This window comes from Pseudomonas sp. yb_2, assembly GCF_043103905.1.
GTDB classification, from domain to species: Bacteria; Pseudomonadota; Gammaproteobacteria; order Pseudomonadales; family Pseudomonadaceae; genus Aquipseudomonas; species Aquipseudomonas alloputida.
This window is the reverse complement of sequence record NZ_JBICKH010000073.1, coordinates 1-57,671: the sequence shown is the minus strand read 5'-3', so window position 1 is coordinate 57,671 and position 57,671 is coordinate 1. Positions and strand designations below refer to the sequence as shown.

The 57,671-nt window shown below is 59.7% G+C and carries 46 protein-coding genes and 3 pseudogenes (1 of these 49 running past the window's edge); 14 read left to right on the top strand and 35 right to left on the bottom strand.

The window, feature by feature from the left end; genetic code table 11:
- From ACF8FB_RS18585 to ACF8FB_RS18545, 9 genes are all read right to left on the bottom strand, one after another.
- A protein-coding gene (locus ACF8FB_RS18585) for a PAAR domain-containing protein (RefSeq protein WP_392509717.1) crosses the window boundary here: on the bottom strand, positions 1-764 show its 5' portion. 643 nt of this gene lie to the left of the window's left edge; only the first 764 of its 1,407 coding nucleotides appear in the window; it begins with the start codon at positions 762-764; its stop codon lies off the left edge, out of view.
- Positions 765-973: 209 nt separating this feature from the next.
- On the bottom strand, positions 974-3,235 hold the full coding sequence (locus tag ACF8FB_RS18580; protein ID WP_392509716.1) for an ATP-dependent DNA helicase: 2,262 nt from the start codon (positions 3,233-3,235) through the stop codon (positions 974-976).
- Positions 3,232-4,881: a VRR-NUC domain-containing protein gene (locus ACF8FB_RS18575; protein ID WP_392509715.1), complete on the bottom strand. Its 1,650-nt coding sequence runs from the start codon at positions 4,879-4,881 to the stop codon at positions 3,232-3,234. Before ACF8FB_RS18575 ends, ACF8FB_RS18580 begins: the two co-directional genes overlap by 4 nt.
- Before the next feature lie 125 nt (positions 4,882-5,006).
- A complete protein-coding gene (locus ACF8FB_RS18570; protein ID WP_350298821.1) occupies positions 5,007-6,314 on the bottom strand; it encodes an MFS transporter in 1,308 nt (435 codons plus the stop codon).
- 99 nt (positions 6,315-6,413) lie between these two features.
- Positions 6,414-7,631, bottom strand: coding sequence for a fumarylacetoacetate hydrolase family protein (locus ACF8FB_RS18565; RefSeq protein WP_392509714.1), 1,218 nt, complete (start codon positions 7,629-7,631; stop codon positions 6,414-6,416).
- Positions 7,632-7,651: 20 nt separating this feature from the next.
- A complete protein-coding gene (locus ACF8FB_RS18560; protein WP_392509713.1) occupies positions 7,652-8,710 on the bottom strand; it encodes an Ldh family oxidoreductase in 1,059 nt (352 codons plus the stop codon).
- Positions 8,711-8,745: 35 nt separating this feature from the next.
- The gene (locus ACF8FB_RS18555) at positions 8,746-10,287 is read right to left on the bottom strand and encodes a UxaA family hydrolase (RefSeq protein ID WP_060488914.1); all 1,542 of its coding nucleotides are present in this window, start codon (positions 10,285-10,287) and stop codon (positions 8,746-8,748) included.
- 146 nt (positions 10,288-10,433) lie between these two features.
- Positions 10,434-11,405, bottom strand: coding sequence for a LysR family transcriptional regulator (locus tag ACF8FB_RS18550; RefSeq protein WP_010953742.1), 972 nt, complete (start codon positions 11,403-11,405; stop codon positions 10,434-10,436).
- Between the two features lie 27 nt (positions 11,406-11,432).
- Positions 11,433-12,380 carry a LysR family transcriptional regulator gene (locus ACF8FB_RS18545; RefSeq protein WP_010953741.1) on the bottom strand — a complete coding sequence of 316 codons (948 nt, stop codon included), beginning with the start codon at positions 12,378-12,380 and terminating at the stop codon, positions 11,433-11,435.
- Positions 12,381-12,481: 101 nt separating this feature from the next.
- Between ACF8FB_RS18545 and ACF8FB_RS18540 the strand changes: the two genes are divergently transcribed.
- Together ACF8FB_RS18540 and ACF8FB_RS18535 are read left to right on the top strand one after the other, a co-directional pair.
- Entirely contained in the window at positions 12,482-13,795 is a 1,314-nt protein-coding gene (locus ACF8FB_RS18540; RefSeq protein WP_049586184.1) for an L-fuconate dehydratase, read from the top strand.
- Positions 13,796-13,861: 66 nt separating this feature from the next.
- Positions 13,862-15,163, top strand: coding sequence for an MFS transporter (locus tag ACF8FB_RS18535; protein ID WP_392511658.1), 1,302 nt, complete (start codon positions 13,862-13,864; stop codon positions 15,161-15,163).
- Between the two features lie 127 nt (positions 15,164-15,290).
- On the opposite strand, the gene ACF8FB_RS18530 is transcribed toward ACF8FB_RS18535, so the two are convergent.
- From ACF8FB_RS18530 to ACF8FB_RS18520, 3 genes are all read right to left on the bottom strand, one after another.
- Positions 15,291-16,646, bottom strand: a complete 1,356-nt coding sequence (locus ACF8FB_RS18530; protein ID WP_392511657.1) for a GntR family transcriptional regulator — start codon at positions 16,644-16,646, stop codon at positions 15,291-15,293.
- Complete coding sequence (locus ACF8FB_RS18525; RefSeq protein ID WP_010953737.1) at positions 16,646-18,031, bottom strand: hypothetical protein; 1,386 nt, start codon at positions 18,029-18,031, stop codon at positions 16,646-16,648. The genes ACF8FB_RS18530 and ACF8FB_RS18525 overlap by 1 nt, the downstream gene beginning before the upstream one ends.
- Positions 18,032-18,545: 514 nt before the next feature.
- On the bottom strand, positions 18,546-19,568 hold the full coding sequence (locus ACF8FB_RS18520) for a zinc-dependent alcohol dehydrogenase family protein (RefSeq protein ID WP_010953736.1): 1,023 nt from the start codon (positions 19,566-19,568) through the stop codon (positions 18,546-18,548).
- A gap of 206 nt (positions 19,569-19,774) precedes the next feature.
- Between ACF8FB_RS18520 and ACF8FB_RS18515 the strand changes: the two genes are divergently transcribed.
- The 9 genes and pseudogenes from ACF8FB_RS18515 to ACF8FB_RS18475 all read left to right on the top strand — a co-directional run bounded on the left by ACF8FB_RS18515 (position 19,775) and on the right by ACF8FB_RS18475 (position 29,138).
- Positions 19,775-20,689 (top strand): LysR family transcriptional regulator, encoded by a 915-nt coding sequence (locus tag ACF8FB_RS18515; protein WP_003253946.1) that lies wholly within the window; start codon positions 19,775-19,777, stop codon positions 20,687-20,689.
- Positions 20,690-20,842: 153 nt separating this feature from the next.
- The gene (locus tag ACF8FB_RS18510) at positions 20,843-22,111 is read left to right on the top strand and encodes a tyrosine-type recombinase/integrase (protein ID WP_392511656.1); all 1,269 of its coding nucleotides are present in this window, start codon (positions 20,843-20,845) and stop codon (positions 22,109-22,111) included.
- 363 nt (positions 22,112-22,474) lie between these two features.
- Positions 22,475-23,722, top strand: coding sequence for a tyrosine-type recombinase/integrase (locus ACF8FB_RS18505; protein WP_367250778.1), 1,248 nt, complete (start codon positions 22,475-22,477; stop codon positions 23,720-23,722).
- A 227-nt stretch (positions 23,723-23,949) separates the two neighbouring features.
- A pseudogene (locus ACF8FB_RS18500) lies at positions 23,950-24,114 on the top strand (AAA family ATPase); the annotation flags it as partial.
- Positions 24,115-24,755: 641 nt separating this feature from the next.
- On the top strand, positions 24,756-25,211 hold the full coding sequence (locus tag ACF8FB_RS18495; RefSeq protein WP_392511655.1) for an AAA family ATPase: 456 nt from the start codon (positions 24,756-24,758) through the stop codon (positions 25,209-25,211).
- 149 nt (positions 25,212-25,360) lie between these two features.
- Positions 25,361-26,095, top strand: coding sequence for a hypothetical protein (locus ACF8FB_RS18490; RefSeq protein WP_392511654.1), 735 nt, complete (start codon positions 25,361-25,363; stop codon positions 26,093-26,095).
- 332 nt (positions 26,096-26,427) lie between these two features.
- Positions 26,428-27,129: an Abi-alpha family protein gene (locus ACF8FB_RS18485; RefSeq protein ID WP_367250783.1), complete on the top strand. Its 702-nt coding sequence runs from the start codon at positions 26,428-26,430 to the stop codon at positions 27,127-27,129.
- A 242-nt stretch (positions 27,130-27,371) separates the two neighbouring features.
- Positions 27,372-28,073 (top strand): hypothetical protein, encoded by a 702-nt coding sequence (locus ACF8FB_RS18480; RefSeq protein ID WP_367250785.1) that lies wholly within the window; start codon positions 27,372-27,374, stop codon positions 28,071-28,073.
- Positions 28,074-28,155: 82 nt separating this feature from the next.
- A protein-coding gene (locus ACF8FB_RS18475; RefSeq protein ID WP_392511653.1) for an IS5 family transposase occupies positions 28,156-29,138 on the top strand; the annotation gives its coding sequence in 2 pieces (ribosomal slippage) (positions 28,156-28,396 and positions 28,396-29,138; 984 coding nt in all).
- Positions 29,139-29,314: 176 nt separating this feature from the next.
- Here ACF8FB_RS18475 and ACF8FB_RS18470 read toward each other — a convergent pair.
- From ACF8FB_RS18470 to ACF8FB_RS18460, 3 genes are read right to left on the bottom strand one after another with little or no spacing between them, the layout of a single operon-like run.
- Positions 29,315-29,503 carry an MbcA/ParS/Xre antitoxin family protein gene (locus ACF8FB_RS18470; RefSeq protein ID WP_367250786.1) on the bottom strand — a complete coding sequence of 63 codons (189 nt, stop codon included), beginning with the start codon at positions 29,501-29,503 and terminating at the stop codon, positions 29,315-29,317.
- Positions 29,504-29,553: 50 nt separating this feature from the next.
- A complete protein-coding gene (locus ACF8FB_RS18465; protein ID WP_367250788.1) occupies positions 29,554-30,744 on the bottom strand; it encodes a hypothetical protein in 1,191 nt (396 codons plus the stop codon).
- A 13-nt stretch (positions 30,745-30,757) separates the two neighbouring features.
- Entirely contained in the window at positions 30,758-30,889 is a 132-nt protein-coding gene (locus tag ACF8FB_RS18460) for a hypothetical protein (protein ID WP_392511652.1), read from the bottom strand.
- 247 nt (positions 30,890-31,136) lie between these two features.
- Between ACF8FB_RS18460 and ACF8FB_RS18455 the strand changes: the two genes are divergently transcribed.
- Positions 31,137-32,456, top strand: a complete 1,320-nt coding sequence (locus ACF8FB_RS18455; RefSeq protein WP_392511651.1) for a hypothetical protein — start codon at positions 31,137-31,139, stop codon at positions 32,454-32,456.
- Between the two features lie 340 nt (positions 32,457-32,796).
- On the opposite strand, the gene ACF8FB_RS18450 is transcribed toward ACF8FB_RS18455, so the two are convergent.
- Complete coding sequence (locus ACF8FB_RS18450) at positions 32,797-33,132, bottom strand: hypothetical protein (RefSeq protein ID WP_367250794.1); 336 nt, start codon at positions 33,130-33,132, stop codon at positions 32,797-32,799.
- A 291-nt stretch (positions 33,133-33,423) separates the two neighbouring features.
- Here ACF8FB_RS18450 and ACF8FB_RS18445 point away from each other — a divergent pair.
- Positions 33,424-33,543 (top strand): annotated as a pseudogene (locus ACF8FB_RS18445) (IS5/IS1182 family transposase); the annotation flags it as partial.
- Positions 33,544-34,251: 708 nt separating this feature from the next.
- On the opposite strand, the gene acs reads toward ACF8FB_RS18445, so the two are convergent.
- The 4 genes from acs to gabT form a co-directional block, all read right to left on the bottom strand.
- Positions 34,252-36,204 (bottom strand): acetate--CoA ligase, encoded by a 1,953-nt coding sequence (gene acs, locus ACF8FB_RS18440; RefSeq protein ID WP_392511650.1) that lies wholly within the window; start codon positions 36,202-36,204, stop codon positions 34,252-34,254.
- Between the two features lie 256 nt (positions 36,205-36,460).
- A complete protein-coding gene (locus ACF8FB_RS18435) occupies positions 36,461-36,949 on the bottom strand; it encodes an Lrp/AsnC family transcriptional regulator (protein WP_144172315.1) in 489 nt (162 codons plus the stop codon).
- Positions 36,950-36,990: 41 nt separating this feature from the next.
- Positions 36,991-37,647, bottom strand: a complete 657-nt coding sequence (locus ACF8FB_RS18430; RefSeq protein WP_367250797.1) for a 2-haloalkanoic acid dehalogenase — start codon at positions 37,645-37,647, stop codon at positions 36,991-36,993.
- Between the two features lie 93 nt (positions 37,648-37,740).
- Positions 37,741-39,036: a 4-aminobutyrate--2-oxoglutarate transaminase gene (gene gabT, locus ACF8FB_RS18425; protein WP_367250798.1), complete on the bottom strand. Its 1,296-nt coding sequence runs from the start codon at positions 39,034-39,036 to the stop codon at positions 37,741-37,743.
- Positions 39,037-39,318: 282 nt separating this feature from the next.
- On the opposite strand from gabT, the gene ACF8FB_RS18420 reads away from it, so the two are divergent.
- A complete protein-coding gene (locus tag ACF8FB_RS18420; RefSeq protein ID WP_367250800.1) occupies positions 39,319-40,245 on the top strand; it encodes a 2-hydroxyacid dehydrogenase in 927 nt (308 codons plus the stop codon).
- Positions 40,246-40,270: 25 nt separating this feature from the next.
- Here ACF8FB_RS18420 and ACF8FB_RS18415 read toward each other — a convergent pair whose 3' ends face one another.
- The 15 genes and pseudogenes from ACF8FB_RS18415 to ACF8FB_RS18345 all read right to left on the bottom strand — a co-directional run.
- A complete protein-coding gene (locus ACF8FB_RS18415) occupies positions 40,271-41,116 on the bottom strand; it encodes a substrate-binding periplasmic protein (protein WP_367250802.1) in 846 nt (281 codons plus the stop codon).
- A 76-nt stretch (positions 41,117-41,192) separates the two neighbouring features.
- Positions 41,193-42,272, bottom strand: a complete 1,080-nt coding sequence (locus ACF8FB_RS18410) for a tartrate dehydrogenase (RefSeq protein WP_367250804.1) — start codon at positions 42,270-42,272, stop codon at positions 41,193-41,195.
- A gap of 51 nt (positions 42,273-42,323) precedes the next feature.
- On the bottom strand, positions 42,324-43,781 hold the full coding sequence (locus tag ACF8FB_RS18405) for an NAD-dependent succinate-semialdehyde dehydrogenase (protein WP_367250806.1): 1,458 nt from the start codon (positions 43,779-43,781) through the stop codon (positions 42,324-42,326).
- Positions 43,782-43,984: 203 nt separating this feature from the next.
- Positions 43,985-44,848, bottom strand: a complete 864-nt coding sequence (locus ACF8FB_RS18400) for a methyl-accepting chemotaxis protein (protein WP_392511698.1) — start codon at positions 44,846-44,848, stop codon at positions 43,985-43,987.
- Positions 44,843-45,214: pseudogene (locus ACF8FB_RS18395) on the bottom strand (HAMP domain-containing protein); the annotation flags it as partial. The gene ACF8FB_RS18400 and the pseudogene ACF8FB_RS18395, both read right to left, overlap by 6 nt.
- Before the next feature lie 1,014 nt (positions 45,215-46,228).
- The gene (gene argE / locus ACF8FB_RS18390; RefSeq protein WP_392511649.1) at positions 46,229-47,386 is read right to left on the bottom strand and encodes an acetylornithine deacetylase; all 1,158 of its coding nucleotides are present in this window, start codon (positions 47,384-47,386) and stop codon (positions 46,229-46,231) included.
- Entirely contained in the window at positions 47,383-48,537 is a 1,155-nt protein-coding gene (locus ACF8FB_RS18385; protein WP_392511648.1) for an NAD(P)/FAD-dependent oxidoreductase, read from the bottom strand. The genes argE and ACF8FB_RS18385 overlap by 4 nt, the downstream gene beginning before the upstream one ends.
- Positions 48,534-49,958, bottom strand: a complete 1,425-nt coding sequence (locus ACF8FB_RS18380) for an FAD-dependent oxidoreductase (RefSeq protein ID WP_367250814.1) — start codon at positions 49,956-49,958, stop codon at positions 48,534-48,536. Before ACF8FB_RS18380 ends, ACF8FB_RS18385 begins: the two co-directional genes overlap by 4 nt.
- Complete coding sequence (locus tag ACF8FB_RS18375; RefSeq protein ID WP_392511647.1) at positions 49,940-50,248, bottom strand: (2Fe-2S)-binding protein; 309 nt, start codon at positions 50,246-50,248, stop codon at positions 49,940-49,942. The genes ACF8FB_RS18380 and ACF8FB_RS18375 overlap by 19 nt, the downstream gene beginning before the upstream one ends.
- Positions 50,245-52,077 (bottom strand): ABC transporter ATP-binding protein, encoded by a 1,833-nt coding sequence (locus tag ACF8FB_RS18370; protein WP_392511646.1) that lies wholly within the window; start codon positions 52,075-52,077, stop codon positions 50,245-50,247. The genes ACF8FB_RS18375 and ACF8FB_RS18370 overlap by 4 nt, the downstream gene beginning before the upstream one ends.
- 1 nt (position 52,078) lies before the next feature.
- Positions 52,079-52,984, bottom strand: a complete 906-nt coding sequence (locus ACF8FB_RS18365) for an ABC transporter permease (RefSeq protein WP_367250819.1) — start codon at positions 52,982-52,984, stop codon at positions 52,079-52,081.
- Positions 52,981-53,934, bottom strand: coding sequence for an ABC transporter permease (locus tag ACF8FB_RS18360; protein WP_367250821.1), 954 nt, complete (start codon positions 53,932-53,934; stop codon positions 52,981-52,983). Before ACF8FB_RS18360 ends, ACF8FB_RS18365 begins: the two co-directional genes overlap by 4 nt.
- Positions 53,935-54,016: 82 nt before the next feature.
- The gene (locus ACF8FB_RS18355; protein ID WP_367250822.1) at positions 54,017-55,672 is read right to left on the bottom strand and encodes an ABC transporter substrate-binding protein; all 1,656 of its coding nucleotides are present in this window, start codon (positions 55,670-55,672) and stop codon (positions 54,017-54,019) included.
- A 145-nt stretch (positions 55,673-55,817) separates the two neighbouring features.
- Positions 55,818-57,092, bottom strand: coding sequence for an NAD(P)/FAD-dependent oxidoreductase (locus ACF8FB_RS18350; RefSeq protein WP_367250824.1), 1,275 nt, complete (start codon positions 57,090-57,092; stop codon positions 55,818-55,820).
- Between the two features lie 36 nt (positions 57,093-57,128).
- Positions 57,129-57,671 (bottom strand): haloacid dehalogenase type II (locus ACF8FB_RS18345; RefSeq protein WP_392511645.1); only part of this gene is annotated, 543 nt, incomplete at its 5' end.

Sequence of the window (57,671 nt, the reverse complement as noted above, 5' to 3'; positions counted from 1 at the left end):
ACCTGCTTCAAACCTTGATCCAGCATATCCTTGCCCACGCCCATGGACAGGCTGGCGTTGCTGAGCAAGCCGGCGATTTCGGCCTGGTGCTGCATCATGAAATCCGCTTCGGCGTAGTCGAGCACCTCCAGTGCACGCCGCGCATGCTGCGCTGCTGCCATCAACTGACCTTCCTCGCGGGTGCAGGCATCTCCATTATCAGGATCACCGATCACAAAGACTTCCCCTGCCTTGAAACCTTGCGCAAATGTCGGGTTAAGCCGCTGTAACCGGGAGATCGGTAACATGGCATCGTGCTCGGCCAATTGCAGCAGCACCTGTGGAAACGACATGTGTCGAGGAATTATGTAGAAGCCGGGCTCCAGGGTACCGGGCAATGCACTTGCTACAGGTTGGGAAAAACGTTCGGGGTAGTCAGCGTTTGACGGCCCAGCAAAGTGGTTTTGGGCACGCCCTGCAATGGGCTTCCTGGCCGGTGGTGCTGCGGACAACGGCGCAACCACCCGGTTGCTGCCTGGCGAACAGCCACATACAACCAGCGCCCCGTCCATGGCCACCCGCTGGCCATCGGAAATAAAGTGATCCACACCTTCGACTACCGTTCCCTCTTGCCCACAAAGAGGACAAGCTGTGGTGTGGTCACCTTCTCGAAGTACCATTCGGCCTTCGTCGAGATACCCGGCCCCCGTTGCAATACAAACAGCACCCGTTGTGGTCACATCGCCATCGACTGCCTGGCCTTTTCCCTCTAGATTGACGCGCATCTGCAAGTCCCCTAAGCATAGTTCAGGTTGGAAAACCTAACACCAGCAAGGGGAACTCAATCGTTATCAGTCGAAATTTAGATAATTCCTACAAATTATTCCAAACGTATGTTTATTAAATGATGTTTCCAAATGGCAATACTTAGTATCCCGGCAGCATAAGTAATTTTATGCCTGATGACGGCTGATCACCCAAGACCAAAGTACCGCTAGACAATAGCCGCCGCCCACCACCCTGGAAACATCTGCTGCACCCGGGGCTCGGCGAAGCGTTCGTCAATCAGCACCAGTACGCCACGGTCCTGGTCACCCCGAATAACCCGGCCCGCCGCCTGGATCACCTTGCGCACGCCCGGGTAGAGATATGCGTAATCGAAACCCGCGCCAAATTGCCGCCCCAGGCGCTGTTTGAACTGCTCGTTGACCGGGTTGACCTGAGGCAGCCCCAGGGTGGCGACAAACGCGCCAATCAGCCGCGTGCCGGGCAAATCCACCCCTTCGCCGAAAGCGCCGCCCAATACTGCAAAGCCCACACCTCGGCCATCGGCGACAAAGCGATCGAGAAATGCCTGGCGGGCCGCCTCGTCCATGCCCGGCTCCTGTGACCACAGCGGAATCTGCCCATGCTGCTCGGCCAACAGCCCTGCCACCTGTTGCAGGTATTCGAAGCTGCTGAAGAACGCCAAGTAGTTACCCGGCATGCGCTCATACTGCCGGGCAATCAGGTCAACGATCGGCGCCAGGGAGGCTTGGCGCTGCTGGTAACGGGTGGACACCTGGCTGGCAATGCGCACTTCCAGCTGTTCGGCACGGAACGGCGCGGCCACGTCCAGCCAGGCGGTATCGGCTGGCATGCCCAGCAGGTCGCTGTAGAAGTGCCGCGGGCTCAACGTGGCGGAAAACAGCGTCACACTGCGCGCCGCCTGCATGCGTGGTGCCAGCAGCCGCGCCGGGGTGACATTGCGCAGGCACAGCGTGGCCAGCCGCCGCTTGCGCGGGCCCTGGCGCTGGCTGATGTCGAACAGAAAATGCTCGTCGAACAGCTCGGCAACCCGGCAGAACTGCAAGGCCTGATAGTAGAACTGCAACACCTGGGGGTCGATGTGCGTGGGTGCCTGGTTCATCTGTTCCTGAATCACCCCGACGCACTGCTGCAGGGCGCGCAGCAGGCCTTCGGGCAGCGACTCGCTGGCCTGGTACGGCGCACGCTGCTCTTTATACAGCGCGTTCCACTGCCTGTTCAGGCGGTCCAGCGCGCTGTCCAGTCCAGGCGGTTTGCTCTGGCGCAACGCCAGCAGCTGGCCCTGGTCAAGGCTGGCGCTGTACATGCCGCGCCCCCGCTCGACCAGGTTATGCGCTTCGTCCACCAGTACTGCCACTCGCCACTGGTTGAGCTGGGTCAGGCCGAACAGCAAAGCATGCGCATCGAAGTAGTAGTTGTAGTCAGCGACCAGCACGTCGGCCCAGCGCGCCATCTCCTGGCCCAGGTAGTACGGGCACACCTGGTGCGCCAAAGCCACTTCACGCAGGTTGGCGCGGTCGAGCAACGGCAGTGCTGCCGCAGCCTCGCGCGCAGCCGGCAAACGGTCGTAGAAGCCTGCAGCCAATGGGCAGGACTCACCATGACAGGCCTTGTCCGGGTATTCACAGGCTTTGTCGCGAGCGATCAGCTCCAGTGTGCGCAGGGCAGGTTGCGGCGTGGCATCGGTGATCTGGCGCAGGGCATCCAGGGCGAGTGCCCGGCCTGGTGTCTTGGCGGTGAGAAAAAACAGCTTGTCCAGCTGCTGCGGCACCATGGCCTTGAGCAGCGGGAACAAGGTACCAAGGGTTTTGCCAATGCCGGTGCTGGCCTGGGCCATCAGGCAACGACCGGTGCTCACCGCCTTGTACAAGGTTTCAGCCAACTGCCGCTGGCCCTTTCGGAACTGTGGGTAGGGGAAACTCAGCGCCAGCAGGCCTTGGTCACGTTCGGCCAAGCGTCGTTGCTGCCATCGGGCCCAGCCCAGAAAGCGCTGGCACTGGGTTTCGAAGAAGGCCTGCAACTCGGCAGCCGAACAGTGCTCCGTGAATAGCGTCTGGCCGTCGCTGTCCACGTCGAGGTACACCAGCGCCACCTCGATGGCCGGCAGTTGTCGTGCCTGGCACATCAACCAGCCATAGACCTTGGCCTGTGCCCAGTGCAACTGACGGTGATTGGCCGGTTGACGCGCCAGATCGCCACGGTGCGTCTTGATCTCTTCCAGACGATTGCTGGCAGGGTCATATCCGTCGGCACGGCCCCGCACCCTGAGGGTTTCGAACTGGCCTTCAAGGGCGATTTCCGACTCGTAGCCAGCAGCCCGCCGTGCCACCACCCGCTGATGCCCTTCGATACCCTCCTGGGCGGTGGGCGATGGCGTGAAGCGCAGGTCCAGGTCGCCGACCTTGGCGCTGAACTCACACAAGGCGCGCACCGCTACGCTGTAGCTCAAGGTGTTTCGCTCCAGCGCACGTGGCACACCGCGACCGGCAGGCCGTGTTGCCTGCAGAACTCCAGCCAGCGCAGTTGGTTGTCCTGCAGGCGGTCACCGGGCCCCTTGACCTCGACCATGCGATAACGGCCCTGCTCGGGCCAGAACTGAATCAGGTCGGGCATGCCGGCACGGTTGCTGCGAATGTCCTGCAACAGGCGCAGGAAACATTGCTTGAGCGCTGCGGCCGGCAGGCACGCCAAGGCCTGCTCCAGCAGTTCCTCGCTGAGCATGGACCAGGACACGAACGGCGACTGCAATCCCTGTTTGGCCACGTAGCAGTCGAGAATCGCCTGGCGATGGCTACCCTCGTCGAGCCGCCCGAGGCAGCGTTCGAACAGCGCACTGCGCCGCTGCTGGAAGTCGCTGTCGTGCAGGTCCTGTGGCGCGGCCTGGAACGGGTTGAAAAATGCGCCGGGCACCGGGGCGAAGATGGCCTCCCAGCACAACAGGCCAAACAGGCTGTTGAACAGCGTGTTCTCCACGTAATGCGCCTGCCCCCCCTCTTGCATCAGGTGCTGACGCACGGCTTCTTCAACGCCCAGCGCAGCGTCCCCGCGGGGCAGTTCGAGCTCTATCAGTTCCAGCGGCGTGGTGCGCTGGCGCCGCTGTGGCGGGCCGCCGAGCTTGCGCGCCAGGCGTGGCAGCATGCGTTGCAGCGCCTGCTCCTCCAGCGCATTGGCAGGTGCCGCTGCCAGTTGCAACGCCCGTGCATGGGCCTGGTGCCACTGTTCGCTGCGCTCCAGCACCCTCACCTGGCGAATGCGCGCCTGGGGATGGTTGCATTGCGCATACACCGCCGTGGCCAGGTCCCATTCACCCAGCCGCTCGCATTGTTGGCCCACGGCGAATTGCAGCCGCGCATGGCGCCGGGCCAGCCAGGGGTTGCTGCTGTGCAGGCCCTGCAGGGTGGCAAGGATCGGCAGGGGGTCGCCGCCCTGCTCCAGGCGCTCGGCGCAATGGTGCAGCGCCATGGCCAGGTCGACATCGTCACGTTGCTGCAAGGCACGCGAATCAGGGCTGAACGGCACCTGCTCGTAACGCAGCAAGCCCAGGTCGGCGAGGACGAAGTCTGACCAGTCCTGGTACAGGTTGCCGAAAAACAGCAGGCGTATGCGGTCGCACAAAGGTTGCAGGCACCACTGGAGGATGCGCACATCGCTGTCAGGAAACCATTCGACCAGTGACCGGGCTGCCAGCGCCAGGGGTTGCAGCTGTGCCAACAACTCATGCTTGGCCGCGCGCGGGCGGTTCAGTTGCCGGGCGAAGCAGCGGGCCAGTTCTTCCTTGCGCAGCAACGCGAACAGCTGCTCAAGGTCCAGTTGCTCGGGCTCCCGTACCCAGCCGAGGGCCAGCAACGGCTGCAGCGCCAGCGCAGTATCGCCGATTTCGGCGTAGTCGAGCCGATCGCTGCGAAACAACTCGCCTTTGCGCATCACCATGCGCACCATCAAGGCCTGGGCTGGCGCTTGCAGTTGACTGAAGGCACGGATGAAGGCCAGTTCCTGGTCATCCAGCAGGTCCTGGTAGCGCTGTTCGACCCACAGCACGACCTGGCGGAAGTTATGCAGGTAGTAGAACGGGTCGTCGACGGAATGGGCGATCACGGGCGGAGGTCAGCTTGCGGCAACAGGCACTGTTTATACATACAGATACCCCTCCATGACAAGCGCCGCGGGTCGCCTCACGATCAACCAAGGGTTCAGGGGCTGCACTGCAGCCCCCGTAGCGTTCACGCCTGTTCAGTTGCGCCAGCCATCCCGCCCGCCTCGACCTTGGCACTGCCAATGGGTGCCTGTAGCAGCAGGAAGTACGCCACCGCCGAGCACAGCGCCACCACCGCGCTGATCATGAACGCTGTGGTGAACGAGCCCGAGTACTGGATGCTGAAGCCCGTCACGATCGGTGCCACCGAGCCTGCGATGTAACCGCCGAAGTTCTGGATCGAGCCAAACGAGGCCACGCGCTGGCTGTCGACAATGGTGTTGACGATCATCCAGGCGGTGGCACTGGCCATATTGATGCTGAACAGCGCCAGGCAAAGCAGCATGATGCACCCCGTCAGGCCGGTGACGAACGACAGTGGCAAGGTGAACAGCGCTGCCAGCACCAGGCCAGTGATGACACTGAACTTGCGGCTGCCCAGCACGCTCATGCCACGCCTTACCAGCCAGTCACAGAAGCGCCCGGCAACGATGGTACCCGCCGCACCGAAGCCATACGCCAGCGACACCACCCAGGCGGTCTTGTACAGGTCCAGGCCATGCTCGCGCTCGAAGTAGCCCGGCAGCCAGGTCAGGTGCAGCCAGAGCATGTAGATCACCCCCATGAAACCCAACACCGCGCCCCAGGTACTGCGGTGCTTGAACAGATCAAGCCAGCCGGCAAAGTACGAAGCCTTCGGCGCGGTTGCAGCGGCGGCCGCAGCCTGGCGCTCACTCGGCAGCGGTTTGCCTTCGGCGGCAAGCTCTGCCAGAAAACGGGCCTTGCTCTTGTAGAAGGTCAGCCAGCACAGCGCCAGTACCACGCCGATCACGCCGGTAATGATGAACATGCCGCGCCAGCCAAAGTTGACCATGAACAGCGTCAGCAACGGCGGCGCCAGGCAGGGGCCAAGACAGGTCGACGACCAGACCACACCGGTCGGGGTGCCGCGCTCGTTGGCGTCGAACCACTCTGACAATGCTTTGGCCGCCGATGGGAACATCGGCGCCTCGCCAATCCCCAGCAACACCCGCAGACCCATGAAACCGGCAAAACTGTTGACCATGCCAAACGCCGCCTGGGCAACCGACCAGCCCAGCAACGACGCGCCGAGGGCGATCTTGCTGCCCAGGCGGTCGATGATCATGCCCATTGGCAACTGGGCAAAGGCATAGGCAATGGAAAACGCCGACAACAGGATGCCCATCTGCGACGGGCTGATCATCATGTCTTTCTGGATGGAGGTGTTGGCGATCGACAGCGCACTACGGTCCAGGTAGTTGACGATGCCGATCAGCAGCAGGAACACGACGGTAATGCGCTGGTACTTCTTCATTGGGTTCATGTGATGACCTTTATTATTATTGTTGCCGCGCTGTCAGCGCCTTGACGATCCCTCGATGATGCTGCGCCCCTCCCTGACGCAGCGAGCCGTTCAAAGCTGGCGGGCGGTGGCCGCGACCTCCAGCAGGCCACGCCGGCCGAGGTTGTCGATCAACGCGCGCAGGCCGAAGTCCCACTGCGGTGCCAGATCGCTGGTGGTCACGCGGTTGCACAGGGTACCCAGTTGCGGGTTGCTGATGCTCACCACGTCTCCCGGTTTGTGGGTAAAACCGTTACCCGGCTGATCGCGGTCCTGCTTGGGGGCGAACAGGGTACCGAGGAACAGCACCAGGCCGTCAGGGTACTGGTGGTTTTCGTTGAGGGTTTGCTGCACCAGGTCTTGCGGGTCACGGCTGATCTGGCGCATGGAACTGCGCCCGGAGAGGATAAAGCCGTCCTCGCCTTCCACCCGCAGGTCCACCTCGGCAGCACGCACATCGTCCAGGCCGAAGCTTTCGTCGAACAACCGCAGCAGCGGGCCCAGTGCAGTGGAAGCGTTGTTGTCCTTGGCCTTGGACAGCAGCAACGCGCTACGCCCTTCGAAGTCACGCAGGTTGACGTCGTTGCCGAGCATGGCGCCCTTGATGCTGCCATTGCTCGACACGGCCAGCACCACTTCCGGCTCTGGGTTGTTCCAGCTGGACTTGGGGTGGATGCCGATGTCGGCGCCGTGGCCAACCGCAGACAGCGGTTGGGCCTTGGTGAACACTTCGGCATCCGGGCCTATACCCACCTCCAGGTACTGTGACCACAGGCCCTGCTCTACCAGCACCTTGCGCAGCGCTTCGGCCTGAGCCGAGCCGGGCACAATCTGCGACAGGTCGGCGCCGATGCGGCTGGCCAGGGTGTCACGGATGGCGTCGGCCTTGGCCGGGTCGCCCTTGGCCTGTTCTTCTACCACACGCTCCAGCAGGCTGGTGGCGAAGGTCACACCAGCGGCCTTCACCGCTTGCAGGTCGATCGGCGCCAGCAACCAGGGCTGGTGCGGGGTGCGCCGTGTGGGATCGCTGTTGCCCAGCAATGCCGGCAGTGCAATCAAGGGTTCGGCCAGCGGCAAGGCACGCAGGTAGGCCACCGGATCGTCCACTTCCAGCAGCGCCGAGACGGTCGCCACGTGGGTGCTGATATCGTAGACGGCGCCGGCTTTCACCAGCACCACCGCCGGCCCCTGCTCCGGCAACCAGACGCGCCCTACCCAGCTGCCACGGTCGAAAACGCTGGCATCATGGCTCAGTGGTCGCGGTTGATTGGCGTTCGTTCGATCAGTCATCTGTGTTCCCTTGCTGTGCATCATTGGAAAAGTCCCGGCAGTTGCAACTGCCCAGCCACGCGCTCAAGGTCGGCTATCAACTGCGGCGAAAGGCTCACGCCCTGCTCCACGGCCTGGCGACGCAGGGCAAGGCCTGCTTGCCCGGGCAGGCGTACCGGGCGTTCGGGGTCGAGCGGGCGGCTTGCCAGAACCAATCCCCCCAGGAAGCTGGTTTCGTCGAGGAACGCCTCCAGGCCGCCGAACATGCGCGGGTCAATCACCAGCGCAGTGGCCGAGGCGCCCCACTGATCCGGTGCATCCTTGCGCCCATGGCCGGCCAGCCCCGAGGTGAGGGCTTCGACCAACAGCGCAAGGGCAAAACCTTTGTGGCCAAAGGCCTGGCCGCCGAGCGGCAGGATGCTGCCTTGCGGGCGGGTAAAGAAATCGCCCGGGTCATCGCTGAGCTGCCCGTCATTGCTCACCAGCACAGGGTGCGGCAGACGCCGGCCGGCATCGCGGCATTGGCCGACCAGGCCGAGGGTGACGGTGGACATGCTGACATCCAGCAGGATCGGCTCACCCTGGGTCGGGATACCGGCAGCAATCGGGTTGGGGGTGTACACCGGGTCGATGCCACCATGAGCACAGACCAACCCCACCGACGGATCCGACGAGTAGACCATGGCCAGCAACCCTTGGTCGGTGTATGGCTTGAGGTAGGCGGCCAGGCAGCCGATATGGGCAGCGCGGCGTACTACCGCAATACCGATGCCCTGCTTGATCGCGCCCGCGGCCGCGCAATCCAGTGCCCGGCTGACGCAATAGGGCCCCAACACGTAGTGGCCGTCGAACAGGCTGGAAACACCACTGTCGGCGACCTGTTCCAGCGCCTGCGCGCGGGCCTTGACCTGGCCGCTGAGCATGCCGTCGATGTAGCGGCTGACCAGGTTGAGGCCATGGGTACGGTGGCCGAGCAGCTCGCCTTCTAGCAACACCCGGGTCACTACCTGGGCGACGTCCACGTCGGCTCCGGCTTTCATGAACAGTTGCTCGACAAACGTGGTAAGCGCTTGCACGTTGTACAGTGTGGTTTGAATCATTGCAGTTGCCTCGCAAATGGGACGGGAGCGGTCGATCAGGTCACGGCGCCGATCTGCCACGGGACGAACTCGTTTTGCCCGTAGCCGTGCTGTTCGCTCTTGCTGCGTTCCCCGGAGGCAATGCGCAGCATCTGCTCGAAGATGAATGCGCCGCGCTCCTCGATGCTGGTGGAGCCATCGGCGATGCCGCCGCAATTGACGTCCATGTCCTCTTGCTGGTGCTCGAACACCCGGTTGTTGGTTGCCAGCTTGATCGATGGCGCCGGGGCACAGCCGTAGGCCGAGCCGCGGCCGGTGGTGAAGGCGATCAGGTTGGCCCCGCCGGCCACCTGACCGGTGGCCGAGACCGGGTCGTAGCCGGGGGTGTCCATGAACACCAGGCCCTGGGCACGCACGGCTTGCGCGTACTGATACACATCGACCAGGTTGCTGGAGCCTGCCTTGGCCACTGCGCCCAGGGATTTCTCGAGGATAGTGGTCAGCCCCCCTGCCTTGTTGCCGGCCGAGGGGTTGTTGTTCAATTCGGCGTTCATACGCTGGCAGTAGTCTTCCCACCAGCGAATGCGCGCCACCAGCTTCTCCCCCACCTCACGGCTTACCGCGCGGCGCGTGAGCAAGTGCTCGGCACCATAGATTTCCGGGGTTTCGGAGAGAATGGCGGTACCACCGGCGGCCACCAGGCGGTCAACGGCATTGCCCAGTGCCGGGTTGGCGGTAATCCCCGAATAGCCATCTGAGCCGCCGCACTGCAGGCCGACCACCAGGTGGCGGGCACTGACCGGCTGGCGCCGTACCTGATTGGCCTCGGCCAACAGCGCCTTGACCTGGGCGATACCGGCAGCGATGGTTTTCGAAGTGCCCCCGATCCCTTGGATGGTAAAGGCGCGCAGTTGCGCACTCGCCTGCAGGCCCTGGGTTTCCAGCAGGGTTTCGATCTGGTTGGTTTCGCAGCCCAGGCCGATGATCAGCACGGCAGCGAAGTTGGGGTGGACGGCGTACCCGGCCAGGGTGCGGCGCAACAGGCCCAGGGCTTCACCGCTCGGGTCGACTGCGCAACCGGCACTGTGGGTCAGGGCGACCACACCGTCGACATTCGGGTAGTCGGCCAGCACCTCGGGGTGAATGTCACGGCGGAAATGGTCGGCCACGGCCCGGGCCACGGTCGCCGAACAGTTCACCGAGGTGAGAATGCCGATGTAGTTGCGGGTGGCGACACGGCCATCGGCGCGCACGATGCCCTGGAACTGCGCGGCGCTGCCTGGCAGGCTGCGGGTATCGACACCAAACGCATAGTCGCGGGCAAAATCGCCCATCTGCACGTTGTGCACATGCACATGGTCGCCAGCGTCGATCGCCTGGGACGCAAATCCGATGATCTGCCCGTAACGGCGCAACGGCTGGCCCTGCGCCACAGGCTCGGTGGCGAGCTTGTGGCCTGAAGGGATGGGTTGGCGCACGGTAATCGCCTCGGCATCCAGGCGCACGCCTGGCAGCAGGGCCTGGCGGGCGATGACGACGTTGTCCAAAGGGTTGAGGCGGATGACGGCGGGGTCACCGGATTTGGCAATCAGTTGCATGGGACCTCTCAGGGCGGAGCGGCTGACTTCTTGTTATGGCTGTAGCCACTGTAAGAAGCCTGGTGCCGCATTCCCAATGAGATGATCCGATCGAGCGATAACCTGAAGTTATCGAAAGGGTATTTCGGTACGTGATCTTCAATCGGCTAGGGGCAGAACGCAGTGTCTTCCGAAGATTGCCGCCGGCGTTGCGCGCCCTCCAGCAGAATCTCGACAAACGCCCTGGCGGAGGCGCTGAGCGGTTCATCCTTGCGGGTGACCACACCATACTCCAGCGCGGGCACCTGCAAAGGGCTGCGCAGCTCCTTGAACTGCCCGCTGGCCAACTGCGCGGCCACCATCGAGCGCGGCAGCATGGCAATCATCGGTGCCGATTGCAGCAACTGCAGGAACATGGGCATGGAGATGGTCTCCACGCAGTCGGCAGGCGTGGCGATTCCGGCCACTCGGAACGCCTGCTCCAGGCGGTTGCGGATCGGCGTACCCACCGGGTACAGCACCCACGGCCAATCGCCTAGCGCTTCAAGCGGTGTGTTATCGAGCTGGTTGAGCGGGTGCTCGCTGTTCACCACCAGGCTGAAGGGTTCGGGCTCCAGCGGCTGGAAGTCGAACAGCTGACCGAAGCGTTCCTCGGTGAAGCGGCCAATCATGATGTCCAGCTTGTTCTGCTCGAGCATGGTCAGCAGGTGATCGCTGGAATGCTCCACCACTTCAATCGACAGTAACGGGCTTCGCGCCTTGATGGCGGCGATGGCCTGCGGCAATACCAATGCGGTCGCGGCAAAGATCCCGCCAACGCGGATGAAACCGTGCCCGCCGTTGCGCAGGCGGTTGACCTGGTCGACGAACTGTTGCGACTCGGCCAGGGCACCCTGGGCGTACCGCACCACGTATTCACCCAGCTCGGTGGGCGGCATGCTGCGAGGCAGGCGCTCGAACAGGGCAAAGCCGAACTGCTCCTCAAGGTCACGCAGCATTTTGCTGAGCGCCGGCTGGCTGAGGTTCATGCGCGTGGCGGTGGCGTGCATGTTGCGCGTGCGCGCCAGGGTGTCGATCAACACCAGGTGCTTGTAGCGGATCCAGTTGCAAAAACTGGAATGGGTCATGTCCGGCGGCATAGACGCAGGGCCTCATGCAGGTGAAAGTTATTGTGCCCGCAGGTAGCGCAGCAAAGTATCAAGGGCAACCGAGTTGGGCCGCGAGCGCAGGGTCAGCACACCAAGGTTGGCCATCGCCAATGGCAACTCCACCGGCAGGACGGCGACCATGCCATAGCGGGCATAATGCTGGGCCACGTCATTGGGCACCACCGCAATCATTTCGGACGCTTCGAGCATGGCAGTGGTCGCAAGGATCGACGCGGTTTCGACAATATCCAGCGACTGCACCATGCCGCCGGCCTGCAATGCGCTTTCGACGCGACGGCGCATCGGGCTGCCGATGGGGTGCAAGATCCACGTCAAGCTCACCAGGTCGGCCAACTGCAGCCCTGTGGCTGTCGCCAAGGGATGACCTGCGCGAGCAATTATGCGCATCTGCTCACCGCCGTCGAACAGCTCGATATTCAGTTCCTGGCTGTCACTCTGGTCCGGCAGGCGCCCCACCACCATATCGAAATCACCGCGTAGCAAGGCCGGCAGCAAGGTGTCGCTGGTGCCCACCTCCAGCGAGATACGCACCTTGGGCTGGTCGCGCTTGTAGGCCAGCACCGCCTTGGTCAGCACGCCTGGTACCGGGCCCATGACGCTGCCCACCCGCACCAGGCCCAAGGCTCCGCGCGCCAGTTCGGCGATTTGCGCCTGGGCATGATCGAACTCATGCAATGCGTTTTGCGCATAGCGAATCATCACCTCGCCATACAGCGTCGCTTGCATCCCCCGGGGCAGGCGCTCGAACAGACGTACCCCCAGGCGCTCCTCAAGCTGCTGTAGCAACAGGCTGGCGGCCGGTTGCGTGGTGTGCATCGCGGCGGCGGCGCGGCGCAGGTTGCCGAATTCGCCCAGCGCATTGAGCAACGTGATCTGACGGCTGGAAATCTTCAAGGCACCGAGGCTGGCAGGCGCCTGAGCCTTGTCAGGTGGCAAGCGAGACATATCGAATCCGGTATCACTGATTAAGATTTGGCGATTATGCCTGTATCGCTCGACAACCTACAGTCAGGTCTCCCTGTGCCTGAACAGAACAAGAGTCGACCATGAGCATACGCATTACCCACCTGAGCGTTCGCGATATCCGTTTCCCCACTTCGCTGTCGCTGGATGGCTCCGACGCCATGAACAGTGCCCCCGACTATTCGGCGGCCTACGTGGTGCTGCACACCGACGCTGCCGCCCTCGAAGGCCACGGCCTGACCTTCACCATCGGCCGTGGCAACGAAATATGCGCAGCAGCGGTGCAGTCGCTGGCCCCCTTGATCGTCGGCCTTACGCTCGAAGAAATCAGCGCCGACATGGGCGCTTTCTGGCATCGCTTTACCGTCAGCGACAGCCAGTTGCGCTGGCTGGGCCCGGAAAAGGGCGTGATCCACCTGGCCACCGCCGCCATCATCAACGCAGTGTGGGACCTGTGGGCCAAGCACGAAGGCAAGCCCGTGTGGAAACTGCTGGCCGACATGACGCCGGAGCAGCTGGTGCGCTGCCTGGACTTCAGCTACGTCACCGACGTGCTCACCCCCGAAGAGGCCATCGCCCTGCTGCGCCGCCAGGCGCCGGGCAAAGCCGAGCGCGAGGCACACATGCTGCGTGAAGGCTACCCCGGGTACACCACTGCCCCGGGCTGGCTGGGCTACAGCGAAGAGAAAATGCGCAAACTGGCCCGCGAGGCCGTGGCAGACGGCTGGACCCACATCAAACAGAAGATCGGGGCCGACCTGGAAGAAGACATCCGCCGCGCCAGCATCCTGCGCGACGAAATCGGCTGGGAACGCACCCTGATGATGGATGCCAACCAAGTGTGGGGCGTCGAAGAGTCGGTGGCCAACATGCGCCGCCTGGCCGCATTCGAACCGCTTTGGATCGAAGAACCGACCAGCCCCGATGACATTCTCGGCCACGCCACCATTCGCCAGCGCATTGCGCCAATCGGTGTCGCCACCGGTGAGCATTGCCACAACCGGGTGATGTTCAAGCAGATGTTCCAGGCCGGTGCACTGGACTTCTGCCAGCTGGACGCAGCCCGCCTGGGTGGCCTGAACGAGGTCCTGATCGTGCTGCTGATGGCCGCCAAGTACGACGTGCCGGTCTGCCCGCACGGCGGTGGCGTCGGGCTGTGCGAATATGTGCAGAACATCGCGCTTTTCGACTACATCGCGGTTTCTGCCTCGCTGCACAACCGGGTGCTGGAGTACGTCGACCACCTGCACGAGCACTTCATCGACCCGGTGGTGATCCATCGCGGGCGCTACATGCCGCCACAACGCCCTGGCTACAGCATCGAGATGCACGCTGAGACCCTGGAACGTTACCAGTACCCCAACGGCGCCGTGTGGCTCGACATCAACCGTTCCTGACCCACAGACCTGAGTGTGCCGCTGCTGCGCGGCACACCACCAGCACTTTTCACGGGGAAAAAAACAATGACAACCCTCACCCGCGCAGCGGCTTGCGCCCCTGCCACCACCCATGAGCAGCGCTTGAACGGCCTGCTGCTACGCAAATTGATGCCACTGCTCATCGTCGTCTACGTGATGAGCTTTCTTGACCGCACCAACATCGCCCTGGCGAAAGCCAGCATGGGCATCGACCTGGGCCTTTCGGCAGCAGCCTATGGCCTGGGCGCGGGCTTGTTCTTCCTCACCTATGCCTTGGCCGAAGTGCCCAGCAACCTGATCATGCACCGGGTGGGCGCGCGCTTCTGGATCACCCGTATCATGATTACCTGGGGTTTGCTCTCGGCGGGCATGGCCTTCGTTCAGGGTGAAACCTCGTTCTACATCATGCGCCTGTTGCTGGGGGTAGCCGAAGCTGGCCTGTTCCCCGGGGTAATGCTGTACCTGACCTACTGGTTCGACCGCGAACAACGCGCCCGTGCCACGGGGTACTTCCTGCTGGGTGTGTGCCTGGCCAACATCCTTAGCGGCCCGCTGGGCGGTGCCCTGCTGGAGCTGGACGGTATGCTGGGCTGGCATGGCTGGCAATGGTTGTTCGTGCTCGAAGGCCTGCCCGCCGTAGCCTTGGCCTATGTGGTGTGGAAGAAGCTGCCCGACGGTCCGGCCTCGGCACCTTGGCTGACGGCTGCCGACGCCCAGGACATCGAGCGCCGCCTGGCCGCAGAGCAGGCCGCCGCACCGCAGCAGAGCAAGCTGGGGCAGATGTTCCGCGACCGGCAGATCTGGCTGGCAATCGCGGTCTACTTCGTGCACCAGATCACCATCTACACGGTGATTTTCTTCCTGCCGGGCATTATCGGCACCTACGCTGCGCTTTCGCCCTTCCAGGTCGGCCTGCTGACAGCGGTGCCGTGGATTGCAGCAGCCATTGGCGCAGCTACCTTCCCACGCCTGGCCACCTCGCCGCGCCGCTGCCGCACCCTGCTGTTCCTTGGCCTGCTGACCATGGCGGCCGGATTGCTGCTGGCATCGCTGGCCAACTCGTTCATCGGCCTGCTCGGGTTTTCTCTGACCGCGCTGATGCTGTTCGTGGTGCAGTCGATCATCTTCGTCTTTCCCTCCAGCCGACTGAGCGGCAGTGCGTTGGCGGCGGGCCTGGCCTTCGTCACCACTTGCGGTCTGTTTGGCGGCTTCGTCGGGCCGTCGGTGATGGGCTTGATCGAGCAGACCACCGGCAGCACCCGCAACGGGTTGTGGATCATTGCCGCGTTGCTGGTATGTGCGGCGCTGGTCAGTACCCGTTTGCGTCAGGGGCAAGAGCAACCCTGAGGAGAACTCAATTTACGCCCCCTGCAGGTGGCTCTTTGTGCTGCGAATGAGCCTTGAGGTTTTCAGGCCGTCATTTCACCTGTCGGCCCTCTCGCAGCACTTGGCAGCACCTGCAAGCGTCTTGATTTCAACTTGTGAAGCGGGTGTTTCGCCCGCAGCGCACCTCAAGCGCCTGCGCCAGTCGCCTTACCGCCAGTTGCAGTTCATCCGGGCGCCCACCCAGCCAGATCAGCGCAAGGTGTTGAGGGTAATGCCCCGGCAGGCCGAACTGCTCACCCGGTAGTGCGTGCAGTGCAGAACCTGCCAACGCTGCGGCAATACCGTCCCACGCCAGCGGCTGGCAAAAGCTCACCCACAGCATCTGCCCACCTTGCGGCATGTCGAAGACCACCCGTTGGCCGAATTGCGATTGCAGTACATGCGCCAGGTATTGCGTACGCCTTTGCAAGTCTGTGCGTTGCTGTACCAGTTGCGTTTCGATTTCCCCCTTGCCGAGCATGTGAGCAAGCGCCTGCAAACGTAGCGGCGCAAGCCGATACGCCCGTTCAGCGAATGCCTTGGCCAACACGGTGTCACGGCTCAGTAAATAGGCATACGGCGCCTCTGCCCCCACTGCGGCCTCGAACGTGCCCATCACCAGAAGCCAGCGCGGGTCGATCCAGTCACGCAGGCGTGTGCTCGGCGCCCCGTCGTAACAGAGCTCGCTGTCCAGGTCGTTTTCCAGCAGCCATACAGGATGTTGGCCAAGCAAAAGACCGAGCTGCTGCTGGTAATACGGGGAAACCAGCCGCCCTTGTGGCATGCCCAGGCAAGACGGCATGACCAGCAGGCTTACCGGCTCGCTACCCAGCAGCCTGGCCAACGCGTGCAGCTCGGGGTTGCCACGGGCATCCAGTGGTGCCTCCAGCACGCGCATGCCGGCACGCGCCAGGGCGCGCAACACTTGCCAGCAACAGGGCGAATGCACCAATGCGGTACCACCTTGAAGGGCCAGCGCCGCTAGCAGCGTCTCCAGCAACGCGAGCACATCGGGGGCCAGATGGACGTCATCGGCATGCCAGTACTGGTTGGAGCAGCGGGTGTATCGCTCAGCCACGGCATTGCGCAAACGGGCGCTACCCAGCGCTTCCCAGGACGCAACGCTGCGATCACGCTGACGGGCCAAACGCCGTTCGTGACCAAGCAGCATGCGCTCCAACAGTGGCTGCGTCGGCAAGGGAGGCTGCCGGGCCAAGGCCACGGCCTGATCTTTGCCGCCGTTCTGTACGTAATAGCCCGACCTCGGCAGGCAGTGTACACGGCCCTCCTCTTCCAGCAGGCTGTAGGCACTTTGGACCGTGGCCAACGACACCCGCAGCCGCCGGGACAGCTCACGCAATGATGGCAAACGGCATGTGCCAACGCCTGCAGCTTGTTCGATCAACGCTTCCAGGTAGCGATACACCTTGCGATACGCGAACTCGCCTGGGGCCGCTCGCCCCATCAAGGCAGCCCCGCAACACCACGCCGCCGCCCCAACGCCAGCTGTGGCAGCAGCCTCAGGTGTACATCGCGGCGGGCCAGGTTGTTAAGCAGGCGCCATCCCGCCAACGGCAACTGCCCATCATAAATTTGCCGCAGTTGCCCCAACGGCAAGCCACTGGTATTCACCAGCCAGGCTTTGACTGCATCGGGGCAGGGTTTGCCTTGCAAGGCCCTGTGCAGGTACGGCAACGCCACCACCATGTCGGCGTGCCGACACTGCAAGAACCGCTCGAGGTTTTTCCCCTGCCTGGCAAACGGGCTGAACAGCAGGCACACCAGTTGGGCCTGGTTGATGCCGTAGGCTTTGCCAAATAGCAACGGCACGGCGTCACGCTGCTTGCTGCCACCCGCCTGCCCTGCCAGCCTCAGCGCTGGGCGCCCGGCCAGCGGCTCCAGACTGCGGGCGCGCAGTTCATGCAGCTGTGCCGTGGCCAGCGAGTCGACGAATTCGGACAGCGGCAAAGCATCCGCAGCCGTCTCGAAGTGACAACCCAGCATCGCGTCAAGCTGCTGCTCTTCAAGCAAGTGCGGCAACAGGTCATCAATAGCGATCAGCCGCACCGGCGCACGCTCCGGTACGGCGCCTGGAACCGGCTCGTGCTGACCACCCGGTGCGCCCCCAACAGCACCGTGCAATCGGCTCAGCCCTTGGGCCAGCGCCGCCAGGCACTGGTGCACTGCATGCGGGGCATGCACGCCGGCCAGGCGCAGGCTGCGCCGGGCCCACGCCAGGTATCGGCGCCGCTGGAGCCCGGGCATGGCGGTGACCAACGCATCGGGAGGCACCGCTGCCTGCAACGCCTGAACCACGGCGCCCGCCAGCTCCAGGTACAGGCGGCAACCCAGCAGGGCTTCCGGCCTGGCATCGATCATGTGGCCGAACATCAACATCGCGTCCCTCGCCAGCAGCCAGCGCTCAGGCATTACCGAGAGCCGACGACTGAACGGCACCACTGCGCGCCCCTCGATCATCTGCAATTGCACCCGCGGGTCATCCTGCATGAACAACGCACTGAAACTGCGCTCGTGAGCTTCCAGCGTGGCGTTATCGGCAACCGGCAGGCTGACCACCAATACCCGCAGCTGGAAAGTTACCGGCGAACGCAGGGCAATGCTCAGTTGCGCGGCACGCAACATGGCCAGCAGCCGGCTGCTATGGCGGTCGCTCCCTTGCAATACCTGCAAGCTGAAAGTACCGATGTACTCCGGCCCACCTGCAGCGACCAACAGGCGTTGTATCAGCAACTGCAAGGAAGCGCGCTGCGCCTGGGACATGTGATTCAACAAGCGCTCGAGTACTTGCTGGTAGATATAATGCATCGCCTGGTCGTGAATAGCAGTCACGCAATCACCTCATCAACTTCATGCAGCCAGCGCATGCACCCAACATTTGAGCGTGAACATGCACCAAACTTACCTAGAAGAAATTTCCTACAACAAAATGAAAGTAATGACGTAACCCTTCACTGTCGCCAAGCCATCGAGAAAAAACCGCCCCTGCGATGGCCTGTCGCTGTCACATACTGCTCCATATCAGGCATAGCCATGCTCATCCCACGTTCCTTGCACAAACTATCATTGGGCCATTATCGAGAGGGAGGCAGCGCGAATTGAAGATACAGTTCAGGGTAAAAAAACCATTCAGCATCCGTGTCAGTTCACAGTGACTCGCAAGGCAAAAGCGTTCAAGGCTGATTATTTGCCGGGATATTTCTGACATCCCGAAAACTACGGACTTATATGTAGTCCATATCGTGATTTATTGTAGGAACAGTCCTACTTTAAGTGTTGAATCACTTTATCCCGCGCACAAAAAACCCGGGACCTTGCCCGGGTTCGCCGCTTGTGCCATCCACCGTCAGTGTTGCGCCATGTCCAGCACGACGCGCCCGCCGCACGGGCATTGGTCCATGTAACGATGCGCCTCGACCACCTGCTCGAACGGGTACACCTTGATGATCTGCGGTGTCAGCAGCTGGTCGGCCGTGAACTGGTTGATATCGCGCAAGGCACGCTGCAGCGCCACCTGGTCCTGGCTGATGCCAAGCTCTGGCTTGCCGGTGAAATTACCGATGCAGTGCACATAGAACTGAATGTTCTTCTGGAATGCCGCGCAAGCCGGGAACGGCGTCTGGTTGCCGCCTTGCAGACCGTACAGCACCAGGCTGCCACGCGGCGCCAGCACATCACCCAACAGTGACATCTGCGGGCCGCCCATGCCGTCGAGCACCATGTCCACACCACGGCCATCGGTGTACTTGCCAATCTGCAGCAGCAGGTCTTGCTCTTCGGTGACGATCACTTTGTCTGCGCCCAAGCCCAGCAGGTAGTCACGCTGCGCCGCTTCCTTGGTGGCGGCGAACACTTTCAGCCCCAGGGCCCTGCCCAGCTGCACGAAGGCAGGCCCGGCGCAATGGCTGGCATCGGTGACCAGTGCTGTCTGCCCGGCCTTGGCCCGTGCCAGGTCGACGTAGGCGAAATAGGCGATCAGCAGCGGGGTGTAGTGCACGCTGGCCTCGATCGGGGTGAGCACATTCGGGTAGCGCGTGATGGCTGTACGGGGCAGTACGATGACATCGCCGTACACCGGGTGGTCGTTGGCACTGGTGGCCGGGAAGCTGGCGACCCGGTCACCGACGGCAATATCATCGACCCCTTCACCAACCGCAGTCACCACCCCTGCCATTTCGTGACCGATCCCCGCTGGCAGACGCGCCTGGGACGGTGCCAGATTCTGGCGCCACAGCACGTCATACCAGCTGACGCCAACCGCTTCGACGCGGATCTGCACCTCGTCGGCAGCGGGTGACGGTTCGGCCTGCTCTTCGCAACGGAGCACGTCGGCAGCGCCAAACTTGTGGAACCGGATCATGCGGGACATCGCATACCTCGCCTTTGTGAACCTCTAATTACCACTGACTCTATCCGGGCTTTGCCCGTTAGACCATCAGTGGGCATTAATAGTCGACATGCTTGTCATCGATTGGGCACCTGACTTTCCCTGCGATTGGTCCCCCTAAACCCGTGCAGGGTAACAGCCTTTGGCCTTAAGATTCACCTCTGCCCCACATTAGGCGAAGCGCACCGATGAATCGAAACGACCTGCGTCGTGTAGACCTCAACCTGCTGATCGTGTTCGAAACGCTGATGCACGAGCGCAGCGTGACCCGTGCCGCAGAAAAACTGTTTCTCGGCCAACCGGCCATCAGCGCGGCGCTGTCGCGCCTGCGCAACCTGTTCGATGACCCGTTGTTCGTGCGCACAGGGCGCAGCATGGAACCGTCGGCACGGGCCCACGAGATCTTCGCCCTGCTGTCACCGGCACTGGATTCGATTTCCACTGCAGTCAGCCGCGCCGCCGAATTCGACCCGGCCACCAGCAATGCGGTGTTCCGCATCGGCCTGTCGGACGACGCCGAGTTCGCCTTGCTGCCGCAACTGCTCAAGCGCATTCGCGCCGAGGCGCCCGGTATCGTGCTGGTGGTGCGACGGGTCAACTACTTGCTGATGCCAACCCTGCTGGCCTCGGGCGAGATTTCGGTGGGGGTCAGCTACACCAGCGAACTGCCGGCCAACGCCAAGCGCAAGGTGCTGCGCCGCAGCATGCCGAAACTGCTGCGCGCCGACAGCGTACCCGGCAGCATCACCCTGGATGACTTCTGCGCCCGGCCCCATGCGCTGGTGTCGTTTGCCGGGGACTTGTCCGGGTTCATCGACGAAGCCCTGGAAGAAATCGGCCGCAAGCGCCACGTGGTGCTGGCGGTACCGCAGTTCAACGGGCTGGGGAGCTTGCTGGCAGGCACCGATATCGTGGCTACGGTACCGGACTACACGGCGGATGCACTGACGGCCGCCGGCGGCTTGCGGGCCGAGGACCTGCCGATACCCGTGCGCAGTTTCGAACTGCACATGGCCTGGCGCGGGGCACAGGACAATGACCCGGCGGAGCGGTGGCTGCGGTCGCGGATACAGATGTTCTTTGGGGACCCCGATAGTCTCTGATCGAGTTCCACCAAGTACCATAAAGCCTTTAAATACATGTAGTTACACTAAATCAGCGTCCGTATCCGTCCATCGGAATCCACTCAATTCCAGCTTGACTGGGGGTATCTTTGGGGGACACCAAGCCCGAATTAAAAAAGATACCCCCACACCATGTCTCCCGAAAAACCGCCACCCTTCCGCCAGAAACTCAGCGATGCTTTCATTCGTTCGCTGACCACATCGGGCAAGTACGCCGATGGCGACGTACCGGGTCTCTATCTCCAAGTGCGTGCCTCGCTCAAGCCTGGAAAATCACCCTCACGGCACTGGAGGCTGAAGTACCGTCTTCGCGGTAAGGAAAACGTGTTCGTGATAGGCAGGTATCCGGATGTGGGCTTGAAAGAAGCTCGTGAGCTCGCCCGGGCAGCGCGCAATAGTGTGGCCAATCACATCGACCCACTCAAAGCCAAAAAAGCCAAGATCGAGGCGCAATGGCTAAACGAGGCACGTACGTTCGCCTACGTCGCTGAGGAGTGGATGAAGTTCAAATCCGCCGACCTAGTCAGCAAATCCGTTTCAGGATTTCGCGGCGCACTGAATAATCACATTCTGCCCGCCATCGGCGAGCGGCCGGTCAGCGAAATCAAGCTCGAGCACATCACGGCCATCATTACCGAGTTGCGATATAAGCGAATCATGGCGATGGCTAGGCGCGTGCGGACGATTATTCGCTCCATCCTTGGCTTTGCCGAAGGACGAGGCTGGGTTGAGCGAAACGTGGCCCTGAGCAATACCGAAGAACTTAAAATACGCCATGTGGTGACCAGCAACCCGGCCATTGAGCGTCCAGCTGACCTGGGCAGGTTTCTGTTGCGCCTCGATGATCTGAATCTTGGCAGCGTGGCCTATGCAATGCGCCTATTGGTGCTGTTGCCGGTTCGGCCGGGTGAACTTGTGAAGATGCGCTGGGAGGACGTCGATCTGATCGGCGCCGATTGGCGATATGTGGTCAGCAAGACCAAACATCTGGACAAGAGCAAGCATATCGTGCCGCTACCAGAACAGGCGCTAGTCCTGCTGCGCGAACTGCACAAAAATCGGGTGGTTGATGATGCTGGTAACGGCTGGGTTTTTGGATCGCCTGTCTATCCAGGAAGGTCAATCGATGGTACGTCCATCCTCAAGTCGCTGCAAAAAATCTGGCCTGAGTACGCCATCACCGCTCACGGCTTTCGGGCTACCTACCGCACGATCGCTCAGGAGCATTTGGGCATCGATCCAATTGTACTGGAGTTGTCGCTCTCGCATCGGATGCCAGGTGCGCTGGGAGCCGTTTATGCACGCGCTCAACTCTTGAGCCAGCGCCGGGAAGCCGCGCAACTGTGGGCGAACTACTTAGATCAGCTTCGGAACAATACAAAGCTAGCGCTTGCAAATTAAACGTCGCCCCCTGACTTAAAGCCAAACTGTAACGACCCAGCTTTCTTTCCCGCAGCATGTCAACCGGATTTGGCGGATGATCCGGGATTCGAACTCAATACGGCAGCTCAATAAGTCAAAATTTTTTCAATAGAAATCAACATTTTACGTAAATTAGTTCGAATGCAGCGTAGTCATTCGAAGTGAGTTTCCACTCCCGACCACTGGCATCCAAAACCCGACATCCGGCCGCTCTAGGACGGCATATTTGGGGTAGCTTGAATGTTGCCGCAGTCTTCTAGCTTCCGCCCAGTTCCGTCTGTTTCCAGGCTACGAGTGGGGGACCAAATGGGGGACCGGATTCAAAGATCGGAGGCTACCACCATGCCCAAGCTCACCGCGAAATTGATAGAAAATCTCAAGGACTATGGCAAATACGATGATGGCGATGGCCTGCGCCTTGTCATTCGAAAGTCTGGAAAAGCGTGGGTGCTGCGCTACCAGCTTGCAGGAAAGCGCAAGGAAATCGGCTTGGGCCCTTACCCTCACTATGGATTGAAGGAGGCGCGCTCCCGCGCCGACACTCACAGAGCATTGATTCGTGAGGGTATCGACCCTCTGACACACAAGGCTGATGCACTCCAGCAGGCTGAGGCTGCGCGGGTTGCTCGGGAGATGAATCTTGAAAACACCTTCCGCGCTTGTGCAGTGGACTACATCGAAGCCCATAGAGCCGGCTGGAAAAACGCAAAACACGCGCAACAATGGGTCAACACACTCACAACTTATGCATTCCCCTTTATTGGAGAAAAACCAGTCGACGAAGTAGAAACAGACGATATCCTCAAGATTCTGAATCCAATATGGACCGCTAAACCTGAGACAGCGGCCAGGGTCAGAAACCGGCTAGAGCTTGTTCTCGATGCCGCCAAAGCACGCCGGCTGCGCACGGGTGAAAACTGCGCTCGATGGCGAGGGCATCTGGACAAGCTTCTGCCTAGAAGAAGACTGGCAGATCGTGGTAATCATCCCGCGCTACCCTGGGAGCAATTGCCAGCCTTCATGGCAGAACTTGAGCATTCCAGGGATCTTAGTTCAACTGCGGTAAAGTTAACCGTGCTGTGCGCTCTGCGTACAGGCGAAGTGATAGGTGGATATTGGGAAGAAGTTGATCTGGACGAAGAAATTTGGACTATTCCGGCTTCCCGAATGAAAGCCGGGCGCCAGCATCGAGTGCCGTTATCTAAAGCCGCCCTTCATACGCTCAGGTGCCTGAAGGCGGTAAGCAAAAGCGGGTTGCTTTTCCCTGGTCGTAGCATTGGTCGACCGCTCTCGAACATGGCAATGCTACAAAAAATACGCGGTATGGATGAGAAGTCCTTAGCCAACAATGGACCAGGCTGGCGCAACGAAGCCGGCGAAGTCATCACCATGCATGGTTTCCGATCAAGCTTCAGAGACTGGGCTGCCGAGACAACTAACTTCGCCAACATCGTTCCTGAAATGGCCTTGGCGCATAAAATTAGTAATGCGACTGAAGCAGCGTATCGACGAGGCGATCTGCTGGAAAAACGAAAACAGCTTATGGAGGAGTGGGCTCGCTATGCACTGTCAGGTTGCAAAGCAACCTGACAAAGGCAAGGTGCTGCCGGAACTGAATTAACGAATGGAAACGAGACTCGAACTGCGGATGTCTACCTGCTTGCGCAGGTGTACGCGATGGTAATGGTGATCAATGGGCAGCCGGTGGCCTCCAAAGCGGATCAGGCCGGCACCAGGTAGATACTCAAGGGGCTGAAGTTGCCCTGATTGCGACGTACACTGTGTGCCTACCACGCACTCATCCATGAGGTACGGCCTTGTACGCCAAATCCCTGCACATCTATGACTTCAAATGCTACGGCAAGGCAGTGCTTGATCTGCAGTATCCGAGTCGTGTTGGCAAAAGCGTGCCTGAGCTGAAAAACGTCAATCTGATACTCGGTGACAACGGCGGTGGCAAATCCTCGGTGTTGCGCGCCCTGGCCATTGCCACTCTGGCCCCTGCACCGCTGGAGTCGGGGTTTGTGCCCTATCGCCTGATTTGGCGCGCAAAACCCGACGCTCCCAGTGTTGCGCAATGCCTCCTGAAGATTGAAGCCGTCATCACACGCGATGAATCCTTTCCTCAATCTAGGAGCAAGAAGCTGGAACTGCTGGCTCGTCTAGAAACACGTGGAAAGGGGAGCCTGGACCGGCTTCATCTTGAAAGCACGCCAGACTCTCCGATCAGCCGGTTGCTTGAGGATGATTACTCACCCGCCTTCTTCGTGGTCGGCTACGGCGCCACAAGACGGGTCGAGACCGGCGACTATTCCGCAAGCAGCGCGCGACGTTCGCGAGGTTTGCGCTACCAGCGAATCGCTGGGTTGTTCGAAGATCAATTGACGCTGCGCCCGCTTCAACTGTGGCTTTCACGCCTGCAGCATCGGGCACCTCAGCGCTTGGAGTCGGTCATCGAACTGCTTAACCGTGTATTGCCGGGCAACATCCGGTTCACCGGGGAGCGCGATGAGGAAGACGAGCAGTACCTTTTCCTCTTCGACGGCACCCCTACCCCCTTCACCGCCCTTTCCGATGGCTACAAGGCCTTCATCGGCTGGGTCAGCGACCTGCTGAGCCACTTGTGCGACGTGACACCCGAAAACCGGCGCATCATGAAGTGCCCGGCATGGTACTGGTGGACGAGATCGACCTGCACCTGCATCCCGAATGGCAACGCAGTGTCGTGCCCACGCTGGCAACCACCTTCCCCCAACTGCAGTTCGTCTTCACGTCGCACAGCCCACTGGTCGCCAGCACCGTCAAGCGCGAGAACATCTTCATCACTGATACGGCCGAAGACGGCACTGCGACCATCAAGCAACTTGAGGAACATGTGTTCGGCAAAAGTATGGAACAGCTACTTTTGTCCGCCTACTTCGGGTTGCAGACGACCCGGCCAGATGCCTTCAAGGCTGAAGATGAGCAACTGTTCGAGAAAGCCGCAAACGGTGATACGACGGCTGCCCTCGACTTCCTTGCACGGCTCACGCACCCGGCGCCACTGCCTGCCAGTGCCAAGGGAGAGGGCAAGCAATGATCAGGTATGCCGTCGAGCTGGCAGAACTGACGACCAAGATTGCCGCTGTCGACCCCAAGTGGGCCGGCAAAGCCCAAAAACGCAAGCGCAAGCTGGTCGCGCAAGGCCATTACGCCGAAACAGCGGCTATCTGGAGCACGGTGAAACCCGTGTTCATGAAGCTGCAGCTCAACAAATGCGTGTTCTGCGAGCGGCAATTCGAAAGCCCGCTATACGGCACGATTGAATTCGACCTTAAACATTTTCGGCCAAAATCCAACGTTCTGGCCTGGCCCGACCCGCAGCGGCATTCTGCTTTGAACTACACCGTGGCGATAGGCGACGCCAGCGAACAGGGTTACTTCTGGCTTGCCTATGACCCTCTGAACTACGCCGCTTCCTGCAAGGTGTGCAACTCTATCTTCAAGTCGAACTACTTCCCGATTGCAGGAGCAAGAGGAGCGATCGAGTCATCCGTCGCGGACCTAACCACCGAGCGGCCCTACCTTTGTTACCCGCTGGGTACCCAGGTAGAAGACCCTGAAGCGCTCATTACCTTCAAGGCAACGGTAGCCGTTCCGACACAGGCAGCAGGCCCGGACAGGTTGCGCGGACAAATCATCATCGACTTCTTCGGGCTGAATGCGCGTGAGCAATTGCACCGTGACCGGGCGCGCATGATCACAGTGTTCGGCCCAGCGCTGCTGGCACAGCAACAAGGCCAGGCCAGCGCTTCGGACCTTGATCTGATTGCCAGGATCGACTCGCCATACCTGCCGCACGCCAACTGTCTGCGGGCCTTCAAACGGCTGTGGGCAAGCGATGCCACAATGGCCAGGCAGGTTTTCGAACAGTGCCGGGTATATATGTTGAGCGAGTTGGGGACACCGCTGCCGCACGCCTGAACGGCGTGACTACCCATAAGCGTTCCAGGGTGGCATGCTTCCCCCCTTCATTGCTGCTGCCCCGTCATGGCAGTGCTCCCCTCGATCCGGTGAACAGTCGGGCTCAGGATTGCCGCTTCCCTGCGATGATGGATTGGGAATAGTTTCATTGCGGACCAATATCCATAAAGCCTGTAGGCTGCATCATCCAGTTCAGTACCAATTTGGCTCGGGAGGACTACACTCCACGCTGATCGAGCAACAGCTTCTAGCTCCATGATTGATTGAAATCTGACCTGAGCCTCTGCGCTTTGCGGCTAATCTCAATTCCACTCCGAAGACGCCGGATACCTATGGACGAACAAGCCAAAGCAGTGCAAGAAGTCGCAAAAACAACTGGCCAAGCTATCGAGGCCGCTAGGGAAGTAGGTGGATTTATCTCAAAGTTCATTTCCGGCACTCTTGAGCAAGGACTTGGAATTTTTGAAGACAAATTAAAATACCTGCGCTGGGAGCGATCAGTCCGACTAGCAAAAAAGGCTGAGGAGCTAATGGCCCAGGTGGGGCTTACAACCCCCAGTCGTCCTATTCCCCTTAAACTAATGCTCCCATTGCTACAGGGAGCCACGCTGGAAGAGGACAACGAGCTCCAAGATCGCTGGGCCGCATTGCTCGTGAATGCAGCGAATGCAAATTTCAACGGCGAGATCCGACGTTCCTACACAGTGATACTTGAGCAGCTGACTAGTCTTGATGCTCGAGTACTTGACGCAATTTACTCACTACCATTCGAGAACAGCCAACACAAGGGCATAATTACAAGCGGCCTCCCTAATCAAGCTCGCATCGCAGATGACTCCGATACAGAGCCCGCCCTTCCTGAACAAGCTGTACTGCTATCCCTCAGCAATCTCGCTCGCCTAGGCTGCATAGCCCCTGCACTCACCTGGGGTGGCGGGGAAAGTTACAATCGAGTAAATCCAACCGTAGCAGGAAAGGCATTTGTGGACGCCTGCCGCATACCCCCCTCTAGACTTCGCACGGGGATACAGTGAATCGCACACTACCCATACAGACGATCGCGATCTGAGTAGGCCTGGCCGTCAAGCCGAATAGCCGCTCGACTAACACTCCTGGGGAAGCTGGGCGAGGTCTCTGCTGTGGTCACTGGCATCCAATGTGCCTGGCTGGCGAGTCTTTGATACGATAACCACCGAATGATGGCTAAATGATGCCACCCCTATCACACTGCCTATTAGTGCGTCTACGACATGCGCAATTCACAAGAAAGGAAGATATGCGTATTTTCTTTACAATTGCCGCTGCGATGGTCGCAGCCACCCTCCTATCAGGTTGCGGCGACAAAGATCAAAATTTCACTGGTGCGTATCGCTTCAGTTTCCCTACTGAGAGCTTTACCCTCAATGTGCAGGGCAACGAGGCAAAGATTTTTGCGAGGCTCGAAGATGGGCGCATTGTCCAAAGGTCAAGATTCACGGCCTCGTCCAAGGGTGAAAAGTTGTTCTTGGACTTTAAGAACAATGGTCATGAAGCGGTGCGCTTAGTTCTGATTCGTAATATTGATGAGCGAAGCCTTGATTGCCTCAACTGCAAGGAAATCCATTTCAAAGATGACAAGATGCTTTGGCGATATGATCCCCACGGGCCTTACGATGTAGACAAACTGCTTGAGGAGCAAGCGGCCAAAGAGCAGGAGCAAGCACGAAAGGACAAGGAGGAAGCTGCCATCCTTGCAGCCAGATTAGCGACCTATGAAGGCTGGGTTGAACACCAAGTAGATGAGTGTGCTCAGAAGGGTGTATCCCGAAATGTGTGTGCATGCGTCCCGAAAGAGATGAAAAAGCTTGGTTTTAGTGAGTCGGAATATATGCGCTTCACTCGTCCAGATTTTAAAGTGACTCCAGAAAACTCACTTCGGGTCGGATCGTTTAATATCAATGTAAGAACCGCAGCCGCCTACTGCATAAGAAATGCCTAAGGATTCTCCGATCAAGTCAGCACAGGCCATCTGACCTGTGCTGAAATAGCCCTCCGTTCAGTCGCCTCAACAAGCCTTGCCCATGAGTCAGATGAGCTTTTCCGATTTCGAGTACGCCGGTAAGCGCAAGCAAACCCGTCGCGAGCGTTTGCTGGCCGAGATGGAGCAGGTCATGCCGTGGAGCTGTTTGCTGGCATTGATCGAGCCGCATTACCCAAAGGCCGGCGGTGGTCGCAAGCCGTACCAACTGGACACCATGCTGCGTATTCACCTGCTGCAGAACTGGTTCTGGTGGAGCGATCCAGCCATGGAAGAGGCGCTGTAAGAGATCACTTGATGCGCCAGTTTGCTCGTCTGACGCTCAGCGCTCGGATCCCCGAAGACACGACAATCATGAATTTCCGGCACCTGCTGGAGAAGCATCAGTTGGCGGCGGGCATTCTGGAAACCAGCAACAATTATCTGCGAGACATGGGCCTGTCGTTGCGCCAGGGCACGATTGTCGACGCCACCATCATCCACGCACCCAGTTCTACCAAGAACAAGGAAGGCAAAGGCGATCTCGAGATGCATCAGACGAAGAAAGGTAACCAATATTTCTTTGGCATGAAGGCGCATATCGGTGCAGATGCCGAGTCGGGTCTGGTGCACCACGTTCACGGCACAGCGGCGAATGTGGCCGATGTAACGGAGGTCGCTCAGCTGTTGCATGGCGATGAAAATGTTATCTGTGCCGACGCGGGTTATACCGACGTGGAGAAGCGGCCAGAGCATGAAGGAAGGCCGGTGATCTGGCAGATTGCGGCTCGTCGTAGCACCTACAAGCACTTGAGCAAACGCAGCGTGCTCTACAAAGCCAGACGCAAGATCGAGAAGGTCAAAGCGCAGGCACGAGCGAAGGTCGAACACCCCTTTCGCGTGATCAAGCGCCAGTTCGGCTATGTGAAAACCCGCTTCCGTGGCTTGGCCAAGAACACGGCGCAACTGACCACGCTGTTTGCCCTGTCGAATCTGAGGGGGGTGCGCCGGTATTTATTGATTGCTGCGGGAGAGGTGCGCCCGTAAGACCTGATGACCAGGGTTTTACCTTGGTTTTTCAATAATCAGCGCCTGTAAACCGAACTTTTCTGAGGCCAAACGTCGTCCATTGTTGGTTGCTGGGCGACTTGTTCGGAGCTTCCTTAAAGACCAGCATCCAGGGCTCAATACACACCCACACACAGAAGCAGCAGAGGGCGCCGCTAAATGTAGCCCTTCTCCAACCGTATCAGTTCATCCCTCACCCTCTGGTACCCAGCCTCATCCACAACGATCTCCAGAGCAGAGCGGCCCTCAAAGGCTGCTCTGCGCTTGCTTAGCCAGACCGCCGCTTTTGCTTTGTCACCAAATATCCTTTCTTCTTCGCCAAAAATCAAAAGCGTGTAGTCCATGGTCAGACCCTCTGCGGTGGCAGGTGAACACGCTGCCTGAATGAGTGCCGTCAGGCTCTCTCGGTACAAAGAACTTGAATCAGCTTGGCAGGCGATTCCACGACCTGTGTTCCGAAGCGCGTGGCCAGCGGCTGCAGCACTCCACACATGTAGCGATCCGCTCGGAAGAACGATACGTATGGAATGTAGAGCGCGTGGATGATGTCGACGAAATCGCTGCCTTTCAGCGCGCGCCCCTTCACCCCCAGCGAGTTCTGAAGTGAATTGTAGAAGCCGTTGATGCAGACGAAGAGGCCAGGGCAGTAATGCTCGATCAGGGCTGCGTCGTCACATTCCGAAGCACCAGGAAATAAACGTGCGGTCACTCTATTCACGATATCGAGCAACCCCTGTTTTTTCAGCCTCACCCAGCGATCGCCGCTGACCCCCTTCAGTGCTTTGGCCTGTTCATCCTCCGGAAACCTGGCCAGGTTTTCGGCCAGCGTCATCAGCGTCTTATTGCAGCTCTCCAGAAACTCCTGGGCAGGCCGCCTAACCCAATCGGTAATCGCGCCCATCTGATCGTGGTGGTTGATGAACCACTGCGCCATGAAGGTTGGATCGCGCAGGCTTTCCAGAAAGGCCTTCTCGGCCTGCTGCCGCGCCGCCTTGCCGATCACATACCGTTTCATCACTAAGGCATCTTTCGGTCGCATCGGTATCTTGGTCAGAAGCTCGCTGATATCCATCTCCCCAGCACGCTGCTCGAAACTGCTTCGGAAGCTGCCGTTTTTTATCAGGGCGGCCTCGGCCCTCCTGCGCTGCTGGCGGTTCATCTTCTTCCAATCTGCGTCTTCCTTTAACCGCCCGCTCAAATCCAGTTTATCCAACGGATTTATCAATGAGCCCATGTCGGGGAACCAACCACCGTTGTCGTCGAAGACGTTCACGGGGTGCGGGTCGCGCTCCACCAGGCGAGTCAGCTCCGCCCGTATCAGTCGATCGTAGGCAATCATCGTTGAGCGGCCACAGAGCTCGACCATCAACTCAGTACGTGCCACAGCGGCGTTGGCGTATTGCTGATCCAAGGGCGACATCTCGGAAATGTGCGCGCCGGAGTACACAAACACCACATCGCCGCGCTTCTTAAGTGCCCTGAGCGCAGCCAACTGTTCAGCTTTTGCAGCGTCGAGCGAGGGGCGGCTGAGGTTCGAATAGTCGCAACTGTCGAGGTAGATGATGGTGGATTGCTGAGTTTGCATTCCGGCTTCCTTGTCAGGTGAGCGTGGTCAGGTCGGCGCCGTGGCGCTCGCGCCAGGGCTGAGTGGTGGCACTAGCCGATGATCCGAGAACCCCCAGCATTTCGCCACCCTGATCAACCTGGCCCGCGAGACCACCAGGCAGCATGAACGTCGCCTGCCCTCACCCGCTCTTGCCTGCCAGGAGGCGACAACCAGCGAACGCAAGATCTACAAATCGCCCGCTTTCCTCGATGTCGAGTTTTGCATAAATTGGTGGGTCGTTTTGATCGTCCGCCGAGCGCATTGCTGCCGGCGCGGGCCACGAGGGAGGTGGGGCTTCCTAGTGACCAACGTGCACCACAGCACGCCGACGGTGACCGTCAAACCATTGGACTCATTTAGGTCGATTCTACATGGCAGTAAAGCTTGAATTTTTAACCACGGATCCGGAAGAGATCGAACTGGCCAGCCGCTACTGGGGCATGAACGAGCACGGGGAGTTTTTGGAGGTTTTGAAAAACATCGTTCCGTTTCGAGAGCTCAAGCAACCTGCACAACTGACAAAGTACGTGCGCGAGCTGTGCATCGCTTACGACCTCAATCACCAGTGCAAATGCGGCAACCACATCCGAGCAAGCGGGCGTACCGACTTGAAGAAGACCGTCGGCCACTCCAACCGCTCCTGTGATGTATGCTTGCAAACCGCGCAGAGGGAGCAGGAAGCAAAAGAGGCAGCCGAGAAGGCTGAGCTCGACGCCCTGCTCTCGACTCATATCGACTGGATGAAGCACAAGACCATCTCTTATCAAGAGCTGTCGGACGATGCGGTACTCATACTACGCGCGCTCTACGCATCCGTAGGCCAGCGCCTATGGACAGACAGGTTCAAACATGATGACTGCCACGACTTGTCCCCATATTCTAGCGGCAGTTTCGTTAACCGGTTGTACCGGCAAGGTGTGCTCGGTGATGATCCAGAAAGAGCCTGGCACGGCACCTACTTTCTAGCCGAAGGCAAGGTTCGCATCCGACTGGAGTTCGCACAGCTGTTCCTACCGCCGGATGAAGTTTACGGAAGCGGTGAAGAGGCATTCGGCCAGCTGCGCGACTGGGAATTCACCGATGCTGAGGCGCTGAGCAATCTCTGGCTGGATTACGCTTGTGGCGATGTCACCTGGTACCTGATGGATCAGTGCGATCTGCACAACCAGCAAATCTATCCCGAAGACTACGTGAAGATCCAAGACCTGATTCGCGATGGACTACGCACCTACAGCGTCGCGCAGATGTGGTTCATCATGTGGAAGGTTGCCCGGGATGCAGCTGCACTGTCCAGGCGCAGCTACTACAGCCAGCAGAGCGCGACTGCCACAATCCCCACCAAAATTCGCAAGCAGCTGGAGATCGCCGACCAAACTGGCGACCTGCGCGACACGTGGAAGCGCTCCAATCATCACATCGCCGGTACGTTGGGTAAGGTGTTCAACGAGCTGTTTGCCATTGATGAACGCTCGCCAGGCGCGAGGGTGTTAAACATGTTCGAAGAGCTGTGCACACCACAGGAACCCGCCAGCGCAATTGATGACCTCGCATCAGCCTTCATGAGAGATACGTTGGAAACGAACAAGTCACTGCCGGCACTGGAAGCATTTGCCGAGATGATCAGGTCGGGCCTGACCACGGAAGACGCGTTGATCGAGACAGTTCAACGCCACACCGCTCTGTTCGAATAGCCGACCACGTTCCAACGGTATATCCCGCAAGGGAACAGTGCCCAGAGCCATCAAAGCCCTCATGACCGAGGGCTTTGTAATTGATAGAGCTAACGTTCGCACTTCGTTAATGCAGCGTGTCGGAGCGGCGCCCTAGCATCCGCTGTTGAAATTCGTACCGCCCTGAAAAGCGCCTCGGCCTCCAGCCGAATGCGCTCGATCTCATCGTCAGGCAGCTTCGCCTGCTGAGCTTCGTAGTAGCGCTTCATAGCATCGAGGGCCTGAGTCATGAGCGGGTTGCCCGGCTCCACGATTGCAAACATGACTTCTTCATCCCTCCTCCTCGATGCGAAAATCGAACTCACGTTAAGCAATTGCCAGTTGAGCCACCCTTGCCCTTGGGGGTGTAGGAATGGAGCTGATTCTCTTTGACACTTGCGAGGTACTCACCAGCGCACCATGCCGGGAGAAAGAAGCGCTTCTCATTGATCGCCACGGATGCCCAAGCACAGAACTCTTGCCGAGCAGCGGCATGAAGTTTGAAGAGGTAAGACAGGATGTTGGTGTCAATGAAGATGAGCGTGCTGGGCGCTTTCGCCAGATCCGCAAGCTCTCTGAGGAACTCATCCTTGGTTTTTTTCAGCAGGTTCAACCCGAGCAACATCGCAGAGTTCTTGGCATTGGATCGGCAGATCATAGCCATCCTTGCGGCGTCTAGCCATCGGTCTTGCATCCTGCTCCAGCACGCACAAACGAAGAGCGGGCGGCCCATCGCTTGATCTCTTAAGCGAAGCGGGTGAAGCTTCGAAAAGTTGAACGGCGCCACACTCTCGAACATCGCTTTTTACAAGGACGAACGCATGCCTGTCGTACAAAGGGTACTGCTGGCCACCCGCGACCAGCACCAGGGCTATCAGCCACCAGCACCAGGTCGGCACAAGCCTCACCAACTGTTCCATGACGCCTCCCAGTCCGGCAGGTCGACCGTCTGTCGCTGCGCCACGGCACCATCTTCGATGCCATCCTGATCCACGCGCCAGGTTCGACCAAAAACAAGGTAGGCAAGCGCGATCCAGAGATGCATCAAACGAAGAAAGGCAACCAGTACCGGCGTACTCGAAATCGGAAAAACTCATCTGACTCATGGGCAGGGCTTGATGGATGGCTGAATGGAGGGCTATTTCAACACGGGTCAGGTCGACTTGTGCTGACTTGATCGGAGAATCCCTAGGAAGGAAACGATACTCGCATCGGGCTTGTGAGCCATTGAAATCTAAAAGCTTTCAATTATCCCAGAATCAGGAATAGCCTTGATTCTGGAAACATTCTTCACAGCAGGCAAATGATCGCAGACTTTTACCATTTCTTTGACGAGCAACGCGTACAATAGGCACCGGGAAGGCAATTTGAACAAAGCGAAACCAACCATTACCGAACGCCTCGACTGAGCTTCGGTAGTTACTCCAGCGCGGTTTGTACGACCGTCGCGCTAGCAAGATGTTCCAATGTCGACTAACATCTCGGCAACTTGGGGGATGGGAAACTGCTGCCAAGTCCGGACAAGTTACAGTATTCATTGACGGTAATCTTGGCGGTAGCACTGCAGGTGCAGAGTCGGAAGGGCGGCGGGATCAGATCGATCAACGGCTCATCGCCGTCAGTCCAGATGACATGACAGAATAACCCCTCCTAGAAGTCCAGAACCTATTAATATAATGCACAAGAACGCCGGTTTGCGGTTGTATCTGCTAGGACGAACCTCATCCATAGAAGTGGCGTTCTTGTGCCTGTCTTTCCCTTAATTCCGTGAAACCTTTTAAGCGCTCATGAATTTTCGATTATCGATCAGATGCTGAACAACCCCGGGATCCGCCAAGGTCGAGATGTCCCCCAAACCCTCGTATTCAGCCACCGCAATCTTGCGCAGAATTCGACGCATGATCTTGCCCGAACGAGTCTTCGGCAGGCCAGGTGCCCACTGGATGACATCCGGCGAAGCGATCGGGCCGATCTCCTTTCGCACCCAGTTTTTCAGCTCAAGTCGCAATTGCTCGTTCGGCTCTTCGCCATTTTTAAGGGTTACATAGACATAAATGCTCTGCCCCTTGATGTCGTGCGGCACACCTACCACGGCGGCTTCGGCGACTTTTGGGTGAGCGACCATCGCGCTTTCGATCTCGGCGGTGCCCATGCGGTGTCCGGAAACGTTGAGCACATCGTCCACCCGCCCCGTGATCCAGTAGTAACCATCAGCATCACGACGAGCGCCGTCACCGGTGAAGTACATGCCGCGAAAGGTCTTGAAATAGGTATCGACGAAGCGGTCATGGTCACCAAACAGCGTACGCGCCTGGCCCGGCCACGAATCGAGAATCACCAGGTTGCCCTCGGCTTCGCCTTCGACGATGTTGCCCGAGTTGTCCACCAACGCTGGCATCACGCCAAAGAACGGACGCGCGGCAGATCCTGGCTTGAGCGCATGAGCGCCCGGTAGCGGGCTCATCATGTTGCCGCCAGTTTCGGTCTGCCACCAGGTGTCGACAATCGGGCAACGGGACTTACCGACATGTTTGTAGTACCAGTCCCAGGCTTCCGGGTTGATCGGCTCGCCCACCGAACCCAACAGGCGCAGGCTGCCGCCATCGGTACCCTCAACGGCGGCGGTGCCCGAGGCCATCATGGCGCGGATCGCGGTCGGTGCGGTGTAGAGGATATTGACCTTGTGCTTGTCGACGATCTTCGCTAGCCGGGTGATGTCCGGGTAGTTGGGTACACCTTCGAACAGCAGCGTTGTCGCGCCATTGGCCAGCGGACCGTAGACAATGTAGGTGTGACCAGTGACCCAGCCGACATCGGCGGTGCACCAGTAGATTTCACCCGGGCGGTAGTCGAACACGCGCTCGTGGGTCATGGCTGCGTACAACAGGTAGCCTCCGGTGGTGTGCTGCACGCCCTTCGGTTTGCCAGTGGACCCGGAGGTGTAAAGGATGAACAGCGCTTCTTCAGCGCCCATCTCTTTCGGCGCACACACGGTATCAGCTACTTTCATCAACTCCTCGAACCAGATATCGCGATTCTGGTTCCACCTGATGTCGCCACCGGTGCGCTTGCAGACGATGACTTTCTGGATGCTGCTGGTTTCCGGGTTGGTCAGCGCGTCGTCGACGTTGGCCTTGAGTGGGATCCTCTTGCCGGCACGAATGCCTTCGTCAGCAGTGACCACAACTTTCGAGCGGCAGTCGATGATGCGACCCGCCAATGCTTCCGGCGAGAAACCACCGAACACCACCGAATGAATCGCGCCGATTCGGGCACAGGCCAGCATGGCGACCACAACTTCAGGGATCATTGGCATATAGATCGTCACTACGTCGCCGCGGTGCACGTCCTGACCACGCAGGGCGTTGGCGAACTTGCAGACTTGCTCGTACAGTTCGCGGTAAGTGATGCTCCGGCTTTCGGAAGGGTCATCGCCTTCCCAGATGATCGCGACTTGATCACCGCGCTCGACCAGATGTCGGTCGAGGCAGTTGTGAGAAACGTTCAGGGTACCGTCGGCGAACCATTTGATGTCGACATGTTGATCGTCGAAAGAAGTCTGCTTCACCGTAGTAAAAGGGTTGATCCAATCGAGGCGCTTAGCGTGCTCGCGCCAGAAAGCGTCCGGATTGACAACCGACTGCTGGTACATGGTCTTGTAGGTCGCCTCGTCAGTCAGAGTCTTGGCCAGAACCTCGGGACGAACGGAATACTGAGAAGCCGCAGTCATCTTTCTTACCTCGGGAAGTAATCTTGTTTGTTTAATATTGACGCTGATTGAAGATGTTTAGTTTGGAGAATACAGCATTTGTTTCAGACGCCTGCGATGTTGTGGGGTACTGTAACGACCGGGCACTTCCACTCACGCTTAATTCAAAAGTGAGGTGGAAAGCTCTTTTCATAAAGGGCTATTGGGCTGCACATAGAGTACGATGATCTATGCTGCAGGACCCTACGGAACAGGACGGCGCTAACGCTGCTATACCTCAGCGATGCAACAACTTGCGCAACGGCACACCATCCTTCAGCACCGGCGATTTGATAACGATGTAGCTGAAGTACTTGGCAATACCGATGTTCTTATCCAGCAACCCCTCCATTACTTCCTGATAATGCGGAATGCTACGGGTCATGAAGCGTGCCAGGTAATCGTAGCCGCCACTGATCAAATGACATTCGAGCACCTCATCGACCAAACGAATATTGGACTCGAACTTAGCGAAATCTTCGCGTTTATGGTCGTGCAGCGTGATCTCCGTGAACACCGTGACTGACTCAGTGATCTTGGCCAGGTTGAGATGCGCGTTGTATCCGGAAATATACCCGGCCGCCTCGAGCCGCTTGACCCGCTGCAGGCAGGGGCTGGCCGACAGGCCTACTGCATCGGCGAGACTGACGTTGGTAATGCGGCCATCTTTTTGCAGCTCAACCAAAATGTTGATATCAATGCGGTCAAGCTTGACTAACCCTTCCATCGCATACCTCGTGATTGTTCTATGCAATCATGCCGTCAGTATCAGCGCCTGAGAGATCGTTGATGCTGTGTCACTAGGTCCGCCATGCTGTCGATATCAAAGTCCGCAGGGCCCGCTGATCGATGTTCGCCGCAACCGCGCTGGATCAGGCACACGCCACCTGCCAAAGATAGATCGGCAGGCGAGCCGCACACCAACAAAAAATCTTTAGGTTCCAGGCCGTTGGTCAATAGCCAGTCTCGATCTTCCAGCGGCTTGCTGGTCAGCGACAGAAAATCTTCCGACGGGATTCCCACACGTTCACAGAATGCCTCGCGATCAGCACTGTCGCGGTCTCCGTAAATCAGCAGCCGGTAAAACTTGCGCAGATACAGCATTGCGCCAGGTGCGTCCTCGTATAGGGGCCAGTCGCAAACCGAACGGGCAAATGTCATACCCTCCTCCCAACTCGCCTTGAGCCCCAAACGCTCGGCCAACTGGCGATGTGCGAAACACAGCAGACCACTGAACCCCAATTCGGAGAAACGAGGATAAAGTCCGCGCATCACCTGATCATATTCAGCCAACGCCTGCTCTCTACTCAGAGTATTCGGATAACTCTCGAGCAGCGGTTGCAATGCCGTCCAGATGCCAGCGTCCCGATCAAACAGGACCTCATCGCAATTGATCAGCAGTGCACGGTAGTCAGTCAGCTCCATGGCCTTGATACCTCCCATAATAGCACTTCAAGAATTGAGCCTCGTGAGGGTGCTCGGTCGGCCACATGTGTCAGTCGCCGACCGAGTCCAGACTCAGCCTGAAACGCGGGACAACGCCATCTCAAGGATATCCAACGCTTCATCGACCTGTGCGTCCTCGGCAACCAGCGGAGCGAGAAAACGCAGCACGTTACGGTACACACCACACTTGATCACCAGTAGGCCACCCTTGCGAGCCTCATCGATCACTTGCTGGTTCAGCTCTGGGGCCGGGCTGCGGGCCGCATCGTCCTTAACCAGTTCGATAGCCAGCATGAGCCCGGTACCGCGGACGTCACCAATTTGAGGAAAACGCGCTTGCAGGCGCAACAGGCCTTGACGCAGGCGCTCACCTAGCTTCACACCGCGCGCCAGCAATTTTTCCTGTTCGTAGGTTTCGATCACTGCTAACGCTGCCGCGCAAGCCAGCGCGTTACCCCCATAGGTACCGCCCAGGCCGCCGGGGGCTGGTGCATCCATGATCTCTGCGCGACCAACCACACCCGAGATCGGCATCCCGGCAGCCAGGCTCTTGGCTACTGTGACCAGATCCGGCTGAATGCCGGCGTGCTGAAAACCGAACCAAGTGCCGGTACGGCCGAAGCCAGTCTGTACTTCATCGGCAATCAACACGATTCCGTGCTGTTCAGTCAGCGTGCGCAATGCCTGGAGAAATTCGACCGGCGCGGCAAGGAAACCGCCGTCGCCCTGGACTGGTTCGATGATGATCGCAGCTACGCGATCTGGCGAGACCTGAGTGGCAAACAGCTCGTTCAGTGCTTGCAGTGCCATTTCGGTGGTGAAACCGCGATAAGTATTCGGATAAGGTGTGTGGAAAACCTCGGGCGCCGTACCGAAGTTCTGCTTGTAGGGCTGGCTCATGCCAGTCAGGGTCGTACCGAGCAATGTGCGACCATGAAAACCGCCACGGAAGGAAATAACCGCCGGACGCTTGGTATGGGCGCGGGCAATCTTCACGGCGTTCTCCACGGCTTCCGCACCCGAGGTGAACAGCGCTGCCTTGTGCGCAATGCCGCTGGAGCCTGCGACCAGCTTACACAGAGACTGCACCAGGTCGAGGTAGGGCTTGTACGCCACCACTTGGAAACAGGCATGGGTGACCTTCTTCATCTGCGCCTGAACCGCCGCCACCACCTTCGGGTGATTGTGGCCGATGTTCATCACACCGATCCCGCCGACGAAGTCCAGATAACGCTTACCACTTACATCCCACACTTCGGCCCCTTGGGCCCGATCGATGACCAGCGGGTGAGCAGTGACCAAACCCCGCGGCACGAACTGATCACGCTGCTGGAGCAGATAAGGGGAATCTTCGCATTTGCTGTTCATGGCATCTCCCATTAGTGAGCCAGGCAACCAGGAGGCGGCTGCGATGTGCCTTAGGTTAAGCCTTTGACGCAATGCTCTAAGCCGAACTTGGCCGCTGAGAAATTCGGATCGACTGTTTTCACCCCGCCAAACGGCAGAATCCATCAAGCGCTGAAGCCCCCTTGGAAACTGCCGATTTATGCCGAGATACAACACCACCGCCCCTTTTGAACCAGACTTTCCGACAGATTCTGCTCCGCCATTCGGGCATGCTCCGTTCTTCGCTCAAAAGAGGAAACGCCCATGACCCTGCTCTACAAAGCCGACCCGGTACGCGGCGAACAATGGGAAGCGTTATTCGCTGAACGGGCCCCGGATATCGAATGGCGCGCTTGGCCAGACCTCGGCGATCCGCAGGATATCCGCTACCTGGCGGCTTGGCAGGCACCGAACAATCTCGAAACGTTGCTGCCAAACCTGCAGGTGCTGTTCGCCCTGTCGGCCGGTGTCGATCAGCTCGACCTTGACCGCTTGCCGGCGGATTTGCCGGTGGTTCGCTTGCTTGATCCGGGCATTACCCAGGGCATGTGCGAATACGCCAGTTTCGCCGTACTCAGCCTCCACCGGGACATGTTGCGATATCGCCAGCAACAGGCCGAAAAGCACTGGCAAGCCCACCGATTGCTTCCCGCATCGAAACGCCGGGTCGGGGTCATGGGCCTGGGCTTGCAAGCCCAGCAGATACTCGCCACTTTGAAGCCCTATGGCTTCGAATTGTCGGGTTGGGCACGCAGCCGGCACTGCATACCCGGCGTCGACTGTTTTGCCGGTGCCGAACAATTGCCGTCGTTCCTCGGTCAGTGCGACATCCTGCTTTGTGTCTTGCCACTGACCGAGCAGACTGTGGGGATTCTCGACCATCAATTGTTCCAGCACCTGCCCAAAGGTGCCGCACTGGTCAACATGGGGCGAGGTGGGCACTTGGTGGAAGATGACCTGCTGGAGGCCTTAGCCAGTGGCCAAATCAGTGCTGCGGTGCTCGACGTACTAAGAGAAGAACCGGCCCGGCCCGAGCATCCATTCTGGCAGCACCCGCAGATTTTGGTGACCCCGCATATCGCCGCGATGACCCAACCAGAAAGCGCGTTTGACGTGCTGCTGGAGAATATTCGCCGGCATCAGCGTGGCGAACCCATGTTGGGCCTGGTCGACCGAAAACAGGGCTATTAGCGCTGTTTCAAAATGACCCAAGGGCTTACCGGATGGCGTCCTGACTGTCCGCCGCCCGCAGGTTGAGTGGGTAGGACGCATCGTTACGTCTGATGATGCTATAGATGACGCCCTCCCGCTCAAGATCGAACAGGATCGCGTCCAGACGTTTCTTGAAATCACCCTGGTATGGATAGGTCGACGTATTGATGCGGGTATAACCCAAATACCCCTCCTCGCCTGAGAGCCAAGGCCCTTCGACTAACCAATCGAGAGAGTTTTCATCAAAGAGGCCGTCGCGCCGCATCTGCTCCAGCTCCCACAGCACGGCCCGACGGTCATTGATATAGGCATCCAGTCGTCCACGATAGAGCATGGCCAGGTTGGTGCGATTGTCCTTGGAATTGATCTGTCGCAGCTCACCCTTGGCCAGCATTGCCTGGTAGTCCTGATCGACAACGTTGAGGAACCCTCTGTTCTGGCCGATGCGCAGGCCGTGATAGGCTTGCGGAAAACGTTCCTGCTCAATTGTGCGAGCCACTTCGGTGCGCAAGAAAACGACCAGCGTTTCCCGCACGATAGGGCGTGAGTAATCCATCCAGGGACGTTCGCCAGGCCGTCGATATGGCGGGTAAAGGGCGAAGGCCCGACCTTGCGACAATTCACTCAGGCCTCGCGCCCAAGGGACGGGGCGAATATGCACGCGATATTCCGGCATACGGGCAAACGCTGCGCGCAACACATCGGTATAGATCCCCTTGGCCTCGTCACCCTCGGCGTAGCTGTAGGGTGGGTATCCGGCGTCGCAAAGAATGACCACATCTATCGGCGTGCCTGCCCAGTTGAAGGTGTGCCAGACGCAAGTAAAGAGAAAGATCGACCATCTAAGCATGACAACCTTCCGACCAAGAAAAAAGCCCGCAGTGTGAGCGGGCAAAAGGGTGATGCGCGATTGATTGAAACTAGATCTAGAGCGCGTCGACAATTGCCTTGCCAACGTCCTGGGTCGAACCTTGTCCGCCCAGGTCGGGGGTGACTGGCCCTTCGGCGATCACCTGCTCGATAGCCTTGAGAATGCCATCATGGGCGGCACGGTAGCGCTCATCCCCATTGCCAAGGAAATCCAGCATCAGCGCACCGGACCAGATCATCGCGATTGGATTGGCGATGTTGCGCCCATAGATATCCGGGGCCGAGCCGTGCACCGGCTCGAAGAGCGACGGGAATCGTCGCTCGGGATCGAGGTTGGCCGAGGGGGCAATACCGATGGTACCGGCGCAGGCAGGGCCGAGATCGGAAAGGATATCGCCGAACAGGTTCGAGGCCACCACCACGTCGAAACGATCCGGCTGCAGCACGAAGCGCGCACAGAGAATATCGATGTGTTGCTTGTCCCAACTGACGTCCGGGTACTGCTCCGCCATCAGCGCGGTGCGCTCGTCCCAGTAGGGCATGCTGATGGAAATGCCATTGGACTTGGTCGCAGCAGTCACATGCTTGCGCGCCCGGGTCTGGGCCAGGTCGAAGGCGAATTTGAGAATGCGATCCACACCCCGTCGGGTGAATACCGACTCCTGCAACACGAACTCATGCTCGCTACCTTCGAACATCTTGCCGCCAACCGAGGAATATTCGCCTTCGGTATTCTCGCGGATCACCACGAAATCGATATCACCAGCCTCGCGACCGGCCAACGGACATGGCACGCCGGGAAACAGGCGCACCGGCCGGATGTTTACGTACTGGTCAAAGTCGCGGCGGAATTTGAGCAGCGAGCCCCACAGGGAAATATGATCCGGCACCTTGTCCGGCCAACCCACCGCACCGAAGTAGATAGCATCGAAGCCTTTCAGTTGATCGAACCAGTCGTTGGGCATCATTTGCCCGTGTTCCAGGTAATAATCGCAGTGGGCCCAATCGAGCACTTCGATACTCAAATCCAGATCCCACTTGCGGGCAGCCTGTTCCAACACCCGCAGCCCCTCGGGCAGTACTTCCTTACCGATGCCATCGCCGGCAATCGCGGCGATCTTGAATGTCTTGCTCATGTCATTACCTTCGCGGATTTGCATCAATCAAGCCTGTACAAACAAGTCGTCCTACAGTCCACCGATATGGAATGCTTTGACTTCCAGGTACTCGTCCAGACCATACTTGGAGCCTTCGCGGCCAAGACCGGACTGCTTGACACCACCAAATGGGGCTACTTCCATGGAGATCAGCCCGGTATTGAGACCGATCATGCCGAACTCCAGCGCTTCGCCGAAGCGCCACGAGCGACGCAGGTCCTGGGTGAAGAAATAGGCACCCAGGCCATAGGGTGTGGCATTGGCAAGGGTCAGCGCCTCTTCTTCAGTGCTGAAGCGCATCAGTGGTGCGACCGGACCGAAGGTTTCTTCGTTAGCCAGCAACATCCCGGCATGAGCATCGGCGAGAACCGTCGGCTGGACGAATTGATCGTCCCCCTTGGGAATTGCGCCACAGAGCAGACGAGCTCCATTGCCCAGGGCATCGTCGATATGCCGGGCGACCTTTGTTACCGCTGCTGCATTGATCAACGGGCCTATGGTCACGTCAGCCTCCAGGCCATTGCCGACCTTGAGCTTGCCCACCTCCTCCACCAGGCGCTGAGCGAAACGCTCGTAGATCCCGTCCTGTACCAGGATCCGGTTGGCGCAGACGCAAGTCTGCCCGGCGTTACGGAACTTGCTTTGCATGATGCCGGTCACCGCCTGCTCCAGATCCGCATCGTCGAACACGACGAAGGGAGCGTTGCCACCCAGCTCCAGGCTCAGGCGCTTGATCTGTTCGGCACTCTGACGCATCAGCAAGCTCCCCACGGCAGTCGAGCCAGTGAAGGAAATCTTGCGCACTGTCGGGTTGCTGGTGAGTTCTTCGCCAATGCCCTTCGGCAAGCCGGTCACGACGTTGAACACTCCCGCCGGTATCCCGACTCGCTCGGCCAGCACTGCCAATGCCAGTGCCGAGAGTGGCGTCAGCTCCGAAGGCTTGACGATGACCGGACAACCGGCGGCAAGGGCCGGTGCACATTTGCGAGTGATCATCGCGTTGGGGAAGTTCCACGGAGTGATAGCGGCACAGACGCCGACCGGTTGCTTCAGAGTGAGCAGGCGTCGGTCACCGCTCGGGGCAGGAATGGTCTCGCCGTAAACGCGCCGTGCTTCCTCAGCGAACCATTTGACGAAGCTAGCGCCATAACGGATCTCGCCCTTGGCTTCGTTGAGCGGTTTGCCTTGCTCGCAGGTCATGATCAACGCCAAGTCGTCGAGATTGTCGAGCATGGCTTGATACCAGCGCTCCAGCAGCACCGCGCGCTCCGCAGCCGGCCGAGCCCGCCAGGCCGGCCAGGCGCGCTCCGCAGCTTCGATGGCGAGACGGGTTTGTGCGCCTTGCATGGCAGGAACCTGGGCCAAGCACTCGCCCGTGGCAGGATCGAGGATATCCAGAGTGGCGGCGTTATCAGCCGCCACCCACTGGCCGTCTATGTACGCCAGTTCTACCAGCAGGCTGGGGTCTTGCAAACGATTCTTGAGCATGATCGAGTCCTGTTCCGAGACAGCCTTCAGTTTATTCAGGCGCTACAGGCCAGGATGCTGAAAGCATCGCATCAGCAGTGTTGGCTGCTGATTATCAGCCAACGGCAGCAGGCTCTACCGAAGGCATGTCGAGGTTGGTATGAACATCAAGCCGATCGACTCTGACACCCCGAGCGCGCAGCCCTGCGTATGCAACCCCGGGGTCAGACATTGAAGTGCCTCACCCTTCCGCTCAACTCGCTGGCCAGACTGGCGAGCTCCTGGCTGGAAACCTGCGTCTGATTGGCGCCTGCCGAGGTCCGTGCGCAAACATCGCGGATATTCAAAAGATTACTGTCCACTTCACGAGCGACCTGGGACTGCTCCTCGGTGGCGCTGGCAATACTCGAATTGCGTTCGTTGATCTGACCGATAGCCTCGACGATGGCATTGAGTGCGTTACCCGCTTCACGCGCGAGGCCTAGAGTGGCGCAGGTTTTGTCATTGCTGCTGTGCATCGAGCTCAGGGCTCCTCGGCTGCCTTGCTGTACCGAGCCGATGATGGTTTCGATTTCTCGGGTGGAAGCCTGCGTCCTTTGAGCCAGAGCCCGCACTTCATCGGCCACCACTGCGAAGCCGCGGCCACTTTCTCCCGCACGGGCCGCCTCGATCGCGGCATTCAATGCCAGCAGGTTGGTTTGCTCGGCAATGCCACGAATCACATCGAGCACGGAGCCGATATCACCTATCTGCCCTGCCAGGTTCTGCAACGCATCAGCGGTCAGCGCCATATCACCGGTCAGCGACTCAATAGCGACGACAGTCCGGGTGACGCTGTCTTCGCCCTGGCGAGCCCGTTGATCGGCAACCTGCGATACCTGCGCGGCCAAAGCAGCATTGCGTGCTACCTCTTCGATGGCGCAGGTCAACTCGGTCACGGCTGTAACGGCCTGGTCGAGTTCCTCGCTCTGCCGTTGCAGTCCCCGGCTGGCATCTTCGGTAACAGCACTCAATATGTCGGAAGTCGAGCCCAGTTGTTGGGCGGAACTCACCACCTGAGCAACGGTACCTCGCAGGTCCGTTTGCATGTACTGCAATGCTTGCAGCAGGCGTGCCGCTTCATCCATGCCACTGACATCAAGCGCCTGAGTCAAGTCGCCCCTGGCGATCCGTTCGGCTGCTGCCATGGCGATAGCCAACTGTTCGAGCAAACGCAGCACGATCAAGATAGCCAAGGTGCCTCCAAGTAAAAGCAGCGCCAGCAAACCAACGGAGATCCACAGGGTGTCTTGTCGATAGTTGTCACGCCTCGCCGTCAGCGCCTCACCGAGATGCGTCAAGGCAGTTTCTTCAAGTGCCCGCAGCGCACTGATCGGCCGATCGTACGCGGCCAGGTAATCTGCGACAGGGTAATCCAACTTCACGCCGTAACCGCCCTCGGCGGAAATGTCCATTTCGACGGCTGCAACCAGTTGCTGGTCGGTCAGTGCTAAGACCTTTTCGGTCTGCGGGCGCAGCGCCGCCAGCGGCGCTTCCAGCTTCGATGCAAGCCCTGGATCTGTGGCCGTAGCCTTGGTGAAGGCCCCGCTCATCCTGTCTAGACTGGCCAAAGCTTGGGCGGTCAGCCCCATCACGGCACCTTGTTGTTCGGGCATTATTCGTTCCTGCGCCAGATACATGCCACCCAAACCGCGCAACTGACCGAACAGCTCGGCGGTTTGCGGCAACTCGATCAGCACGGCGTACATCAACGAGTGGGTTTCCAGCACCGGATCCAGCGTCAGTTCGAAATAGTCGACCAACGCATCCTCGACCAGCAAGATGGAGGCGATCAGTTGCGAATGCATTTGCAGGCTCTGCCGGGCTTTGATAGTGCCTTGATCGACCTGATCGGAAAGTGTTTGCCATTGATCGCGCACCTGACGCCAAGCTGTCAAAAGCTCCGGTTTCACCTCGGCCACCTGCAACGCCAACTCGCTCGCAGCGAAGGCGCGCTGCAACTCCGCTCGCTTGACTTGCCGGGTTGGTTGCAGGGCATCGGCGCCAGCGAGCACGGCGGCTGCCAGATCACGATGTTGCTGGGTGAGCGAGACCAGCCGCAAAAGCGCCTGCACCGGTACGAGCCCGTGCACTTCGCGGTCGGCCTGACGGCCTGTTTGCAGCGCGCCAAGCACGTACAAGGTGCTCGGCACGGTAATCAGGATGATGACTAATAGACCGAGCAAGACGAACTTGGTTGAGAAGGAAAGACGTTCAAGGGCTTTCATGGACGGACTCCCTGTGTATTGTCGGGAACTTGCGAGAGTTCCGTTTGTTGGGGTACTCGGTTAACGCGCCTGCCTCTTGCGGACACACGCACGCTTTGCTCAAGCGAGCATTCGACTGAGCATCAAAAGGGTGTCGGGTTGATATGGCACGCTCATGAAATGGCCCTCCCGAATTGGCAAAGGCCAAGAGAAACGCTGAATCTATAGCTTCAAAGAGCCCCGCAGCCCGTCGAGAAAACGTTCCCCCGCCCGCATTTGGCTTAACGCGACGAATTCATCAGGCTTGTGCGCCTGTTCGATGGAGCCCGGTCCGCACACCACCACCGGTACATCCAGGCGCTGACTGAACAAGCCGCCCTCGGTACCGAAGGAGACTTTTGCAGTGCCAGTATTTGCGGGCGCAAAGTACTTCAGAAAGTGAACGGCTTCTACGCTGGGATGAGTGTCCAGGCCGGGGTAGACGTTCAGGGTCTGAATTTCGATATCGGCTGCGCCGGACATGCGTTTGGCCTCGCAAACGATCTGCTCGGCCTGATCGCGTATCTGCTCAATGAACTGATCAAGGTCGTCAGCCGGTAGATTGCGCACCTCGAAATCCAGCGTGCACAGGTTCGGCACGATATTCAGGGCCTTGCCCCCCGTAATCTGCCCGACATGCACGGTACTGTAAGGTACGTCGTAATCCGCGTCGTGCGCGCCGCACTGTTGCAGATGCCGTTGGCCTTCACGTAGCGTGGCGATAAAGTCGCACGCCACATGAATGGCATTGACCGATCGCGGGGCCAAGGATGAGTGGGCTTCCTGTCCGCGGCAAACAGCACGGTAGGAACCTTTGCCCTTATGTCCGAGAACGAACTGCATGTTGGTTGGCTCGCCGACGATGCACAGCATCGGTCGCAACGGCGCCAGGTGCAGCACATCGAGCAGGCGACGCACGCCAACGCACCCAATTTCCTCGTCATGGGACAGGGCCAGTTGCAACGGGCGGCTCAACGAACAGTCAGCCGCCTCGAGCATGGCGTCGACCGCCAGCGCAATGAAACCCTTCATATCGCAGCTGCCGCGACCGTAAATCCGCTCGTCCTTCAGCGTCACCTGGAACGCCGGCACGCTCCAGGCCTGACCAGCGGCAGGTACGACGTCCGTATGCCCGGACAGCAAAACCCCCGGGCGATCTTGTGGGCCAACACTGGCGAACAGGTTGGCCTTGCGCCCGCTCTCGTCTTTGACGATCAACGAATCGATACCCTTGCTCGCCAGCAAGTTGCGCACGTAGTCAATCAGCGCCAGGTTCGATTCCGAGGAGACAGTCTCGAAAGCGATCAATCGCTTGAGGATTTCCAGCGCACGCGCTCTCATGATGCCTTGCTCCTGGGTTCGGCCATGCCAGCGAAGCGACTGATGTGGAAAGGACTGATAGCGGTACTGGTGCTACCGGTACTCATCAGTTCGGCCATCACGTCGCCAACCCCTGGACCAAGCTGGAAACCGTGGCCGCTGAAACCGAATGCATAGTAGAGGCCATCGACCTGACCGCTAGGCCCCATTACCGGCAGGGAGTCCGCAACATAGCCCTCGATACCACTCCAGGTTCGAATAATGTTGAGGTTGGTCATTTGTGGCGCAAGCCGGCGCATCTGCTGCAACTGTTTGAGAACGCTCTGCGAATCGAAGTTGGCGCGGCGGTTGAGCATATCCGGCTGGGTGTGGTGACAGCCGCCGATGATGATATTACCGCGAGGGATCTGGCGGAAGTACAGCACTTCCTCGGGGTGCTTGGTGTACACGCCGATCACCGTTTTCAGCGCATAGGGCACCGGCTCGGTGACCGACAACTGCGGCCCCTTGGCGATCAGTGGCACTGGCTCGCCGAATTGCACGGAAAGCTTCTCGCCCCAGGCACCGGCCGTGATCAGCAGCTGCTCGGCGCGGTACCGGCGGCCATCGGCGGTATCCACCTGGAACTGCCCGCCAACCTTCTGTACATGCGTCACCTCGGTACGCTCCTCGATGCGCGCGCCTGCACGCCGCGCGGCGCGGGCAAAGGCCGGTGCGGCGAGGCGCGGGTTGGCGTGGCCATCGTGCGGCGCATAGGAGCCGCCCCTAACCTCCGGTCCGAGGAACGGAAAGCGCTCATGCAGCTCCCGGCCGCGATAGACTTTCAGGTCCAATTCCCGCGCTTCTGGAGCCGCCGCATAGGCCTCCAGCTCGGCGATCTCGTCCTCGTGATAGCACACGCGCATCTGACCGCTGGCAACGAACTCCAGATCGTCGTCGATCAGCTTTGGCAGGCGCTTCCATAACGCAAAAGAGCGGTTGGCCAGCTCCAGTTGGCCCAGGAAGCGACCCTGGCGGCGCACGTTGCCGAAATTCACTCCGCTGGCGTACTGGCCGATCATGTCCCGTTCCAGAAGCACCACCGTGCGCCCCCGCTGACGCAGGAAAAATGCCGAAGCCGCGCCCATCAGGCCACCGCCCACGATCAGTACATCGGTTTGTTCAACGCTCACGGAGCTACCTCATCAATCAACTTGATTTCCTCGGTCTGCATCGACAGCGGCTTGACCGGCGCCTGGCCGCGCTGACGGCCGACCTGCTCGACCGTGATGCCAGCCGCCGCGGCGATCACCTCAGCGCCGGCCTGCGAGCAGTAGCGGCCCTGACAGCGGCCCATGCCAACCCGGCTGAAAGCCTTGGCACGATTGACCTCGCAGGCGCCCTTTTCGCGAACCGCGTCGCGCAACTCGCCGGCGGTGATCATCTCGCAACGGCAAACAATCGCTTCGTCCGCCAGCGCCTCGGCTTGCGCCGCCGGCCAGGGAAAGGCTTGGTACAGGCCCCGGCTGAACTGTTCCATCACCACCAAGGCGCATCGCTGCTGGTCCAGCGCCTTACTACTCACCGGTTGCCGCAGATCCTGCAACAACGCCATGGCGGCTAGGCGCCCGGCGTGCTCGGCGGCGTCGGCGCCGCGGATTCGTGTACCGTCTCCGGCGGCATACACACCCTCGACCGAGGTGCGCCCCTCTTCGTCGGTGTCCAGCACCCACTGTTGCGAGGGCTCATGAAAACGCATGCGGCAGCCGGCGAGGTCGGCCAACTGGGTTTCCGGGCGCAGGTGATAGCCGAGGGCGACCGCATCGCAGTCGATCTGCAGGCTTTCGCCGCCTGCGGTGTGCACCCGCACGGCGCTAACGCCGGTGCTCGCTTCGCCCACTAGCTGCTGCGGCTCGACACCCAGGCGCACCGGAATACCCGCCAGAAAGAGTTTGGCCAGCAACTGCAGGCCGGTGAACAACATCCTGGGTCGAGCCAGCAGTTTGGGCAAGGCGAATACACGCTTGCGCAGCGGCGAGGTATCGAGCACGGCGGCCACCTCGGCACCGGCCTTGAGGTATTGGCTGGCAACCAGGTACAACAGCGGCCCGCTACCCAGGAACACCACGCGGCGGCCGATGGCAACCGCCTGCGCCTTTAGGGCGATCTGCGCACCGCCCAGGCTATAGCAACCGGCCAACTGCCAGCCGGCGACCGGCATCAAGCGGTCGGTTGCGCCCGTGCAGAGGATTAGCGCATCGTAATCGACGGTGGTGTGCTTGCCCTGGCTGACGCAATACAGCTGCCCCGGACTTAGGCTCCACACCAGGGTGTCGGGCCGGTAATCGATCTGCCCGCGCAAGCGGTCGAAGCTATCGTGCAACGCCTTAGCCTTGTCCGCCTCGCTACCGTATAGGGTGGGGTAGTCGCGACCAAAACCCTCGGGTTGACGACGGTAAATCTGGCCGCCGTCGCGACGGTTTTCATCCAGCACAATCGGCTTGATACCGGCTGCCAACAAGGTCTCGGCACAGCGTGTGCCGGCCGGGCCGGCTCCGACTATGACAACGCGTATGCTGTCTTTCGATAAATCCTTCAGCCGCGCAGTGGCCATAGCGCCTCCGGTTGCTTAGTGATGATGTCCAGGCCCTCACGGACTTCGCTGGAACAGGCGCGCAACCGCTCGCCACTGCGGGTCCAGACCCAGCAGTCCTGGCACGCACCCATCAGACAGAATCCGGCGCGACGCCCCGGATCGAACTCTGATTGCCGCAACGCCGCCGCTCGGGCCAACAGCGCGACCATCAGCGTATCGCCCTGTAATGCCTCGATGGGTTCGCCATCGACAATCAACCTGACGCTTGGTCGACCATGCTCGGCCAAGCGTACAAAACGTGCGTTCATGCGTGGTTCCTCACCAGCTTCAGGTTGCTCGGGCCTTGCTGTGCCATGAGCAGCTCAGCACTTTCGTGGTGGCAAAGCACCTCGCTACCGCCAGCGATGTGGCGGCGCGGCGGCGAGGTGCGATTGCAGAGCCCATCGATGCGCATCGGGCAGCGGTTGAGGAACGGGCACAAGTGTGCAGCCATGTCTACTGCGCTGATCGGCGGCAGATCACCATGGGAGGCGCGGCACCCTTCCAACCAACCCTGGCGCAGTTCCGGCACCGAGTTGATTAACAGGTCGGTATAGGGATGGAACGGCACCTGGACGAACGACTCATTGCTACCTGCTTCGACCTTGTGGCCGCTGTACATCACGACGATGTCGTCACACAGTGCGCGGACGGTAGAGATGTCGTGGCTGATAAAGAGGTAGGAAACCCCGAGGTCTCGGCGCAGGTCACGCAACAGTTCGAGAATCGCAGCCCCCACCACCGTATCCAGCGCCGAAGTCACTTCGTCACACAAGATCAGGTCCGGTTCGGCTGCCAGAGCCCGCGCCAGGTTCACTCGCTGCTTTTGCCCGCCGGACAACTCGCCAGGGCGGCGTTGCGCGATGCTGGTCGGCAGTTGCACCAACTCAAGCAACTCGGCTACTCGGCGCTGACGCTGCGCGCCTTTCATGCCATGGTAAAAGCGTAGCGGACGGCTCAGGATATTCTCGATAGTGTGTCGAGGGTTAAGGGCCGTATCGGCATTCTGGAATACGAATTGAATACGTCGGAACTGCTCTCGGGTTCGACCGGACAACGTCTTGCTGAGCGGCTGGCCGTCCAGCAGGATCCGCCCGGCTGTCGGCTCAGCCAAGCCGGCGATAGCCTGCGCCAGCGTGGTTTTCCCCGACCCCGACTCACCGATTACACCGACCGCTGCCCCCCTACGGACCTGCAGGTCGACATCATGCAGTACCTTCTTGGTGCCATAGCAAATTTCCAAGCCTCGCACGTCGAGCAGCAGATCCTTGTCCAGCGGGGCCGCGTCCTGATGGGCCGTGTCGTGGCTCGCCGAGGGCTTCATCGCCGACAGCAGGCTACGGGTGTACGGATGTTCCGGTTCTATTAGGATCTGTTCGGTACTGCTGTTTTCCTGGATCTGGCCATTGCGCAACACCACGATACGGTCTGCCATCTGCGCCACCACCGCCAGGTCGTGCGAGACGTACACGGCCGTTGTGCCGAGCTCACGAACCACCCGCTTGAACGCCCGCAACACTTCGATCTGAGTGGTAACGTCCAACGCCGTGGTCGGCTCGTCAAGGATCACCAATGCCGGATCGGTGATCAGTGCCATGGCGGCCATCAACCGTTGCAGCTGGCCACCCGAAACCTGGTGCGGGTAGCGCCCCCCGATACCTTCAGGGTCAGGCAGCGCCAATGCGCGGAACAACTCGACAGCCTTGGCTTGCGCCTCGTGCCGCGACAGCGTGCCGTGGATCAACGCGCTTTCAATCACCTGTTCCATGATGCTCTTGGAGGGATTGAATGCCGCCGCTGCACTCTGTGCGATGTAAGCCACCGTACGCCCGCGCAGCTTCGCCAGCTCGGCATTCGACAGTTTGAGCACATCGACCTCGCCGATACGTACCGAGCCACCTACGATGCTGCACCCACTGCGGGCATAGCCCATCAATGACAGCGCGATGGTGCTTTTGCCGGAACCCGACTCGCCGATCAGCGCCATGACTTCGCCTTTATTCAGGCTGAAATCAGCACCATGTACGATCGGAACCTCGATACCCTCTTCATTTCGGGCGGCCACGCGCAGGCCACTTACTCTGACGATCTCGTTCATTTCACTTCTCCGTCCCGCGCTTGGATCGCCCACCGAAGCTGTCGATAAGCAAGTTGACCCCCATGGTCAGGGTAGCGATGGCAAGCGCCGGTACCAATACAGCCGGAGCCCCCTCCTCCAAGCCCTGGATGTTTTCTCGTACCAGTGAGCCCCAGTCAGCATCAGGCGGTTGTATGCCCAGCCCGAGGAAGCTCATCGCGCTCAGCAGTAGCACCACGTAGACAAAGCGCAGGCCAAAATCGGTCAGCACCGGACGCAGCATGTTCGGCAGCACCTCGATAAAAATGATGTAGGGCATGCCCTCACCTCGAGTACGAGCGACCCGGACGAAATCCATCGTCATCACGTTCACCGCAACCGCACGCGCGATGCGGAAGGAGCCCGGCATGTAGGCGAACGCTGCCATCAACAACAACAGCGGTACGGAGGAGCCGAACGAGGCCACCATCAACAGCGCAAAAATCTTGTTCGGGATGGAGATCAACGCATCTTCAGTACGGCTTATGAGGGCATCAATCCAGCCACCAGAAGCAGCCGCCACCAGCCCAAGCACGACACCCGCCGTGCAGGCAAGCACGGTCGCCACCAACGCCACACCGATGGTGTAGGGCGCACCGTGCAACAACCTACTCAGGATGTCTCGTCCCAGGTAGTCAGTGCCCAACGGGAACTGCCGGCTGAGCGGGCCAAAGAAGCCTTCACTGGGCATCGCATTGGCATCGTAGGGTGCCAGCAGCGGACCGGCGATGGCCATCAGCGCCCAAAAGCTGACAATCAGCAGGCCTATCAAGCCGCCCAGCGTCAGTCTGAGCCGGCGACGATGAGGGAGCGCCACGGTCTGCTTTGGGCCATCCTGTTTGATGCCATTTCCCAAGCCCGGCTTTGATGGAGTCATATCAAGTTTCATTTGCGCAGCCTCGGGTTGGACAGAATTGCACAGAGGTCAGCCAGCAGTACCAGCACCAGAAATCCAAGGCAAAACAGCATGACGCACGCCTGGACCAGCGGCATGTCACGAGTGACTACACCGTTTACCATGAGGGTCGCGATACCCGGATAGTTGAAGATCGACTCAACGATGACGACCCCACCTAGCAGGTAGGACAGGCTCAATGCGATAGCGTTGGCGATCGGGCCGATTGCGTTGGGCAAAGCATGGCGCAGCACCACCCGCATCGGTCGAGCGCCTTTCAGTACAGCCATTTCGACATAGGGGCTGCTTAACTGGTCGATCAACGCCGCCCGCGTCATCCGTGCCATCTGCGCCACCAATACACAGCACAGCGTTAGCACGGGCATTGCGTAGACGCGCACCAATTCGCCAAAGGATTCGACCTGGACATCACGCGACAGCGCCGACAGCCAGCCCAGCTTGACGGCGAAAATCAGTACCGCGACAGTGGCGATCAGAAACTCCGGTACGGACACGGCGAAGACCGCCAGCATGTTGCTGTAACGGTCAAAAACTGAGCCGCGGTACATCGCTGACAAGATGCCTATCGTCAGCGCCAGCGGCACCGAGACCAACGCAGCGATCGATGCCAGGCGCAGAGTGTTGGGCAAACGGCTCGCGATCATTTCGTCGACCGCCATGCCATTGACCAAAGACACACCCGGATTGCCAGTGATCAAGCCGCCAAGCCAGTGTACGTACCGCAAGTACACGGGTTGGTCCAGGCCCAATAGCGTACGCATCGCCGCCACCGCCTCAGGCGTTGCGTCCTGGCCCAACTGCTCCTGAACTGCGTCACCCGGCAGCAGGCTGGTGAGAAAAAACACCACCAGCGACACGATTAGCAGCGTAAGCACGCCTACAGCCAGCCGACTGGAAACAAGGCGCACAATAGTGCTGTTCATAACGGATACCTTTACTTGATGACGACGCCTGCATCGACCCGCAGGCGCGCCTTGGTTATCGAGCTATCGTTGCGCTATTCGCTCAGGCATCCAGCCAAACGTGCTCTGCAAACATATACCCCATCAAACCACCGAGTGGATGGGGAACCAGACCTTTCAACTTGGCATTGTGCCCATCGAGGCTGCTGGTGAATTGCGGGATGCCGATACCGCATTTTTCATGCACCAACACCTGCATGTCGGCGTACATCTGCTTGCGTTTGACATCGTCGGTCTCGCCGCGCGCGGCCACCAGCAACTGGTCGAACTGCTCGTTCTTCCATCCCGATTCGTTCATGCCGGCGCTGGACTGGAAGAACAGGCTGAACATCAGATCAGCGGTTGGACGTGCACCGATGTTGCCGAAGCCCAGTGGATGCTTCATCCAGTGATTGGACCAGTAGCCATCCGCCGGCACTCGCTTGATGTCAAACTTGAGTCCGATCTGCTGAGCCGACAGTTGCATCAACTGGGCGATGTCCAACGAACCGGTGGCTGCCTCGGAAGCCACAAGCGGTAAGGTTCGTCCAACCATGCCGGACTTTTGCAGGTGGAACTTGGCCTTCTCCGGATCGAACTGACGCTGTGGCAGATCAGCGAAGAAGTAGCGATTGTTCGCCGCGATCGGCTGATCGTTGGCGATGGCGCCGTAACCACGGAAGGCGGCTCTGTTGATTTGTTTACGGTCAAGCAGATATTTCATCGCCAGCACGAAGTCAGGATTCTGGTTCGGGCCCAGCTCATCGCGCATTACCAGATTGGTATAGCCACCGGTCCGGGACTCCATCAGCGCTACCTTGCTGCTCTCCAGGATGCGCGAAGTGGAACGGGGATTGACCGGGTTGATGAGGTCTACATCACCGGCAAGCAAGGCACTGATGCGAGCGGCCTCGTCCGGGATCGAGAAGAACTCGACTTCATCCAGGTAAGGCAGACCTGGCTTCCAGTAGCTGTCATTGCGTACGCCGATCGAGCGCACGCCTGGCTGGAACTCCGTACACTTGAACGGCCCGGTCCCATTGGCCTTGGCGAAATCGGTTGTGCCGTCACGCACGATGAGAAAGTGCGTAGTACCCAGAATGGCTGGCAAGTCGGCGTTCGGGCTGGTCAGGCGAATGTGCACTTCATGCGGCCCGGTGGCTTTCACCTCATCGAACTGCTGTGCAGTGGTGAGGGCCTTGGAACCGACCTGCGGGACCTTGTGACGATTCAGCGAATAAATGACATCAGCCGAGGTGAAGGGCTTGCCATCGTGAAACACGACATCCTTGCGGAGCTTGATCGTCCAGGAGGTCGCGTCACTGGTATCGAAAGACTCGGCCAGCGCCATGCGCGGCACCAGTGACTCATCCAGTGTTGTCAGGCCGTTATAAAACATATTGTGACGGCAGTAATCGGTGTAGTTCGAGCCCTTGGCCGGATCTAACGTGTCGGCGGTCGAGCTGGTCGCACTGGCGACCTTGATGCGGCCGCCACGCTTGCCTTTGCCCGCCGCGCCGACTGTCGCGCCAGCCTCTGCTGCGAACAACTTGCCGGCCGGACCGAACAGGTTGCTTGCCCCAGCGATGGCCACGCCGGCCATACCCAGCATACGCAACGCATCACGGCGTGACATACCCCGATTAAGCCCCTCAAAAACACGCAAGCTTTCTTCGCCGGTGATCAGTGAGGGTTCAGATTTATTCTTTTTGTCAGTCATATCGGTTCTACCTGTCGATAATGATTGGGCTCAAATGCTCACGGGCAAGCTTGAGCGACCTGGTAACGCAAACGACGGTGAAGCAAACTCCTTGACTCGAACTCCGCTGTTCGCGTACGCCAGCGCACGCGAAGATCAAACCATGTCAATGCAAGTAGTCCTGTAGCCGGTAATACAGCCCCACTGCCGGCAGGAACCAAGGCTTGCCGAAGTGACCGGGAATCGCTGGCCAATCCAGTTCCCCCCAAGGATTGGCCTCGGCCTTACCGTCCATGACCTCGGCCATGACCTGGCCCATGTGCACCGACATCTGCACCCCGTGGCCGCTGTAGCCCATGGAGTGGTAGACGCCGCCATGCTGACCGGCACGGGGCAGGCGGTCGGAGGTCATGTCCACCAACCCACCCCAGCAGTAATCGATTTTCGCCCTGGCCAACTGCGGGAACATCTGTGCCAGCGCTGTCTGCAGGATCTTGCCGCTCTTCACGTCGGAATTTCCGCCCGACATGGCGAATCGCGCCCGCCCGCCGAACAGCAATCGGTTATCGGGTGTTACGCGGAAATAGTTGCCGATCATGCGACTGGTGACATACGAACGCTGTTGCGGTAACAGGCTGTTGATCAGTTTCTCGGGCAGCACCTCGGTGGCCACGATAAAACTGCCTACCGGTACGATTCGGCGCCGGTACCATCCCAGACCACCATGCTGACTTGCGCCGGTCGCCATCAGCACCTGGCGAGCATGCAGGTTTCCACGACTGGTACTGACGCGATACCCACCTGCCTCGGCCTTCCAGCCCTGCACGGTGGTCTGTTGGTAGATCAGCGCACCATGCCGCGCCGCCACTTCAGCCAGGCCAACACCGAAACGCCCGACATGCATCTGCACACCGTTGCGCTGCAACAAAGCTCCATGGAACTCGGCTGAGTCGACTTCGGCCCGGGCCTGTTCGGCGGAAAGCAGCTCGACCTCGGCGTCGACCTCCCGACGGATCAGCTCGCAGGTTCGCGCCAGCCCCTCGTAATGATGGGGCTTGGCGGCGAGCTTGAGCTTGCCGCTGCGGCGCAGATCGCAAGCGATCCCCTCCTCCTCCACCAGCGTGACCACGCTTCCTACCGCGCTTTCATAAGCACGGTAATAGGCACGGGCCCGTTCAGCGCCGAGACTCGCGACAAGGCTGCCGTAATCCTGCGCAACCCCGGTATTGCAATGCCCACCGTTACGCCCAGAGGCCTCGCCGACCACACGGCCGGCCTCCAGTACCGCCACGCTCGCACCCTTCAGAGCCAGCGCCCGGGCTGCCGACAGACCGGTGAAACCGCCGCCGACCACTACAACATCGACCCGCGCCGGCAGCGCGCCGGTCTGAGCACCGGTGAACACCGGAGCGGTATCGAGCCAGTATGATTCGCTGTGCATGTGCAACCTCTTGCGCCTTGGACCGACCGTTAAAGTTTAGAGGCCGACGAGCCCGGCCAGCCCACCGATATCAGTGATCTGGCGGTAGTTGTAGCAAGCGTTACCCGGCTGTTCGTGGCCACGGGCGACGAACGCTTTGTTCTTGATCTTCATGTCCTCGGCCGGCATCAGGTCGTAGCGGAAGCTGGAGGATACGTGCAGCACGTCCTCCGGACCGCAGCCAAGGTTGTCGAGCATGAATTCGAAGGCTTGCAGGCGCGGCTTGTAGGCCTGGGCCTGTTGGGCAGTGAAGACCTTGTGGAAGGGCACGCCCAGCTTGTCGACGTTGGACATGATCTGTTCGTCCATCGCGTTCGAGAAGATCACCAGCGGGATCTTGTCAGCGATTTTCGCCAGGCCGGCCGTCACGTCGGGATGCGGGCCCCAGGTCGGTACGGCGTTGTAGTAGAGCTGTCCTTCGCCGCGGTATTCGATACCCCAGCGCTTGCACAGGCGCGACATGGCGGTATCAAGAATTTCATCATAAGGCCGCCAGTCACCCATCACCTGGTCCAGGCGATAAGCGGTGAAATCCTTGAC

Coding starts and splice junctions, on each gene's coding strand:
- ACF8FB_RS18570 (WP_350298821.1), bottom strand. CDS start 6,314: ATGAAGAAGTACCAGCGCATTACCGTCGTGTTCCTGCTGCTGATCGGC.
- ACF8FB_RS18565 (WP_392509714.1), bottom strand. CDS start 7,631: ATGACTGATCGAACGAACGCCAATCAACCGCGACCACTGAGCCATGAT.
- ACF8FB_RS18560 (WP_392509713.1), bottom strand. CDS start 8,710: ATGATTCAAACCACACTGTACAACGTGCAAGCGCTTACCACGTTTGTC.
- ACF8FB_RS18555 (WP_060488914.1), bottom strand. CDS start 10,287: ATGCAACTGATTGCCAAATCCGGTGACCCCGCCGTCATCCGCCTCAAC.
- ACF8FB_RS18550 (WP_010953742.1), bottom strand. CDS start 11,405: ATGCCGCCGGACATGACCCATTCCAGTTTTTGCAACTGGATCCGCTAC.
- ACF8FB_RS18545 (WP_010953741.1), bottom strand. CDS start 12,380: ATGTCTCGCTTGCCACCTGACAAGGCTCAGGCGCCTGCCAGCCTCGGT.
- ACF8FB_RS18540 (WP_049586184.1), top strand. CDS start 12,482: ATGAGCATACGCATTACCCACCTGAGCGTTCGCGATATCCGTTTCCCC.
- ACF8FB_RS18535 (WP_392511658.1), top strand. CDS start 13,862: ATGACAACCCTCACCCGCGCAGCGGCTTGCGCCCCTGCCACCACCCAT.
- ACF8FB_RS18530 (WP_392511657.1), bottom strand. CDS start 16,646: ATGGGGCGAGCGGCCCCAGGCGAGTTCGCGTATCGCAAGGTGTATCGC.
- ACF8FB_RS18520 (WP_010953736.1), bottom strand. CDS start 19,568: ATGTCCCGCATGATCCGGTTCCACAAGTTTGGCGCTGCCGACGTGCTC.
- ACF8FB_RS18515 (WP_003253946.1), top strand. CDS start 19,775: ATGAATCGAAACGACCTGCGTCGTGTAGACCTCAACCTGCTGATCGTG.
- ACF8FB_RS18510 (WP_392511656.1), top strand. CDS start 20,843: ATGTCTCCCGAAAAACCGCCACCCTTCCGCCAGAAACTCAGCGATGCT.
- ACF8FB_RS18505 (WP_367250778.1), top strand. CDS start 22,475: ATGCCCAAGCTCACCGCGAAATTGATAGAAAATCTCAAGGACTATGGC.
- ACF8FB_RS18485 (WP_367250783.1), top strand. CDS start 26,428: ATGGACGAACAAGCCAAAGCAGTGCAAGAAGTCGCAAAAACAACTGGC.
- ACF8FB_RS18480 (WP_367250785.1), top strand. CDS start 27,372: ATGCGTATTTTCTTTACAATTGCCGCTGCGATGGTCGCAGCCACCCTC.
- ACF8FB_RS18470 (WP_367250786.1), bottom strand. CDS start 29,503: ATGGACTACACGCTTTTGATTTTTGGCGAAGAAGAAAGGATATTTGGT.
- ACF8FB_RS18465 (WP_367250788.1), bottom strand. CDS start 30,744: ATGCAAACTCAGCAATCCACCATCATCTACCTCGACAGTTGCGACTAT.
- ACF8FB_RS18460 (WP_392511652.1), bottom strand. CDS start 30,889: ATGCTGCCTGGTGGTCTCGCGGGCCAGGTTGATCAGGGTGGCGAAATG.
- ACF8FB_RS18455 (WP_392511651.1), top strand. CDS start 31,137: ATGGCAGTAAAGCTTGAATTTTTAACCACGGATCCGGAAGAGATCGAA.
- ACF8FB_RS18450 (WP_367250794.1), bottom strand. CDS start 33,132: ATGATCTGCCGATCCAATGCCAAGAACTCTGCGATGTTGCTCGGGTTG.
- acs (WP_392511650.1), bottom strand. CDS start 36,204: ATGACTGCGGCTTCTCAGTATTCCGTTCGTCCCGAGGTTCTGGCCAAG.
- ACF8FB_RS18435 (WP_144172315.1), bottom strand. CDS start 36,949: ATGGAAGGGTTAGTCAAGCTTGACCGCATTGATATCAACATTTTGGTT.
- ACF8FB_RS18430 (WP_367250797.1), bottom strand. CDS start 37,647: ATGGAGCTGACTGACTACCGTGCACTGCTGATCAATTGCGATGAGGTC.
- gabT (WP_367250798.1), bottom strand. CDS start 39,036: ATGAACAGCAAATGCGAAGATTCCCCTTATCTGCTCCAGCAGCGTGAT.
- ACF8FB_RS18420 (WP_367250800.1), top strand. CDS start 39,319: ATGACCCTGCTCTACAAAGCCGACCCGGTACGCGGCGAACAATGGGAA.
- ACF8FB_RS18415 (WP_367250802.1), bottom strand. CDS start 41,116: ATGCTTAGATGGTCGATCTTTCTCTTTACTTGCGTCTGGCACACCTTC.
- ACF8FB_RS18410 (WP_367250804.1), bottom strand. CDS start 42,272: ATGAGCAAGACATTCAAGATCGCCGCGATTGCCGGCGATGGCATCGGT.
- ACF8FB_RS18405 (WP_367250806.1), bottom strand. CDS start 43,781: ATGCTCAAGAATCGTTTGCAAGACCCCAGCCTGCTGGTAGAACTGGCG.
- ACF8FB_RS18400 (WP_392511698.1), bottom strand. CDS start 44,848: ATGCAAACGGACCTGCGAGGTACCGTTGCTCAGGTGGTGAGTTCCGCC.
- argE (WP_392511649.1), bottom strand. CDS start 47,386: ATGAGAGCGCGTGCGCTGGAAATCCTCAAGCGATTGATCGCTTTCGAG.
- ACF8FB_RS18380 (WP_367250814.1), bottom strand. CDS start 49,958: ATGGCCACTGCGCGGCTGAAGGATTTATCGAAAGACAGCATACGCGTT.
- ACF8FB_RS18375 (WP_392511647.1), bottom strand. CDS start 50,248: ATGAACGCACGTTTTGTACGCTTGGCCGAGCATGGTCGACCAAGCGTC.
- ACF8FB_RS18370 (WP_392511646.1), bottom strand. CDS start 52,077: ATGAACGAGATCGTCAGAGTAAGTGGCCTGCGCGTGGCCGCCCGAAAT.
- ACF8FB_RS18365 (WP_367250819.1), bottom strand. CDS start 52,984: ATGAAACTTGATATGACTCCATCAAAGCCGGGCTTGGGAAATGGCATC.
- ACF8FB_RS18360 (WP_367250821.1), bottom strand. CDS start 53,934: ATGAACAGCACTATTGTGCGCCTTGTTTCCAGTCGGCTGGCTGTAGGC.
- ACF8FB_RS18355 (WP_367250822.1), bottom strand. CDS start 55,672: ATGACTGACAAAAAGAATAAATCTGAACCCTCACTGATCACCGGCGAA.
- ACF8FB_RS18350 (WP_367250824.1), bottom strand. CDS start 57,092: ATGCACAGCGAATCATACTGGCTCGATACCGCTCCGGTGTTCACCGGT.